Origin of the sequence: Dyadobacter sp. Leaf189 (assembly GCF_001424405.1) — a bacterium.
Lineage (GTDB): Bacteria > Bacteroidota > Bacteroidia > Cytophagales > Spirosomataceae > Dyadobacter.
The window spans coordinates 173015-230685 of the sequence record NZ_LMPS01000008.1 but is presented as its reverse complement, the minus strand read 5'-3'; the positions used below and the strand labels follow the sequence as shown (position 1 = coordinate 230685).

At 47.4% G+C, this 57671-nt stretch carries 45 protein-coding genes and 1 pseudogene (2 of these 46 running past the window's edge); 31 read left to right on the top strand and 15 right to left on the bottom strand.

The window, feature by feature from the left end; translation table 11 throughout:
• Together ASG33_RS24075 and ASG33_RS24070 are read left to right on the top strand one after the other, a co-directional pair.
• A protein-coding gene (locus tag ASG33_RS24075) for a DNA translocase FtsK (protein ID WP_056291545.1) crosses the window boundary here: on the top strand, nucleotides 1-1770 show its 3' portion. 762 nt of this gene lie to the left of the window's left edge; only the last 1770 of its 2532 coding nucleotides appear in the window; its start codon lies off the left edge, out of view; the stop codon is at nucleotides 1768-1770.
• 71 nt (nucleotides 1771-1841) lie between these two features.
• Nucleotides 1842-2486 carry an outer membrane lipoprotein carrier protein LolA gene (locus tag ASG33_RS24070; RefSeq protein ID WP_056291544.1) on the top strand — a complete coding sequence of 215 codons (645 nt, stop codon included), beginning with the start codon at nucleotides 1842-1844 and terminating at the stop codon, nucleotides 2484-2486.
• A gap of 92 nt (nucleotides 2487-2578) precedes the next feature.
• On the opposite strand, the gene ASG33_RS24065 is transcribed toward ASG33_RS24070, so the two are convergent.
• The 5 genes from ASG33_RS24065 to ASG33_RS24045 form a co-directional block, all read right to left on the bottom strand.
• Nucleotides 2579-3049 carry a PA2169 family four-helix-bundle protein gene (locus tag ASG33_RS24065; protein ID WP_056291542.1) on the bottom strand — a complete coding sequence of 157 codons (471 nt, stop codon included), beginning with the start codon at nucleotides 3047-3049 and terminating at the stop codon, nucleotides 2579-2581.
• A 145-nt stretch (nucleotides 3050-3194) separates the two neighbouring features.
• A complete protein-coding gene (locus ASG33_RS24060) occupies nucleotides 3195-4295 on the bottom strand; it encodes a DNA topoisomerase IB (RefSeq protein ID WP_229238838.1) in 1101 nt (366 codons plus the stop codon).
• A 191-nt stretch (nucleotides 4296-4486) separates the two neighbouring features.
• A complete protein-coding gene (locus ASG33_RS24055) occupies nucleotides 4487-6775 on the bottom strand; it encodes an ATP-binding protein (protein ID WP_056291538.1) in 2289 nt (762 codons plus the stop codon).
• 5 nt (nucleotides 6776-6780) lie between these two features.
• The gene (locus tag ASG33_RS24050) at nucleotides 6781-7392 is read right to left on the bottom strand and encodes a biliverdin-producing heme oxygenase (protein WP_056291536.1); all 612 of its coding nucleotides are present in this window, start codon (nucleotides 7390-7392) and stop codon (nucleotides 6781-6783) included.
• A 29-nt stretch (nucleotides 7393-7421) separates the two neighbouring features.
• A complete protein-coding gene (locus ASG33_RS24045; protein ID WP_056291735.1) occupies nucleotides 7422-7865 on the bottom strand; it encodes a response regulator in 444 nt (147 codons plus the stop codon).
• 259 nt (nucleotides 7866-8124) lie between these two features.
• On the opposite strand from ASG33_RS24045, the gene ASG33_RS24040 reads away from it, so the two are divergent.
• The 7 genes from ASG33_RS24040 (at nucleotide 8125) to ASG33_RS24010 (ending at nucleotide 15556) form a co-directional block, all read left to right on the top strand.
• Nucleotides 8125-8688: a DUF4142 domain-containing protein gene (locus ASG33_RS24040; RefSeq protein ID WP_056291733.1), complete on the top strand. Its 564-nt coding sequence runs from the start codon at nucleotides 8125-8127 to the stop codon at nucleotides 8686-8688.
• Between the two features lie 190 nt (nucleotides 8689-8878).
• A complete protein-coding gene (locus ASG33_RS24035) occupies nucleotides 8879-10441 on the top strand; it encodes a sulfatase (protein ID WP_056291534.1) in 1563 nt (520 codons plus the stop codon).
• A gap of 4 nt (nucleotides 10442-10445) precedes the next feature.
• The gene (locus ASG33_RS24030) at nucleotides 10446-11882 is read left to right on the top strand and encodes an NAD(P)/FAD-dependent oxidoreductase (protein ID WP_056291730.1); all 1437 of its coding nucleotides are present in this window, start codon (nucleotides 10446-10448) and stop codon (nucleotides 11880-11882) included.
• A 15-nt stretch (nucleotides 11883-11897) separates the two neighbouring features.
• The gene (locus ASG33_RS24025; protein WP_056291532.1) at nucleotides 11898-12989 is read left to right on the top strand and encodes a formylglycine-generating enzyme family protein; all 1092 of its coding nucleotides are present in this window, start codon (nucleotides 11898-11900) and stop codon (nucleotides 12987-12989) included.
• A gap of 57 nt (nucleotides 12990-13046) precedes the next feature.
• Nucleotides 13047-13640: an alpha/beta hydrolase gene (locus tag ASG33_RS24020; protein WP_056291529.1), complete on the top strand. Its 594-nt coding sequence runs from the start codon at nucleotides 13047-13049 to the stop codon at nucleotides 13638-13640.
• 95 nt (nucleotides 13641-13735) lie between these two features.
• A complete protein-coding gene (locus tag ASG33_RS24015) occupies nucleotides 13736-14338 on the top strand; it encodes a YceI family protein (protein ID WP_056291727.1) in 603 nt (200 codons plus the stop codon).
• Between the two features lie 72 nt (nucleotides 14339-14410).
• Nucleotides 14411-15556, top strand: coding sequence for a glycoside hydrolase family 130 protein (locus ASG33_RS24010; protein ID WP_056291527.1), 1146 nt, complete (start codon nucleotides 14411-14413; stop codon nucleotides 15554-15556).
• A gap of 53 nt (nucleotides 15557-15609) precedes the next feature.
• Here the strand turns inward: ASG33_RS24010 and ASG33_RS24005 are convergent, their stop codons facing one another.
• On the bottom strand, nucleotides 15610-15903 hold the full coding sequence (locus ASG33_RS24005; protein WP_056291526.1) for a type II toxin-antitoxin system RelE/ParE family toxin: 294 nt from the start codon (nucleotides 15901-15903) through the stop codon (nucleotides 15610-15612).
• A complete protein-coding gene (locus tag ASG33_RS24000) occupies nucleotides 15896-16147 on the bottom strand; it encodes a type II toxin-antitoxin system ParD family antitoxin (RefSeq protein ID WP_056291524.1) in 252 nt (83 codons plus the stop codon). Before ASG33_RS24000 ends, ASG33_RS24005 begins: the two co-directional genes overlap by 8 nt.
• A 205-nt stretch (nucleotides 16148-16352) precedes the next feature.
• Here ASG33_RS24000 and ASG33_RS23995 point away from each other — a divergent pair, with 205 nt between their 5' ends.
• From ASG33_RS23995 to ASG33_RS23935, 13 genes are all read left to right on the top strand, one after another.
• Entirely contained in the window at nucleotides 16353-16904 is a 552-nt protein-coding gene (locus tag ASG33_RS23995; protein ID WP_409012548.1) for a fasciclin domain-containing protein, read from the top strand.
• A 270-nt stretch (nucleotides 16905-17174) separates the two neighbouring features.
• Nucleotides 17175-17909, top strand: coding sequence for a DUF1080 domain-containing protein (locus ASG33_RS23990; RefSeq protein WP_229238847.1), 735 nt, complete (start codon nucleotides 17175-17177; stop codon nucleotides 17907-17909).
• Nucleotides 17910-18133: 224 nt separating this feature from the next.
• Nucleotides 18134-18985 (top strand): sugar phosphate isomerase/epimerase, encoded by an 852-nt coding sequence (locus ASG33_RS23985; RefSeq protein WP_056291519.1) that lies wholly within the window; start codon nucleotides 18134-18136, stop codon nucleotides 18983-18985.
• Between the two features lie 141 nt (nucleotides 18986-19126).
• Nucleotides 19127-20170 carry a ThuA domain-containing protein gene (locus tag ASG33_RS23980; protein ID WP_056291517.1) on the top strand — a complete coding sequence of 348 codons (1044 nt, stop codon included), beginning with the start codon at nucleotides 19127-19129 and terminating at the stop codon, nucleotides 20168-20170.
• 31 nt (nucleotides 20171-20201) lie between these two features.
• A complete protein-coding gene (locus ASG33_RS23975; protein WP_056291515.1) occupies nucleotides 20202-21029 on the top strand; it encodes a sugar phosphate isomerase/epimerase in 828 nt (275 codons plus the stop codon).
• 110 nt (nucleotides 21030-21139) lie between these two features.
• The gene (locus ASG33_RS23970; protein WP_056291512.1) at nucleotides 21140-21949 is read left to right on the top strand and encodes an alpha/beta fold hydrolase; all 810 of its coding nucleotides are present in this window, start codon (nucleotides 21140-21142) and stop codon (nucleotides 21947-21949) included.
• A gap of 124 nt (nucleotides 21950-22073) precedes the next feature.
• Nucleotides 22074-23156: an aldose 1-epimerase family protein gene (locus ASG33_RS23965; RefSeq protein WP_056291510.1), complete on the top strand. Its 1083-nt coding sequence runs from the start codon at nucleotides 22074-22076 to the stop codon at nucleotides 23154-23156.
• Nucleotides 23157-23401: 245 nt separating this feature from the next.
• The gene (locus tag ASG33_RS23960) at nucleotides 23402-24616 is read left to right on the top strand and encodes a class I mannose-6-phosphate isomerase (RefSeq protein WP_056291508.1); all 1215 of its coding nucleotides are present in this window, start codon (nucleotides 23402-23404) and stop codon (nucleotides 24614-24616) included.
• Between the two features lie 137 nt (nucleotides 24617-24753).
• Nucleotides 24754-25794: a sugar phosphate isomerase/epimerase gene (locus tag ASG33_RS23955; RefSeq protein WP_056291506.1), complete on the top strand. Its 1041-nt coding sequence runs from the start codon at nucleotides 24754-24756 to the stop codon at nucleotides 25792-25794.
• A gap of 94 nt (nucleotides 25795-25888) precedes the next feature.
• Nucleotides 25889-27046, top strand: coding sequence for a Gfo/Idh/MocA family protein (locus ASG33_RS23950; protein WP_056291504.1), 1158 nt, complete (start codon nucleotides 25889-25891; stop codon nucleotides 27044-27046).
• Nucleotides 27047-27130: 84 nt separating this feature from the next.
• Nucleotides 27131-28633, top strand: a complete 1503-nt coding sequence (locus ASG33_RS23945) for a sugar ABC transporter ATP-binding protein (protein ID WP_056291503.1) — start codon at nucleotides 27131-27133, stop codon at nucleotides 28631-28633.
• Nucleotides 28634-28763: 130 nt separating this feature from the next.
• Complete coding sequence (locus tag ASG33_RS23940) at nucleotides 28764-29711, top strand: ABC transporter permease (protein ID WP_056291501.1); 948 nt, start codon at nucleotides 28764-28766, stop codon at nucleotides 29709-29711.
• A gap of 87 nt (nucleotides 29712-29798) precedes the next feature.
• The gene (locus ASG33_RS23935) at nucleotides 29799-30740 is read left to right on the top strand and encodes a sugar ABC transporter substrate-binding protein (RefSeq protein ID WP_056291499.1); all 942 of its coding nucleotides are present in this window, start codon (nucleotides 29799-29801) and stop codon (nucleotides 30738-30740) included.
• A 1-nt stretch (nucleotide 30741) separates the two neighbouring features.
• Here the strand turns inward: ASG33_RS23935 and ASG33_RS25855 are convergent, their stop codons facing one another.
• On the bottom strand, nucleotides 30742-30891 hold the full coding sequence (locus ASG33_RS25855; RefSeq protein ID WP_157474937.1) for a hypothetical protein: 150 nt from the start codon (nucleotides 30889-30891) through the stop codon (nucleotides 30742-30744).
• Nucleotides 30888-31336: pseudogene (locus ASG33_RS26340) on the bottom strand (DUF6934 family protein). The gene ASG33_RS25855 and the pseudogene ASG33_RS26340 overlap by 4 nt, the downstream one beginning before the upstream one ends.
• A gap of 134 nt (nucleotides 31337-31470) precedes the next feature.
• On the opposite strand from ASG33_RS26340, the gene ASG33_RS23925 reads away from it, so the two are divergent.
• Together ASG33_RS23925 and ASG33_RS23920 are read left to right on the top strand one after the other, a co-directional pair.
• Nucleotides 31471-32838 (top strand): Gfo/Idh/MocA family protein, encoded by a 1368-nt coding sequence (locus ASG33_RS23925; protein WP_056291496.1) that lies wholly within the window; start codon nucleotides 31471-31473, stop codon nucleotides 32836-32838.
• Nucleotides 32839-33046: 208 nt separating this feature from the next.
• Entirely contained in the window at nucleotides 33047-33622 is a 576-nt protein-coding gene (locus ASG33_RS23920) for a DUF4136 domain-containing protein (RefSeq protein ID WP_056291494.1), read from the top strand.
• Between the two features lie 78 nt (nucleotides 33623-33700).
• On the opposite strand, the gene ASG33_RS23915 is transcribed toward ASG33_RS23920, so the two are convergent.
• Together ASG33_RS23915 and ASG33_RS23910 are read right to left on the bottom strand one after the other, a co-directional pair.
• On the bottom strand, nucleotides 33701-38059 hold the full coding sequence (locus ASG33_RS23915) for an efflux RND transporter permease subunit (protein WP_056291493.1): 4359 nt from the start codon (nucleotides 38057-38059) through the stop codon (nucleotides 33701-33703).
• A gap of 285 nt (nucleotides 38060-38344) precedes the next feature.
• Nucleotides 38345-39775, bottom strand: a complete 1431-nt coding sequence (locus tag ASG33_RS23910) for a TolC family protein (RefSeq protein ID WP_082489391.1) — start codon at nucleotides 39773-39775, stop codon at nucleotides 38345-38347.
• 162 nt (nucleotides 39776-39937) lie between these two features.
• On the opposite strand from ASG33_RS23910, the gene ASG33_RS23905 reads away from it, so the two are divergent.
• Both ASG33_RS23905 and ASG33_RS23900 read left to right on the top strand, forming a co-directional pair.
• On the top strand, nucleotides 39938-40615 hold the full coding sequence (locus ASG33_RS23905) for a response regulator transcription factor (RefSeq protein WP_056291491.1): 678 nt from the start codon (nucleotides 39938-39940) through the stop codon (nucleotides 40613-40615).
• A complete protein-coding gene (locus ASG33_RS23900) occupies nucleotides 40612-41868 on the top strand; it encodes a HAMP domain-containing sensor histidine kinase (protein ID WP_056291489.1) in 1257 nt (418 codons plus the stop codon). Before ASG33_RS23905 ends, ASG33_RS23900 begins: the two co-directional genes overlap by 4 nt.
• A 34-nt stretch (nucleotides 41869-41902) precedes the next feature.
• Here ASG33_RS23900 and ASG33_RS23895 read toward each other — a convergent pair whose 3' ends face one another.
• Nucleotides 41903-43360 carry a hypothetical protein gene (locus ASG33_RS23895; protein WP_056291488.1) on the bottom strand — a complete coding sequence of 486 codons (1458 nt, stop codon included), beginning with the start codon at nucleotides 43358-43360 and terminating at the stop codon, nucleotides 41903-41905.
• Nucleotides 43361-43537: 177 nt separating this feature from the next.
• Between ASG33_RS23895 and ASG33_RS23890 the strand changes: the two genes are divergently transcribed.
• Entirely contained in the window at nucleotides 43538-46495 is a 2958-nt protein-coding gene (locus tag ASG33_RS23890) for an FAD-binding and (Fe-S)-binding domain-containing protein (RefSeq protein WP_056291486.1), read from the top strand.
• Between the two features lies 1 nt (nucleotide 46496).
• Here ASG33_RS23890 and ASG33_RS23885 read toward each other — a convergent pair whose 3' ends face one another.
• Nucleotides 46497-46748, bottom strand: a complete 252-nt coding sequence (locus tag ASG33_RS23885) for a YrdB family protein (RefSeq protein WP_056291484.1) — start codon at nucleotides 46746-46748, stop codon at nucleotides 46497-46499.
• Nucleotides 46749-46959: 211 nt separating this feature from the next.
• Here ASG33_RS23885 and ASG33_RS23880 point away from each other — a divergent pair, with 211 nt between their 5' ends.
• Nucleotides 46960-47700, top strand: a complete 741-nt coding sequence (locus ASG33_RS23880; RefSeq protein ID WP_056291482.1) for a hypothetical protein — start codon at nucleotides 46960-46962, stop codon at nucleotides 47698-47700.
• A 2007-nt stretch (nucleotides 47701-49707) separates the two neighbouring features.
• Here ASG33_RS23880 and ASG33_RS23860 read toward each other — a convergent pair.
• Together ASG33_RS23860 and ASG33_RS23855 are read right to left on the bottom strand one after the other, a co-directional pair.
• Nucleotides 49708-51168, bottom strand: coding sequence for a SusD/RagB family nutrient-binding outer membrane lipoprotein (locus ASG33_RS23860; protein ID WP_056291477.1), 1461 nt, complete (start codon nucleotides 51166-51168; stop codon nucleotides 49708-49710).
• A gap of 22 nt (nucleotides 51169-51190) precedes the next feature.
• Nucleotides 51191-54328: a SusC/RagA family TonB-linked outer membrane protein gene (locus tag ASG33_RS23855; protein ID WP_056291475.1), complete on the bottom strand. Its 3138-nt coding sequence runs from the start codon at nucleotides 54326-54328 to the stop codon at nucleotides 51191-51193.
• Between the two features lie 331 nt (nucleotides 54329-54659).
• On the opposite strand from ASG33_RS23855, the gene thrA reads away from it, so the two are divergent.
• The 3 genes in view from thrA to ASG33_RS23840 are tightly spaced (at most 36 nt apart) and all read left to right on the top strand, a layout consistent with a single transcriptional unit that may run on beyond the window.
• Nucleotides 54660-57116: a bifunctional aspartate kinase/homoserine dehydrogenase I gene (thrA, locus tag ASG33_RS23850; RefSeq protein WP_056291473.1), complete on the top strand. Its 2457-nt coding sequence runs from the start codon at nucleotides 54660-54662 to the stop codon at nucleotides 57114-57116.
• A 36-nt stretch (nucleotides 57117-57152) separates the two neighbouring features.
• Nucleotides 57153-57491 carry a nucleotidyltransferase domain-containing protein gene (locus ASG33_RS23845; RefSeq protein ID WP_056291470.1) on the top strand — a complete coding sequence of 113 codons (339 nt, stop codon included), beginning with the start codon at nucleotides 57153-57155 and terminating at the stop codon, nucleotides 57489-57491.
• Nucleotides 57488-57671, top strand: the start of a protein-coding gene (locus ASG33_RS23840) for a HEPN domain-containing protein (protein ID WP_056291467.1). It continues 209 nt past the right edge of the window; 184 of the gene's 393 nt are visible here — the first part of the coding sequence; its start codon is at nucleotides 57488-57490; its stop codon lies beyond the right edge, outside the window. The genes ASG33_RS23845 and ASG33_RS23840 overlap by 4 nt, the downstream gene beginning before the upstream one ends.

Sequence of the window (57671 nt, the reverse complement as noted above, 5' to 3'; positions counted from 1 at the left end):
AACGATACCTATGACGATGAACTGCCTGCTGATGAAGATGACGATGAGGAAGAGTTACCGGAAGAAGAGCCGGAATTGATACTCGAACAGGAAAAGGTGATCGCAGCACCAGTGCCGGTAATACCTGTTGTGCCTGTCGCCCCGGTTGAAACAAGGCTGGAACTGGAAGTGGAAGATACTACTCAAGTCGCTGAGCCTGCGCCGGAGGAGTTTGAAGACGAGGATGTAAATGCGTCTATCCTGAGAGAATTCGGCCAGTATGATCCGATGCTCGATTTGCCTTCCTACCATTTTCCGAAAGTGGATCTGCTGAATGAAGTGGAAGATAACCACCACGAAAAAGTAAGTCAGGAAGAGCTGGAAAGCAATAAAACCAAAATTGTAGATACGCTCGGAAGCTACGGGATCAATATATCCAAGATCAAAGCTACGATCGGCCCGACTGTTACATTATACGAGATTATCCCGGAAGCAGGTGTCCGTATTTCGAAGATCAAAAACCTGGAAGGAGATATTGCATTAAGTCTTGCTGCATTGGGTATCAGGATTATTGCACCTATGCCGGGACGCGGGACAATCGGTATTGAGGTACCTAATAAAAACCGTGAGACTGTTTTTGCACGATCGGTGCTGGCCAATGAGCGTTTCCAGAAGTCTAATTACGATCTGCCCATTGTTTTGGGTAAAACGATTTCAAACGATATTCACATTGTTGACCTTGCCAAAATGCCCCACTTGCTTATGGCGGGTGCAACCGGACAGGGTAAGTCGGTCGGCTTGAATGTGATCCTGGCTTCGCTGATATATAAGAAACACCCGGCTGAGCTGAAATTCGTACTTGTCGATCCAAAAAAGGTAGAACTTACCTTGTTCAACAAACTGGAAAGGCACTTTTTAGCCAAGTTGCCGAATGCAGAGGAGGCAATTATAACAGATACCAAAAAGGTTATTTTCACCTTAAACTCTTTGTGTATCGAAATGGATTCGCGCTACGACCTGTTGAAGGAAGCGGCTGTAAGAAACCTGAAAGAGTACAACGCGAAATTCGCCCAAAGAAGACTGAACCCCGAAAAAGGCCACCGGTTCCTGCCTTACATCGTACTTGTGATCGATGAGCTTGCGGATTTGATGATGACGGCCGGAAAGGAAGTTGAAACGCCCATTGCCCGGCTTGCACAGCTGGCACGTGCAGTTGGTATTCACCTGGTAGTAGCTACCCAGCGGCCTTCCGTGAAAGTCATTACAGGTTTGATCAAAGCCAACTTCCCTGCACGTTTGTCATTCCGGGTAACATCCAGCATTGACTCGCGGACTATTCTGGATATGGGTGGTGCGGAGCAGCTGGTAGGACAGGGAGATATGCTGCTGGCGATCAACTCGGAAGTGATCCGTCTGCAATGTCCGTTTATCGACACCCGTGAAATTGAAGATGTCTGCGAATTTATAGGAAGCCAGCGCGGCTACGACGAAGCTTATGCATTGCCTGAATACGAAGGCGAAGATGCTTCGGAAGGAAAAGCTGAACTGAATCCTGACGATTTTGACGGCTTGCTGCCCGACGCGGCACGATTGATCGTCACGCACCAGCAGGGCAGTACCTCACTGATCCAGCGCAAAATGAAGCTCGGCTACAACCGCGCAGGCCGGATCATGGACCAGCTGGAAGTGCTCGGCGTAGTAGGTCCGTTTACCGGAAGCAAGGCGCGCGACGTCATGTTCCACGACCTGAGCGGCCTCGAAGAGCACCTGCGTGTGATGGGCGTAAATTAAACCTTCATTTTTCGTGATGGTCTAAGATTTGTACAACCTCATAATCAATTTAACTTACTGAAAACCTCAATATGAAAAATCTGAGAATAAATGCGTGCTTACTTATTGCTATGTTGATCGCCGTCAGCTCTGCTGCATTTGCGCAGGGTGATAAAAGGTCATCTGCAATTCTGGAAGCAATGAGCAACAAATATCAGAAGATCAAATCCTTCAAAGCCGCATTTACCTATTCGCCCGAAGGAGGCAAGCCACTGAAAGGCGAGGCAACTGTAAAAGGTACAAAGTTCAGGCTGAAAATGGCCGGACAGGAGATCTTCAACGACGGGAAGCTGATGGCGACATATATCAAGGAAACCAACGAAGTAAACCTGCAGGATTTTGATCCGACAGCAGGCGGCGACCTTGACCCGACGAGAATTTATTCAGCTTACAAGAAAGGCTTTAAATATGCTTTTTTGAAAGAGAAAAAAGAAGGCGCCAAGTCCCTGGAAGTGGTGGAGCTTACATCTACCAACAAAAGCAGCCAGGTTGATAAGGTGCAGATTGAAGTAAATAAGGCAGACAAGTCCATTAACAGCTGGAAAATATTCCAGAAAAACGGACAGCAGGTAACCTACAAAGTCGATCAGTTTCAACCTGATGTAGCGGTAGCTGATACTTACTTCACCTTCAATGCAAAACAATATCCCGGCGTGGAAGTGGTTGACCTTCGATAAGAACAAAGCAATTTGTTTTGAAAAAAGAAAAAGGCGAAATCAATCGATTTCGCCTTTTTCTTTGCTAGTGTGTGCTGGTGTGTTATTGGCTTTTAGCTGTTGATTGCCTGATGTACATCGCGGTACTTTTTGATCAGGTTATGTGATTCGAGCAGTTCGGCTTTCTGGTTAGCGATGATCTGTCTGATGTTTACCGGCAGATCAACATCGGTTGCCAGTGCGTCGTCGTAGGCTTCCTGTGCGGCATCTTCACCATATTCGCAGCTTTCAAGGGCAGACTGTCTGTCGTGGCCTGTGAATGTAGCTTTGATGTCCATCCAAACCCGGTAAATCTTACCTGAGTTGGTTGTGCCGGTAGCGATTTCTCCGCCCAGGGTTCTGATTTCAGCGCTCAGCTCATTGATATTCTCACGGCTCTCATTAGCCATTTTTTGAAAAATTCCTCTCAGGTCGATGTCGATATCCTCAACCTCATTAATCGCTCTTTCGTAGCCTTCAATGCGGTCGTTATTAATTCTGATCAGGTCGTTTAATACCTCAACTAAATTTTCATTGGTTTCCATGATCTATTCTTTTTAGTGTTGATGATTTCTTATTTGTAATGCTAAACAAAAATGCTGTGCCAAGAGGTTACATATTGTTCCATTGAACCTGAGCCCAACTTCTGCAAGCGTATATGTAGGAATTCTTGCCCGGCTGGCGAATTTTTCACGATTTTGGATGTGCAAGAAGCGATTTTACCCTCTGCTCGCTGGCAGAAAACCATTTCATTTCTTCTACGTCTTTGCCAGCGAAACGCTTGATCCGGTCGTTTTCATAAGCCAGGAAAACCGCGGGGTGCACATAGTACTTTTTGCAAACTGCCCGTGTATTCCCCAAATGCGCCGCTACTACATCAAGACAGGTATTCAGGGTTCTTGTCAGTTGGCGCTGAGAGGATGGTTTTTCCTGCGTACAGAGATATTCAAATGCAGTCACAGTCCCCATCCAGGTCCTGAAATCCTTGGCCGAAAAGTGAGAACCGGTATGTTCACGGATGTAGTCATTGACCTGCCTGGCATTGAGCGCACATTTGCCGCCTGCTTCCGAGGTATACTGAAACAGCCTTTTTCCGGGCATTTCTTTGTACTGCTTGACCAATCTGGCGAGCTGTGTATCTCGCAGGGTAATATCCTGTTTGATTCCCTTTTTTCCTGTAAATACAAACCGGATACGACTTCCCGTAACAGTAGCTGCGCGGGCGTCGAGCGTGGTAATGCCCGATGATCCGTGTTTCAGTTTATAGCGCTGATTGCCCACGCGAATGCAGGTTTTGTCCATTAACTTTACCACCAAAGCAATGGACTTGTTCAGATCGAAATCGCGCCTTCTGAGATCGTGCTCCACCTGTTCCCTGAGTGCAGGAAGTGCATCAGAAAAGGTAAGCAGCCGGAAGTATTTGGTTTGATTACGGATCAGGTTCCATTGTGGGTGGTACCGGTACTGTTTCCTGCCGGCATCGTCTATCCCTGTGGCTTGCAAATGCGCATTCAAATCATTGCTGATCCACACTTCCTTCCATGCGGGAGGCAGTACCAGCGACTTGATCCTTTTGATAACCTCTTTGTCCTTAACCCTGTTTCCCTGTGGATCTACATAAAAGAAGCGCGGTGACTTTCCTCTGCGCAGGTACCCGGGCGCGTAGCCCGATTTGATATAATTCAAACCCACAGCTGCGGCTGTCAGCGCGGGATCTTTTCTTAACTTTTTAATCTGTCGTGCGGATATTTCAGGTACTTCCGTGAGCGTCCCTACTGCGGTTGCTTGCATGTTCACAATCATTTACTTTCTAGGCCTTTGTTATAACAAAGTAGTACCAGCGGAAAGAGGTGAGACGCGCCGCAACAAATACTTCTAAATCAGCATCTCAGCGAGGTTGTTATAAACAAAAATTCCTCAGCCGGGCCCGTATCAGGCTTTGCTGAGGAAGTATATACTCAGTTTGAATTTCAGGTTTGAAGCTATTCTACCGGAAAGTACGCATTGAAGATAGAGCCTACTCCCAGTTCGGAAGAGGCAATCAGGAAGCCTTTATGGTTTTCCATGATCTTTTTACAGATCGCGAGCCCGATACCTGTTCCGGGATAACGGTGCGCAGGATGCAGCCGCTGGAATACGTCGAATATCCGCTCCTTGTATTCATCTTCGAAGCCGATCCCATTATCTATGAATGCAATGCGATAATACGGGGCGTCGGCAACAGCCTTGTCTTCACCAATTTCGCTTCCATTCACTTTCGACACGCGAATGTGGATCAATGGTGCAACTTCCGGAGTTGTAAACTTGATTCCATTGCTGATCAGGTTTACAAACAGCTGGCGGATCTGGAATGGGATTACTGACAAAACGGGCAGCTTGTCAAAGGTTACCACCGCCTTTTTCTCTTCGATCGTGTCCCGTAAATCCTTGATCACGGTCGCGGCAATTTCATTCAGGTCCACCTGCTCGTATACCTTTTCCATATTCCCGGTTTTGGAATAAGTCAGGATATCTTCAATCAGCGCCTGCATTTTTTCGGCAGCAAACCGCATTCTTTCTACCGAATCCTTCACTTGTGCCGAGAGGTACGGATCTTCGCGGTCGAGTACCTTGGAAGCAAATATCTGTATTTTCCGGAGCGGCTCTTTCAAGTCGTGCGTGCTGATCCAGTTCAGGTTAGCCAGCTCTTTATTAGCCGTTTTCAGTTCTTCATTCAGGATACGGTTTTTATCCTCTTGTACCTGGATGAGCTGGTAGTTAATGTGCTTCTGCAATGCATACGAGAAATTGGAAGCAGCGCTGAGCTCCAATTTTCTCCACGGCAGACTCTTATCTTTTACCTCAACCATCCACAGCTCAAAGGATTTCCTGGGTGAAAGGCGGAATCCGTCTTCGTTATTCAAGATTGCTTTATCGGGATTTCCGGCCCAGTTGATCGTTTCAACTTTCTCCGACCTGATCCACATAATACCGTCAGGGTTCATGGAGGCTACCGAATGATAAATGATACCAGCGGCAGAGTTCGAAAAAGATTTGGCTTCGGGAAAAATGTCCGAGATACTATCTGTGTGAAAACCCTGCGTCGGATACCTTTCGGCTAGCTTTGTCATCAAAGTGACCAGCTCTTCGTCGCTGGGAACAATGCCATTTTTATATAACTGTCCATTGTAATAGATCACAGCCCCTGTTGCATTGGCAAGTTTGAGCAGGGAAGGCGATTGGTGGCAAGCTTCTATAAAGTCCTCATTTTCGTGCAGCAGCGTAAGAGAATCCGAAAGCGCCTTATCTACTTCCTGACCTATTTCAAATTCCTCCGCAGTTTCCCTCACCGCGATCTGCGACGTAAGAAAATGCCCTTGAAGCAAGGCAGAAAGCCGCGTGTAATGGGGCAGCACTTTGGGAGAATAATGGTGACACGCTATCAAACCCCACAGTCTTCCGTTTTGCAGAAGAGAAATCGTCAATGTGGCGCCTACCCCCATATTTTTCAAATATTCAATGTGAATAGGGGATACACTCCTCAAAATGGAGAGGCTCAGGTCGAGGGATTGGTTGCTTTTAGTATTTCCCTCATCAATGGTCAGCAAACGTACAGGCTCGTAATTTATGTCCGCGATCATACGCAGCGGGTTACGGATATACAGCTCGCGCGCCTGAACAGGAATGTCCGTATGCGGGTACATCTGGCCGGCAAAAGAGTCGATCTCATCTACCTTGCTCTCGGCAATTACTTCGCCATTGTACTCGGTATCGAAACGGTAGATCATCACACGATCATAGCCTGTGATCTCCCGCGTTTCGTTCGCAATTTCCTGGCAAAGCTCCTGCAGGTAAGTCGTTTTTTCCAGTACGGACACAAAGTGCCTTGTCTGGTTATATAGGTTCGGTAAGTTGATCGTTCCGTCAGGAAACGGTTCAAATTCCAGTATAATGGTATCGCCACTCTGGTGTACAGTGGTGTTATAGGAAACCTCTTGCAGGGTAAATACAAATGGCTGTGCGGTATCAATAACCCGCGCAGTTGCGTAAGTGGCAAATTCGCTGGCCTGATCAGCCGGAACCACTTCTTTCAGTGACTTACCCAAAATCGCGTCTGGTGTCAGACCGATGTAGCTGCTGGTGTTCTCACTGCAGTATTCGATTCGGAGGGTGTCTTTTTTGATGCCAAACAGGAACCCGTGCGGTTGAATGCTCCCCGGAATGTGAATTGGTTCGCTTTCGCAATTCGTCAGATTAACGATGTCCCTGTTTACTATATCCTTAATGTTCATTTCGACTAAATATTTCTGTCGCTTAGCCAGCTGTTAATTACTGTAAAAGTTTTTTTGGCACTGTCGATAATGGTCGCACTGCTTTTACTCCCGGCGGCATATTGAGCAAGCAGCGACACAAACGATTTCCACATGCTGCCTGTCTGATCTCCATAACCCCAGAAGTAGGCCGCGCCACTTTCCGGATCCAGCCCGAGCTTGTTATGAACATGCTTGTAAATGATCTTCCCGCCCAGGGTCGAACCCTCCATGACATACATAATGCCCATTGCTTCCGGAGTGCCTGAACAATCAAACTGATGGATTGGCAAGTCGCGGATCTGATCGTCGCTCATTCCTGTACGGGACAAGTCTTTTACGATCAGCGCAGATTTGTACCTGCTATTCCAATCCGGTAAAATGTCTTTTAAGACTGGAAAAATCTGCAGTTCACAAGCCAGTGTAATTCCATAAATTTTTGACAAATACGCCTGATAATCGGATAGGGTAACAGCAGGGTCAAGTAACGTTTTGGAAAGCTGATTGTTTTCAAGAATTTGATGGCTTTCAGCAGTTTCAATTCTTAAATTCTTAATAAACGATTCTTGTTCATTCGCAATAACGGTCGTTTCATTCATATAAGAACGCTGATTCAAGCCTCAAAAAATTAGTTCGTAATCAAAAACTGTTCCACTTGTGTCGGAGTAGCCTGGTTAAGGCTGTGGAACAGGCACTTCTCCAGGACATTTACAAGTCCCGCGAAACTCGTAGGCTTTTGGATGTACAGGTTCGCTCCACCTTTATACGCCGATTCCCAAAGGTACTGGGCGACGGAGGTAGACAGGATAATGATGGGCGTGTCTTCAAAGCCGGGAGTAGCCCTGATTTCTTCAAGACATTCGAGCCCGTTTTTTACCGGCATATTCATGTCCAGAAAAATGAGGTCGGGTTTCGGCTCGGTGCTATGGATATTGTCTGTCAGCTCAACACCATTGGAGGCCACAGACAGTTGTGAATTTGGAGAGACTTGTTCTAATGCTTCACGAAATAAAAAAGTATCGTCGTCATCGTCGTCAGCGAGAAGAATCTGAAATTGTTTGTCCTGCGTCATTACTTTTCTCAGAAGCGGGGCTTCTTTTTCTTTCCTATTAACAGGTGAGGGTACGAATATAGTTGGCCAATAAGGGCAGCTAACAAAGCTAATATAACTTTTTTTTAAAAAATACATTCACTCCTTTCTTGAATAAGAAAATGTAGCGCCACACGGGTTGTAGGTGTAATTCTGGGTGATCGTCTGATAAAGGTAGACGGATCTTGGCACAATTTTTTCACCTGCTTGAATCAGAAATCACAAAAAAATTAAAATGTTTATGAAAAAGATCGCATTTACTTCGCTGGCACTGGCTACTATGATGGCATTTTCTGCTTGCAATTCCAATAAGACTGAGGATACTGCGGAAGTAGCAGAAGAGCAAAATGAGCAGAAGCTGGACGATACCAATCTGGAAGATGATTCAGAGTTTGCAGTAGCCGCTGCTGATGGAGGTATGATGGAAGTGCAGCTGGGCGAGCTGGCAAAAACAAATGCAGCCAGTGCGGATGTAAAGAAATTTGCAGAAACAATGGTAACCGAGCACGGGAAAGCCAACGATGAGCTGAAAGCGCTGGCCCAGCAGAAAAACATCACGCTGCCTGCGATGCTGAGCAACGACAAGCAAAAGAAATATGACGACCTGGCGGCGAAGAAAGGCGCCGACTTTGATAAAGCATACATCTCTTTTATGGTTGACGATCATAAAGAGGATATCAGCGAGTTTGAGGAAGCAGCGAAGGACGCCAAGGATCCGGACGTGAAATCGTGGGCAGCAGGCAAAGTGCCAGCCCTGAAACACCATTTGGAAATGGCAGAGGCGATTAACAGCGCGAAGAAATAAGCACGCAAATTCCTCCCTGATCAGCCGGAAACCGCCAAGGTTCCGGCTTTTTTGTGTTTTTAATGGTTGAGTTTTGAGAAGAAATAGACAATTTGAACTTTTAATCTGAGGTAGCTCAAAGTCAAAAATGCGTAAATATTTGATTAATCATCTGCAATAAGCTTATTTTGTCTATCAATTTAATAGAGTTATGCTTACAGATCTCTTGTTCTCTTTTCGAAAAGCCGTTTTTGTCGCTGGATCGGCTATTTTGTCTATTGGTTTCGCTGCTGCACAAACAGCCAGCCGCCCTAACATTATTTTCATTTTCTCCGATGATCACGCTTACCAGGCGATCAGCGCGTATGGAAATAAGTATGTTAAAACACCCAATATCGACCGCATCGCCAGAGAAGGCGCATTGCTGACGAATAACCTGGTTACCAATTCCATTTGCGGGCCGAGCCGGGCTACTTTGCTTACCGGTAAGTACAGCCACTTAAATGGCTATAAACGAAATGACAATACCCGCTTCAACACCAATCAGACGCTGCTCTCGGAAACCCTCCGACAGAATGGATACCAGACAGCCTGGATCGGGAAAATGCATTTAAATAGTCTGCCGGCCGGTTTCGACTACTGGAATGTACTGCCAGGGCAAGGCAGCTATTACAATCCCGATTTCATAGGTCAGCCCAATGATACTACGCGCCACACCGGCTATGTTTCTGATCTGATCACGAAATTTTCGACGGAATGGCTGGACAAGCGGGACAACTCAAAACCTTTTTTCCTCATAGTAGGGCACAAAGCTACCCACCGCGAGTGGCTGCCGGACTTGCAGGACCTCGGTGCTTATGACAATGTGAATTTCCCACTTCCCTCGAATTTTTACGATGATTATAAAGGAAGAGCCGCCGCGCTGGACCAGGATATGTCCATTGAAAAAACAATGCGGCTGAAACAGGACTTGAAAGTAAATGCCGATTTTGACAAAGACTGGACTTATAATCGTTTTAATGCAGACCAGAAAAAGGTATTTAAAGGATATTATGACAAGATATCAAAGGAATTTGCGGATAAAAAACTGACCGGAAAAGCACTCACCGAATGGAAGTACCAGCGTTACCTGCGTGATTACTACTCCGTGGCGAAATCGCTGGACAGGAACATTGGCAAGCTGCTTGATTATCTGGACAAGAGTGGACTGGCGAAGAATACGGTGGTGATCTATGCTTCGGACCAGGGATTTTACCTGGGCGAGCACGGCTGGTTTGACAAGCGTTTTATTTACGAGGAATCATTGAAAACGCCATTTGTGATCCGCTACCCTGGTGTAATCAAGCCGGGAACGCGTAACAATGACCTGGTTGTGAATATCGATTGGGCGCCTACCGTACTGAACATCGCAGGTGTGAAAGTGCCGGCTGACATGCAGGGTAAATCGTTTTTACCAAGACTTCAAAGCGGGCAGACTGCGCAGGTTCCGTGGCGGAAAGAGGCATATTACCATTACTATGAATTCCCGCAACCTCACCACGTGTATCCGCATTTCGGTTTGAGAACGAACCGCTACAAGCTGGCTTATTTTTACGGAGGACCTGATTCCTGGGAGCTTTTTGATTTGCAGAAAGATCCTACCGAGGTCAATAACATTTATGGCACAAAAGGAACAGAGTCCATTGCTGCCGACCTGAAAAGCAAGTTGAAGGTTCTGATGGAAGAGTACAAGGATGAAGAAGCATTAAAGGTGCTTGCATCTGCTAAAAAATAACAACGTGAGTGGTAATCGATATGATGCGGTGGTGGTCGGAGCTGGTCCAAACGGACTGGCGGCAGGGATTACGCTGCAACGTCGTGGATTATCGGTCTTGATTGTGGAGGCAAAAGAAACGATTGGCGGCGGAATGCGGAGTGCCGAGCTGACATTGCCGGGTTATGTTCACGACGTTTGTTCGGCGGTGCACCCGATGGCCTTGATGTCGCCATTCTTCAAAAGTATCCCTTTGCGCGAGTTGGGGGTGGAATTTATCCAGCCAACGTTTGCTGCAGCGCATCCTTTTGACGATGGGAATGCCGCAATCCTGGATCAGTCGGTTGCGAAAACGGCAGATAGCCTGAGTGTGGACAGGTCTGCATACATGGACTTCATGGGCGGGCTGGTAGACATTATCCCGGACATTTTACCCGATCTTTTAGGTCCGTTAACCTTTCCGAAACATCCGCTGAAACTGGCGAATTTCGGATTGAAAGCATTGCCGCCTGCAACGTGGTCGGCAGGGAGGTTTAAAGCGAAAGAAGCCAGAGGATTATGGGCGGGAATGGCGGCGCATTCCATTCAACCACTTGAAAACGCTGCCACTTCTGCTTTCGGGATTATGCTGATGGCGGCGGCACATTTGTACGGCTGGCCGATTCCAAAGAGAGGAAGTCAGTCACTGGCCGATGCGCTTGCCACTTATTTCAAATCACTCGGAGGAGAGATCAGAACAAATTTCCGTGTGGGTAACTTGAATGAATTACCGGCCTCAAAAGCTATATTAATGGATGTTACCCCCAGGCAGCTTGTACAAATTGCCGGGAATGAACTTTCATCCTCGTATCGCAGCAGGTTACAAAGCTATCGTTACGGAGCTGGTGTCTTTAAAGTAGACTGGGCCCTGGAAGAACCAATACCATTTACGGCGGAAGCGTGCCGGCAGGCGGGTACCGTTCACATTGGCAATACCATTGAAGAAATTGCAAAGTATGAAGCCGGAATAGCAAAAGGCATTCATTTGGATAAGCCTTTTGTACTCGTAGCGCAGCAAAGCACATTTGATAATACCCGCGCCCCTGAGGGCAAGCATACAGCATGGGCATATTGCCACGTTCCTAACGGATCGACACGTGATATGACAGCTGCCGTTGAACAGCAGGTGGAGCGGTTTGCGCCAGGCTTCAGGAATTTGATAAAAGGCAGGAGTACAATGAGTCCGGCGCAGATGGAAGGATATAATTCCAACTACATCGGCGGCGATATCAATGGAGGCATTCAGGACATTTTTCAACTGTATTCAAGGCCCGTGTTGAGTGCGTCGCCTTACCGTACATCGGCGAAGCACATTTATATATGTTCTTCGTCAACACCTCCCGGCGGCGGGGTGCATGGAATGTGCGGCTACCACGCTGCTACGCAGGCATTGAAGGATATTTTTAAAGTAACTAACAATTAGTATTTAGTGAGATCAATGAAAACCAGTAGAAACAACCTTCAAAGATTGGCCCTGCTCGCGCTTGTTGCGGGTGCTGCTTTGGGTTGCGGAAGCAAAAAGAGCGCCGAGGAAAGAAAAGCAGACAGCATTGCCCAGTGCATCTCGGAAGGGATACCTTCCCGGGCGGCGGCAATCGCGAATGCAGTAAATATCACTGCGGGTACAGGCGACACGACAGGAATGGTGTGGATCAAAGGCGGGAAGTTTTTAATGGGCGCCGACGAATTCCCCGACTCCCGGCCCATGCACGAAGTGACGCTTGACGGGTTTTATATGGATGCGCACGAGGTAACCAATGCAGAGTTTGCTGCGTTTGTCAAAGCGACAAATTACAAGACCGTGGCAGAAAGGCCGCTGAACCCGGCAGATTACCCGGGAGTGCCTGCTGATAAACTGGTGCCGGGCTCTGCGGTGTTTACACCCACGTCCACGCGCGTGAACCTTGATAACCCGTTGCAATGGTGGAATTATGTGCCCGGCGCAAACTGGGCTCATCCCGAAGGTCCGCAAAGCTCGATTAAAGGGCGGGAGAACTATCCCGTGATCCACATTTCCTACGAGGATGCAGCTGCTTACGCCAAATGGGCTGGTAAGCGGCTTCCTACTGAAGCAGAATGGGAGTACGCGGCCCAGGGCGGAAAAGGTAACAACACTTACTATTGGGGCGATCAGCTCAAACCGGGCAACAAATGGGTGGCCAATATTTACCAGGGCAGCTTCCCTGACAAAAACACAAAGGAGGATGGTTACCTGGCTGCCGCGCCAGTGAAAACATTCCCGGCGAATCCGTACGGACTCTATGATATGGACGGAAACGTGTGGGAATGGTGCGAGGACCTGTATCGCCCGGATTACTATCAGAAAAGTGCGAAAGTCAACCCGACCGGGCCTGCCGATAGCTATGATCCCGACGAGCCCGGCGCTGTGAAGCGTGTACAACGGGGCGGGTCGTTTCTTTGCAGCGATGAATATTGCATTCGCTACAAAGCGGGCAGCCGCGGGAAAGGTGAGGTTACAAGCGGGAGTAATAATCTCGGTTTCAGATGTGTGTTGGTTGCGAAGAAGTAATATATTCCCGGTGTTTTTACTTAGAAAACGATTCACCTGTTAAGTTGTAGTATTATTATGCAGAGGTTCGAAGACACACATTTCCTGACAGTTCCGGGTCTTGCCAGTTCAGGACCGCAGCATTGGCAAACGATCTGGGAAGAACAGTATCCAGCGCATTTCAGCCGGGTACAACAGGAAAACTGGGACTGGCCGGTTAAGAACGACTGGGTAGGCCAGCTGCAAAAAGAAATCAGCGAGCTCACAGGTCCGACGATACTGGTTGCTCACAGTCTGGGCTGCATTACCGTGGCACATTGGGCGCAGGCGTTTCAGTCGGAACATATCAAAGGCGCATTGCTCGTCGCGCCGGCTGACGCGGACCTCTCAAAACGCCTGAACTTCGTGGTAGGTTTTACACCGGTCCCGACAGGGAAAATCAGCTTTCCCACGATTGTAGTGGCGAGTACCAATGATATGTATGCGAGTATCTCACGTTCACAGACATTTGCCGAACACTGGGGAAGCGAGTTTATCAATGTTGGCAAGAAAGGGCACATCAATGCAGTTTCCGGACTTTCGGATTGGAGTGAGGGAAAGGAGATCCTGTATAAGCTGAGCGGATCTGCATTGTTGAAGCCGTACGCAACTTTTAGCCCGAAAGTACCGTAAGGCATTTGAAACAGGAGTTCTATATTTCACTATATCTTTTTATATTACAAAAAAATCTTTCTCACTTTAAAATGACGGAATCCACTATGAAAAAAATGTTTCTTCTAGCCGCAGCCGGTTTGTTATTCAATGTTGCTGCAATTGCTGACGGGCCTGGCAAGACGAAGGTCGCAGACAAGACATTGAAGGTTGACACTAAAAGCAGCAGCGTAACCTGGGGAGCAAAAAAGGTGACAGGAACCCACGCAGGTACTGTTCCATTGGAGAGCGGCTCTCTGGTCGTTGACGGAGATAAGCTGAAAGGCGGGAGCTTTGTGGCAGATATCAAGAACCTCGTGGTAACTGATGTAACTGACAAGGATATGAACGGCAAGCTTACCGGCCACCTTAAAAGTGATGATTTTTTCTCTGTTGAGAAACACCCGCAAGCCAAGCTGGTTATCTCTTCGGTAACTCCGAAAGGCGCGAATGCGTATGATGTGACTGGTAAACTGACCATCAAAGGCATTACACAGGAAGTGAAATTCCCCGCTACCGTGAAATCAGACGCGCAAAAAGTAACTGCAAATGCGAAAGTAACGATTGATCGTACCAAATACGACATCAAATTCCGTTCAAGTAACTTCTTTGAAAACCTGGGCGACAAGGCAATTGATAATGATTTTACATTGGATGTAAACCTGGTGGCCAATAAATAATTACAAGTTTTCTTTGAAATAGGAAATCCGGTTTGAATATTCAGACCGGATTTTTTAATTTTTTACCAACCTATGAACAAATCGACTACCGGATTACTCTTCTGCCTCGCGCTTGTTTTCGGCGAAGTGGCTGCTCAAAAGGAAAACAAATTGCCTGACTGGACTTTCGGTGGGTTCAAACGTCCGGCCAATGTAAATCCTGTGATTTCACCGGATAGCACCTCCACATTCTTCTGCCCGATGAACAAGAAGCAGATTGACTGGGAATCGAACGATACCTTTAATCCGGCCGCTGCTATCAAAGACGGCAAGATTGTAGTGCTTTACCGCGCGGAAGACAAAGCAGGTAAGGCGATCGGAAAGCGCACTTCGCGGCTTGGTTATGCGGAAAGTGAAGACGGGATCCATTTTAAAAGGAGAAAAGAACCCGTGCTGTTTCCCGCGGAAGACAGTCAGAAGGCAATGGAGTGGCCCGGCGGCTGTGAGGACCCGCGCGTGGCAGTTACCGAAGACGGCTTGTACGTTGTATTCTATACCCAATGGAACCAGGACAAAGCGCGCATTGGCGTTGCGACTTCAAGGGACCTGATCAAATGGGAAAAGCACGGGCCGGTATTCAAGAAAGCTTTTGGCGGTAAGTTCAACGAGATATGGACAAAATCGGGCTCGATTGTTACCAAACTGGTCGGCGACAAACAGGTAATTGCGAAAATCAATGGGAAGTACTGGCTGTATTTCGGCGAGGCGAATGTAAATGTGGCTACGTCAACAGATCTGATCAACTGGGAGCCTGTTGTGGATAATAACCAGAATCTGGTAAACCTGATCTCACCCCGCAAAGGCTATTTTGACAGCAATCTCACGGAATGCGGCCCGCCTGCGATTGTAACCGACAAAGGTATTGTCCTTTTATATAATGGTAAAAACGATAAAGGCGAGGATGGTGACAGGCAGTTTACGCCCAACAGCTACTGCGCCGGTCAGGTGCTTTTTGACAAAAATGATCCTTCCAAAGTACTGGCCCGTCTGGATAAACCATTCTTCCGGCCCATGGAAGCATTTGAAAAAAGCGGTCAGTACGTAGCCGGTACTGTATTCATTGAAGGAATGGTTTACCACAAGAAGAAATGGTATCTCTACTACGGCTGCGCCGATTCCCGGGTTGGTGTGGCAGTTTATGATCCTAAACAAAAACTGCCGGGCGATCCGCTTCCGTAAACTGAAACATACAAAGGAGCAAAGCCAAAGGCAATCGTATTTGCTTTGCTCCTTTAAAGATGCCTTTCTACATCCATGCTAACGTGAAGGATGCGAATAATCTCAGCTTTGTTCTCGGTTGAAAAACGGAAAAATATGTAATGCTTTCCGTACAAAGTTTTCTGGTAACCTTTTCGAACCTGATCAATAGCCTTGCCTTTTATTTTTCCGTCTCCTATCGCTTCGAAACTCGACAGCAGCCCGTCGAGATATTTTTCAGCTTGGTGCAAGGACCATTCATGAACTGTATATTCCCAAATTTTAATTAAATCATTCTCTGCAAGGCGGGTAAGTTTGTAATTACTCATTGCCTGAATGATCCTTTTTTAGTTTTGACTTAAAATCTGCCGGGTCAAAGTTTTCAGCCCAGCCGCTTTCTTCGCCTTCAATAAGTGCCTGTCTTAATAAGCTCAGCTTCTGCTCTTCTTGCTCTAATAATCGGAGACCTGCCCGAACCACTTCGCTGGTAGTAGCATACCGGCCCTCGGCTATCTGAGTCTGAATAAATGAATCAAAATGCTGGCCCATTGATATGGATGTATTTTTTCCCATTTTCCGTTTATTTAGATGTTAGACCAAAGTTACCAATTTTTGGTAACTATTTCCTTCGTCGTTCTACACTTGATTTTTCCTCAGATACCCGTGCTTTACCCTCTGTTGCAGCAACTGGCAGGCAATAATTTTCAGGCATTCAATCGATCGCAAGCCGATTGGCGTACATAAAGGAAATCACTAAACTAGATTTCTTATTATGAAAATGTCAACAAAAATCATGGGCTTGCTGCTCGCAGCGATGTTTACAACCGGATCCGCTTTTGCTCAAAAAGAAAAGACCGTGATGGTTGGTGGTGCTGCTATGTACCCTTCTAAAAACATCATTGAGAATGCAGTAAACTCCAAAGAGCACACTACGCTGGTAGCAGCTGTGAAAGCGGCCGGACTGGTAGAAACACTTTCGGGAACAGGTCCATTTACAGTTTTTGCGCCGGTTAACTCGGCATTTGAAGCACTTCCTGCGGGCACAGTTGATAATCTGTTGAAGCCGGAAAACAAAGGAACACTAACTTCGGTATTGACTTACCACGTGGTTCCTGGCAAAGTGGACTCGAAAGCAGTTGCGAAAATGATTAAAGACGGCGGCGGCAAGGCAATGGCGAAAACAGCACAAGGCGCGGAGCTTACATTTTCAATGAAGGGAAAAGATTTGATCGTAACCGATGCGAAAGGTAATTCAGCCAAAGTTACTACTGCCGATGTTTATCAATCGAATGGTGTAATCCATGTGATAGACAAAGTGTTAATGCCTTAATGAGCTTGTGAAGTTGGTTGTGTGAGTGAGTTGTTGTAAAAGCGGGAGGACCTTGGTCTTTCCGCTTTTTTATTTGCTGCGCACGCCTTCAAGCAGGTTAGTACAGGATAGTCGGCCAGATATTTTTAGGAATTTTTGGATATAATTTTCTGCTTTTTTAAGAGTATTAACTTTTATAAAAACCCTCTTGTAAGGGAAAGGCAGATTAAGGAAGTCACTAAACCTATAAAACCCATTCAAATGAATTTCAGATTTGTCAAAGCCGGTTTTATGCTGGCAGCTTTGCTGGTAATTGCAAGCCAGGCTACTTCGGTGGCCCAGAAGAAAGAGAAAGGGTTTGTTTCCATTTTTGACGGGAAGACCCTGAAAGGCTGGGAGTATGATGCAAAATACTGGCGCGTGGAGAATGGGAATCTGGTAGGCGAAATCACTCCGGAAACACTTCTTAAGACTAATTCCTTCATTGTTTGGCAAGGCGGCCAGCCGGCGGATTTTGAACTGAAAGGTTCGTTTAAAATCCAGCAGAGTGGTAATTCGGGCATTCAATACCGGAGCGAAAAAGTAGAGGATGTGCCGAATGCGTTGAGAGGATACCAGGCAGATATTGACGGAAAAAATACATATACCGGCCAGAATTACGAAGAACGCCGCCGCACAACACTGGCCTACCGCGGACAAAAAACGGTGATCAACGAGTACACAGGCGAAAAAACACCCGAAGGTGTACGCAGCAACATCAAAGCCAATGCCTGGAAAGGCTTCGAAGTAACCGGCTCACTTGGCGCTTCCGATTCCCTCAAAACACTAATCAAAAGCGAAGACTGGAACACCTTCCATCTGGTGATCAAAGGCAACCGTTTGCAACATTATATCAACGGCGTACTTATGAGCGAGGTGACAGACAATGACACCTACAATGGTCGCAAAAAAGGCTATCTGGGTATGCAGGTGCACGTAGGCCCACCCATGAAAGTGGAGTTCAAGGATTTGAGGATTAAACAATAGCTTTTGGCTATTAGCCATTAGCTTTTGGCTGTTAGGTTAGGAGGAAGGAGGAAAGGGAGGAAGGACGAAGGAGAAAAGGAAAGACAAACAATAAAACAGCCCCCTAGGGGCAAAAAGTCAATTGCCCCGGGTTTCAACCCGGGGATCCAGAGCAAAGGATTTTTAAAAAGCTAATAACTAAAAGCTAATAGCTAAACTGCTAAAAGCTATTAGCCAGAAATATCATGAACAAAATTGGATTCAATGTACTTGCCTGGACGGCGTCGGTGTCGGATGATTTATTTCCGATTATTGACAGGCTGAAAGGCATCGGTTACGACGGTGTGGAATTTTATCTTGGACCGCAGGAATCGTCTGCTTACCAGCGAATGGGTGGATATACCAAAGACCTCGGCCTGGAAACAACAGCTGTGATGACTTTGGGTGCGGATGAAAATCCGGTAAGCGAGTCGGTTGAGGTACGTCAAAGAGCTTTGGATAAAATCAAATGGGCGGTAGACCGGGCACACGACCTGAATGCGAAAATCATTTGCGGGCCATTCCACTCAGCGCACACGGTTTTTGTAAATCGCCCTGCGGAGGACCAGGAATATGCATTGGCAGGAGAAGTACTGAATGCAGCTGCCGAATATGCCGCGCAGGCTAATATCACATTTGCACTGGAGGCGCTCAACCGGTTTGAATGCTATTTATGCAATACCATGGAGCAGCTGCAAAAGCTGGTGACAGCCGCCAATCACCCGAATGTGCGCGCGATGTTTGATACGCACCATTCCAATATCGAGGAGAAAAACTATGGTAACGCATTGCAAACCATCGCGCCGGTACTTGCCCACGTGCACATCAGCGAAAACGACCGCGGAACACCTGGTACCGGACAGGTTTTGTGGGATGATGCATTTGCGGGTTTAGCTGCCATCAATTATCAAGGCTGGCTTACAATCGAAGCATTTTCAAGAAACGACCCGGGCTTCGCCAATGCGATTGGCGTATGGCGGGAGTTTAACGAGCCCTGGGATATTGCCGAAAATGGCTACCGGTTTATCAGGGAGATGTGTTTGAAGCATGGATTGTAAGTGACTTCGGCTGTCGGTTTTCGGCAGTCGGCTTTTTTGCGATGGACTTCGTCATCGTGACCAGAGTCACCTATTAAGTTGATGTCGTAAGGACCTCAAACAGTAAACAAAAAGGCCGAAAGCCGAAGTAAACAAGTCACTATGACCCACAACCTGAAATTTCTCTTCTTGTTCTTCCTGCTTAGTTCTGCCGCATTCGCGCAGGGCGACGCTTCCGGATATCAAGTTGTTTACAAAGGCGATAAAGGGCCGGGATTGGATAAAAACATCGTTTTCATTGCTACCGATCATGAATACCGCAGTGAGGAGTCACTTCCTGCGCTGGCGCGGATTATGGCAAAACGTTATGGATTTACCTGCACAGTGATATGGGGCCTGGATGATGAGGGCAATATCCTGCCGGGCAGCTCCAATCTGAAAGGGTTGGAAGTACTTGATAAGGCCGATCTGCTGGTGATGTTCATGCGGTTTGCGCATTTTGAAGATAAGGAAATGCAGCATATTGATAAGTATATCCGGCGGGGCGGTCCGATTGTGGCTTTCCGCACATCTACACACGCATTTGAAATTAAAAATGACCCTAAATGGGAGCATTATACATGGAATTATAAGGGTGACAAAACTGCCTGGAAAGATGGTTTTGGAGAAGTGGTGCTTGGCGAAACCTGGGTGTCGCACTACGGTACCAATCACAAACAGTCTTCAAAATTGATCATCGAGCAATCAGAAGCCGCGCACCCGATTATGACCGGCGTGAAAGATGTATGGGTAGAATCCGGCGGGTATACTGCCGAACCGAAAGGTACTGTACTGGCGAGGGGACAGGTTTTGAATGGAATGACGGCCACTTCCGCACCGTATCCTACAAAAGAGTTGTTGCCGGTCGCCTGGATCAAAGAATACCAGGTGGAGGGCGGGAGCAAAGGAAAATCTTTTACAACTACCCACGGCGCCTCCGAAGATCTGCTGAACGAAGGCTTCCGAAGAATGGCAGTGAATGCCATGTTTTGGGGATTGGGGATGGAAAAGTCCATTAAGCCAACTAATAATATTGCATTTGTTGGCCCTTACAAGCCCACTACCTTCAATTTCAGCGGATACAAAGCCAATGTAAAGCCGGCCGATCTGGCTGGATTTGACTCGCTGATCATGCCTGGTAAGGTTGTGAAGAAAAAGGCGCCGTGATTTTAGTTTTTGACCAAACAGATTTAAAATAATGTCAGTACAACTTCCATTTCGTTTTGGTTCTGAGGTATATACCTGGTTTATGAGCGGCAACGGTAAAACGTATGAAGGCCGGCTCGGACACATGATTGAGGTTATTTCAAAGGCAGGTTTCAGTGGCATTCAACCTATTTTCACCTGGATGGGCGAGCTGGTTGATCCGGATCTGCTGGAAGCAAAATTAAGGGAGCAGAACATCGAGTTGGCTGCACTGGCACTGGCACTCGACTGGAACGAAGCCGAAGAAACGGAGCGGGAAAGGGAGGTTGCCGACCACGCGATCAGGGTACTGCAACGTTTTCCTGGTGCGATCCTGAACACAGTACAAATCCCGAGCGGAAGGCATAACCTTGCTCAGCGCCAGGCCAATCTGGTCAATATTGTGAATACAGTATCAAGACGGGCCGCTGAAAAGGGCATTCCGTGCAGCTACCATCCCAATTCCCCCCACACATCCATTATCCGCACGGAAGAGGATTACAAAATCGTACTCGAATCACTGGATATATCGGCTACCGGCTGGACGCCGGATGTTGGCCACATTATCAACGGCGGAATGGACCCGCTTTCTAAAATGAAAGAGTACGAGGCATTGATCAACCACGTGCATTTCAAAGATTGGGACGGCGCACCTGAGTTTGCATTAATGGGTAATGGAAGCGTGGACTTACTCGGGGTAACTCAGTGGCTGAAAGATATCAATTACAAAGGCTGGATCATCTGCGAAGACGAAGGCGCAGAAGCACTCGACGATCCGGATTACGTGACTTTGCACGACGGAAAGTGGATTCAGGAAAAGTTGATTCCGGGGTTGAGATGACTTTGGCAGTCGGCAATCGGCTTTCGGCTGTCATACTTTAATCGTAATTGATAATTTTTTAAACTAAAAAAGCTGACGGCCGAACGCCGAAAGCCGAAGTACCTCCAAGTATGCCCACTATTAAAACCAACGCAATAAACATGTACTACGAAGAGCGGGGTTCTGGTGAACCGCTGCTTTTGATCATGGGAATAACAGCTCCCGGGTCGGTCTGGAATGTGCATGTGGCGGATTGGAAGCATCATTTTCGCTGCATTATCGGGGATAACAGGGGGGTAGGGTTGACTGATAAACCAGCCGGGCCTTATTCCTCGGAGCAAATGGCCGACGATTATGCAGGTCTGCTGGACTCGCTTGGGTTGGAGAATGTGAATGTAATCGGCTGTTCAATGGGCAGTACCATTGCACAGCAATTGGCGATCAGGCATCCTCAAAAGGTAAAATCGCTCGTGTTAATGTGTCCCTGGGCGCGTTGCGACAATTATGCGAAAGGGTTGTTCCAGCATATCATGAATGCCAAAGCCAGGTTCAGGCCGGAGGAATTCAGTCTGTACATTCAATTGCTGATTTTCTCAAAATCGTCGTGGGACAATGCTGAAAAGCACGCAGATCTCGCGCAGGGCCGGCAACAGGACGCTTACGGTGCATTCCCGCAGCCTTTACACGGTTTGGAAGGGCAAGCAGCTGCTTGCATGAACCACAACGCACTGCCCGATTTGCACAAAATAGATAAACCAACCCTCGTGATCGGTGGACGGGAAGACATTTTTACCCCGGTGTGGATGGCGGAGGAAGTAGCAAATAGTATCCCGGGGGCAGAGCTGTTTTTGTACGAAAAACTAGGACACGCGTTTCATTTCGAGGATACGGAAGAGTTTAATGCCAGGGTGAGGGGTTGGCTGAAAACTTCGTCGAGCTAGCGTCTCGCTCAGGGTGACAAAGGTTTATTAAGAACAGTAAATTGAAGTGACAAAAGCTTATGAGAAGGATTAAATAACAGGGTTTTTCGACTTTTAATCTTTACAAAACTCAATAATAAAAACAATGGAAAGTGCCGATTCAATAAACCAGGGCTGGGTAGATAAAGTATCCAATCACGTGCAGGTAGGGGGTATCGAAACTTCGGTGCTTGATAATGGCGCGGGGAGAGGTACCCGGATTGCGTGGGTGAATACCGGCACCGGGCTGCGTTTCAAAGTGGTACTTGACAGGGCAATGGATATTGCGGAAGCATTTTATAATGAGCACAGTCTGGCGTGGATCAGTCACGTGGGCGTTACTTATCCACAGCCTTTTTCGGATAAAGGGATTGACTGGCTGCGTACTTTTGGTGGCGGTTTGCTCACTACTTGCGGCCTTTCTCACGCAGGCGGACCGGAGTCGGACGAATATGGTGACCGCGGCTTGCACGGTTTGATCGGGAATGCGCCTGCCGAGGTTATCTCCATTGTACAGCCTGATTTGAGAAAAGGTCAGCTGGAAATGAGTATCACCGGCATGATCCGGGAAACAAAGCCGTTCGGTCCCAATTTCGAACTGAAAAGAACCATATCGGCCACCTTGGGAAAACCCGGGATCCGCATTAAAGACGAAGTGACAAACCGGGCCAATACACCTGCGCCGCATATGCTTTTGTACCATTTCAATTTCGGCTGGCCACTGGCTGACGAGGGTACGGACATTCTCTGGAATGGAAAATGGCACCCGCGCCACGGCGAGGAGAATGCAAAGATCTTTAAAGAAGGTAACGAATTTAAAAAATGCCCCGCACCGCTGGAAAGTCATCTGGGAACAGGAGAAGAAGTGGCTTTGATAGATGTGGAAGCCGATATTTTCGGAGACAGCATTTGCGGCCTGCATAATGAAAAGCTCGGACTGGCAGTGTCTTTAAAATGGAAAAAAGAGCAGCTACCCTGGCTGGCCAACTGGCAGCATTGGGGTAAAGGCGAATACGTAACCGGCCTGGAACCCAGCACGCACCCACTTTCCGGACAAGCAAAAGCAAGAGAAGACGGGACGCTGATCTTTGTAGAACCCGACGAAACAAAGCTTTACGAGCTGGAATTGGACGTATTGACTGAGAAGGAGGCGATTGCGGAGTTGCTTTTAAAGGTGACAACGGCGTAACAAGGCTTTGTTATGTTAGGCAACTGCCGCCTATGTCACCCTGAGCGCAGTCGAAGGGCCGCTACAAACAAAGGCGTGGTGCGGTGCTTCGACCGCGCTCAGCATGACAAAAGGTGGTTGGCGCACCTCAATCTAGTCGATGTGAGCGCCAAAAAAAGCAAAGTACAGCAGCAATATAGCACAGCATTAAGCCTTGCAATAAAACAATAACAAGTATCAACTAAACCAACTTTTAATATAATACAATGGGACTTTCAAGTATAGCTGAGAAGGCGTTGGAGCAGGGAAAAGGAATATTGCGTTTAGCACCTACGTGGGTGCCGCGCTCATTTTGCGTTCCCGGCCGCAGGATCAAATTACACCCGGACGATTATTATATATTGGGTGGTGAGCGTGGCGGTATTGATGAGCGCTGGCTCTCGTCAACCACTCCTGCGGAAAACGGGCCACTGACAGGCGAAAATGAAGGTTTGAGCCAAATCGTCTTTGAAGATGAATCCGGGGTTCAAAAAGTGACATTGCGGGATGCGGTCGAAGAATTGAAAGGCGAAATTATAGGCGACAGACTTTGGGATCAATACAAAAGCTGGCCTATGTACTCCAAATTTTTTGACAATATGGGGCCGCTGCCGCACCACATTCACCACCGCGATGAGCACGCTGCCATGGTGGGTCAGAATGGAAAGCCGGAAGCATATTATTTCCCACCTCAACTGAATAACCACGGTGGTGATTTTCCATACACATTCATTGGTATTGCTCCTGGTACGACGAAGGAGCAAATCAAAGAGTGCTTGATGAACTTCACCAAGGGTGATAACAAGATTACCAACTACTCCCAGGCGTTTCGTCTGGAACCGGGAACAGGCTGGGATGTGCCTCCTGGCATGTTGCACGCACCGGGCAGCTTGTGTACCTACGAGCCTCAGAAAGCCTCGGATATTTTTGCGATGTATCAGTCGCTTGTGAATGAGGCGGTTATTCCGGAAGAATTGCTCTGGAAAGGAACGCCGAAAGACAGAATCGGCGATTATGACCTGCTGATGGAAGTGATCGACTGGGATTTGAATGTAAATCCAAATCTGATGGAAAAGCATTTCATGCGTCCAAAACCGGTCAAAGATGTTGCTGAAATGGAGCAGGAAGGATATAGTGAAAATTGGATCTGCTATAAAAACGAGGCGTACAGCGCCAAGGAACTGACGGTACTCCCGGGACAAACTGTAACCATTAAAGATGCTGCCGCTTACGGCATGATCGTGATGCAGGGCCATGGAAAATTCGGCGAATGGGATATTGAAACGCCTGCATTGATCCGCTACGGACAGCTGACGAACGACGAATTCTTTGTAACCGAAAAGGCAGCAATTGAAGGAGTGGTGATCAGCAACCCATCCAAAACAGACCCCATTGTGATATTGAAGCATTTCGGTCCAGGAAACCCGGATTTGGTGCTCTAGAGTTTAAGGTTTATGAGTTTGGAGTTCATGAGTTTGGATTTGATTAGTTCAAATATCTCGCGTTCGTAAACTTTAAACTCATAAACTCTTCACTCATAAACTCTGATCAACAATTTAACTTTCAAACTTCTTAAACCATGCCTGAAAATAATTATCCCAAACTCCACAATGCCACCTGGCCTGGGATTGTTGGAAAGGGCTCTGACTCGGAGCCGATTATTTCTTTTGATACCATGCTCGAACATACTGCTGCTGCCGAGGTAGACGGTATCAAGTTCGATGGAATTGACATTGGTTTGTTTGATCCGCACGTGGGTATTTATATGAACACCGAAGACGGACCGAGACAACTTGCTGATAAGCTGAATGCATTGGGCCTGGAAGTGGGTAGCCTTGTTGCCAACGTTTGGGCGGGATCCGCAATGGGTACGCAGGAAGCGCGCGACGAGTTTGTCAATCAGGTACGCATAGCTTGTGAATTTGGCAAAAAACTGCGTGACCTCGGTGTTCGTAAAGGCGGTGTGATCCGCGTGGATTCTGCTTGCTCTCCTGAAGCCTGGGCCGCCGATCCTGCTGGAAATACCAAACAAATCGCTGAAACATGGCGCCGCGCGTGTGATGTTGCTGCTGATTTTGGTGAAAAGCTGGCCGCCGAAGGCGAGATCTGCTGGGGTGGAATGCATAGCTGGAAAACCATGATGGAAACATTGAAAGCTGTGGATCGTCCGAATATGGGATTCCAGGCGGATATGTCGCACACATTCCTGTACCTGCTCGGGTATAATGCACCTGAGGATCGTATCCTGCCCGAAGATTTCCAATGGGGAGATCGCGTTGCACAGGAGGAAGGTTTGAAGAAAATGACTGCTGCGCTTCGTCCGTATACATTCGATTTTCACGTTGCGCAAAACGACGGAACGGTACACGGAACAGGTTCTCACGATAAAACTGGTCGCCACTGTCTTGCTACCGACCCGAATGGTAAGCTCGACATCGTTCGCGATGCAGGTTTCTGGATGCGCGATGAAGATGGCAATGTGACTAAAGCATTCCGCCACATCTGCTGGGACGGCTGTATGTTCCCGAACGAAGTAATGACCAACCAGCAAACATGGAATGATATCCTGGCCGCATTGATCAACGTAAGAAAAGCCCACGGCTGGTACCAGGAGGCATAAACCCATTTTCCGTCGGCTCAAGCCAACGGAAATGGATGTTAAAATATCAATCACCAATCCCTAACCGTCGGCTTAAGCCGACGGATCAAAAAAGATGGAGAAAAAAGAGATAAGAATAGCATTAATAGGAAGCGGGCTGATGGGACGCACGCATTCCAATGGATATAAAAGGATCGGGGATTTCTTCCCTGAACTCGAATACCGCCCTGTATTGCAGGCTGTTTGTTCCCGCAACGAAGAAAAAGTGAAAGCCTTCGCCGAACAGTGGGGATACGCTTCTTACGAAACCGATTGGAGAAGGATCATCGAGCGCGACGATATTGACGCGGTGGATATCTGTACCCCCAACGATACCCACGCCGAAATCGCATTGGCTGCCGCAGCTGCGGGTAAAATGATCCTTTGCGAAAAACCACTTGCGCGCACATTGGAAGAAGCCAGGAGTATGGTGGAAGCCATTGAAAAAGCAGGTGTGAAAAATACCGTTTGGTACAACTACCGTCGCGTGCCGGCTGTTACTCTGGCCAAACAAATCGTCGATTCCGGCAAGCTGGGACGAATTTTCCATTACCGCGCTAACTTCCTGCAAGACTGGACGATCAGTCCTGACGTACCCCAAGGCGGCGCCGCTACGTGGCGACTGGACGTAGACGCAGCAGGTTCCGGCGTAACGGGCGATTTGCTGGCGCATTGCATCGACACAGCGATGTGGATCAATGGCGGTATCAAAGACGTATCTGCAGTTACCGAAACTTTCATCAAAGAGCGCGTGCATTCAGGAAGCGGGGAGGTGAAGAAAGTAGGTATCGACGATGCCTGTATTTTCCATTGCCATTTCGATAACGGCTCACTAGGTCTCTTTGAATCAACACGTTATGCGCGTGGCCACAAGGCGCTTTATACATTTGAGATCAATGGAGAGCACGCTTCTATCCGCTGGGATTTGCATGATCTGAATCGGTTGGAATACTTCGATCACAGCGACGAATCAATCGTTCGGGGATGGAGATCTATCCTGGTTACTGATAGCGACCAGCCTTATATGAAGCGGTGGTGGATTCCGGGAACCAGCATTGGTTATGAGCATTCGTTCATTCACCAGGCTGCTGATTTCTTCGAGAGTCTGCAAACCGGCGAACCTTGCTCTCCAACTTTCAAGGATGCTTACGAAACACAGAAAGTGTGCGAGGCTGTACTTGACTCGGCGGCTTCCAGATCATGGAAGGATACCGGCGTAGAATGGGAAGGTTAACCTGATTTTTGACCAAAAATAAAAAGGGCTTTAACCACTTGCTGAGTATTCAGGTTGGGGTTAAAGCCTTTCTTAAATTGACCTATGCCAGATTTCATTCTTACTGTCAATCAACTTTCAAAGTCATTTTCGGGGATTAAAGCGCTGGATAATATCAGCTTTAATCTGCGGAGAGGAGAAGTGCATGCATTGATGGGAGAAAATGGGGCGGGTAAGTCGACGTTCATGAAGATCCTGATCGGGCTGCTGACGCCGGATTCCGGTGAGATCGTTTTTGAGGGTAAAAACCTGCACGACAGCAATGTGGGAGATACGCTCAAAAAGGGCATTTCGATGATCCATCAGGAGATTCTGATCGTACCGGAGCTTACAGTCGCGCAGAATATTTTTTTAGGGAGAGAAAAAGCATTTGGCGTAAAAAGAGGGTGGATCCCGGGCTTGCTCGATGATTCAGCGATCAATGAAAAATCGGCGCAAATCCTTCAACAGCTCGGCGTCGACATTTCTCCCGACATCAAAATGAAACACCTGAGCGTTGCGCAGATGCAGATGGTGGAGATTGCAAAAGCGATTTCTAATGAGGCGAAGGTGATCATCATGGACGAGCCTACTTCTGCCATTTCAGATAAGGAGGTGGAAATGCTGTTCAAAATGATCCGCGACCTGAAATCCAAGGGTGTCAGTATCATTTACATATCTCACAAAATGGATGAGATTTTCCGGATATCGGACACGATTACCGTTTTGCGGGATGGGAAGTACATCGGGACAAAAAGCGCAGAAGAATTGGATCATAACTCACTGATTGCGATGATGGTAGGGCGGGAGATCGGGCAAATGTTTCCGGAGGGAAATGCGAGTATCGGAGAGGAAGTTCTGTCAGTTGAAAATCTGGGTAAAAAGGGAAAGTTTGCCAATATCAGTTTCAAGGTACATGCAGGAGAAATAGTTGGGTTGGCCGGATTAATGGGCGCGGGGAGAACTGAAATTGCGCGCGCCATTTTTGGTCTGGACAAAATGGATGAGGGAATGATCAGGATCTCGGGTGAAACCGTACAGATCGATTCTCCATTAAAAGCATTAAAAAATGGCATCGGTTATGTGAGCGAGGATAGGAAGGGTTTGGGGTTTATCCCAAGAATGTCTGTAAAGAATAATGTCACACTATCAAGCATGAAGCGCCACCAAAAAGGCATTTTCATTAACACAAAAAGCGAAGAAGCCGATACCGCGCAAATGATCGCCGACCTGCGGATTAAAACTTCGGGAATGGATCAGAAAGTGAGCACTCTGAGCGGAGGTAACCAGCAGAAAGTGGTGATTGGTAAAGTGTTACTAGCTGCGCCACAGTTGATTATATTAGACGAGCCAACCAGGGGAGTCGATGTTGGGGCCAAATTTGAAATATACAAACTCATCAGGAACCTGGCAGAAAACGGCATGGCGATCATTATGATTTCCTCTGAACTGCCGGAGATTTTAGGAATGAGCGACCGGATCGTCGTTTTATCAAAAGGCCGACAAACTGCAACGCTGTCAAGACAGGAAGCAACGCAGGAATTGATAATGAGGAATGCGGTTGTTTAGGGGCTGTCGGCAATCGGCTTTCGGCTTTTTTTGGCTGTTAGCCGTTAGCTTTTGATATTCATCCGTATAAAATTAACATATAAAAACACTAAAAAGCCGACGGCTGACTGCCGAAAGCCGAAGTTACCCTATGCTTTCGACTCAAAATTTTCGTTTCACCAAAGTCGGCCAGTACGGCATTTACCTGGCGTTTCTCATTCTCTGCGTTGTGCTGGCATTCAGTACCCCGCGGTTTTTTACGGTTTCCAATTTGCTGATTATCGGTACGCAGGTTTCGATCAATGCGCTGCTGGCATTCGGGGTGACGTTTGTGATTATTACTGGCGGAATCGATTTGTCTTTGGGATCGATGGTGGCGGTCACCGGCGTAGTCGCGGCCACTTTCGCACATCCGGATACTTATCCGCTTGCGGTTCCTTTGCTAGCCGGAATTGGCAGCGGATTGCTTTTCGGCGCATTCAATGGATTGGTAATTACGAAAAGCAAAGTGCCGCCATTTATCGTAACCTTGGGTACTATGACGATCGGCCGCGGACTGGCTTTGATCATCAGTAAAGGCAGACCGGTTTCGAATTTGTCAGATACATTCAACTTCATTGGCGGGGGAAATGTTTTTGGTATTCCATTTCCGATCATTATCCTGATCGTCGCATTCATAGTCTGCACGGTGATTTTAAACAAGACTGTTTTGGGCAGATATATGTACGCGGTGGGTGGAAACGAGTCAGCCGCGCGTGCTTCCGGAATTCGTGTCGGGAATGTGAAAATGTGGGTTTACACGATCTGCGGGATACTATCGGCAATGGGCGGGATTTTACTTACAGCCCGGATCACAACTGGTCAGCCAAATGCAGGTGCCGGGTTTGAACTCGATGCAATTGCAGCAGCGATTATCGGCGGTACAAGTACCTCGGGAGGAACCGGTACGATGACGGGCACACTGATCGGTGCATTGCTGATCGGTGTGATCAGTAACAGTCTGGATTTGCTGAATGTGACTTCCTATTACCAGCAGGTAGTAATGGGCGTGATCATCATTGGTGCGGTGGTGCTGGATGGTTTCGGGAAGAAGGATTGATTTTAAGGAGAAAGGAGGAAAGGGAGGATGGAGGAGGGAAAATGTATTTAGTAAATTTTATTTTGAAAGCCGATAGCCGAAGTACCTATGAAAACCAACTTAATTTTTGCCGCTCTCATCGCCACTGTTCTTTTTTCAGGGTGTAATCAATCTCAGGATGGAAGTTCGGGCGAATCTTCCGGTGAGAAGCTGGTCATCGGCGCTACTATGCTGAGTATGCAGAATGAGTTTATTGTCAATGTGAGTGACGAGATGGAGGCGAAGGCCAAGGAGCTCGGCGTGGAGTTGATCACCGTCGACGCGGAACGTTCGGCTTTGAAGCAGGTAGAGCAGGTGGAAAGCTTTATTGCACAGGGCGTTGATGCAATTATAATGAATCCTTGTGAGGTAGAAGCCAGCTCGCCGGCGGTCAAACTGGCAATGAATGCCAATATCCCGATCATTAATGTGAATTCGGAAACCTCTGCTAAACCAACCGCATTCGTAGGCTCCGATGATACTGAATCCGCCCGGATTGCGATGCGATATCTGGCGAAAAAGCTGGGTGGAAAAGGGAATATCCTGATGATGCATGGATTTATGGGTCAGGCTGCGCAGCTGAAAAGAGATAATGGAGCAAAAGAAATCCTGAAAGCAAATCCGGGCTTGAAGCTGCTCGCGGAGCAAACCGGCGAATGGGACCGCGCCAAGGGAATGTCTCTGACCGAAAACTGGATTCAATCTTACGGTTCACAGATCAACGCGATTTTTGCGCATAACGATGAAATGGGAATGGGGGCGGTAAAGGCACTGGAAGCAGCCGGCATCAAAAATAAAGTTATTGTAGTAAGTGTAGACGCAATCCCTGACGCATTGCAAGCCGTCAAAAAAGGCACATTAGACGCGACCGTCTTCCAAAACGCCAGAGAACAAGGCAGCAAAGCAATTGAAACCGCTGTAAAAGCAGCAAAAAAGGAAGCTTTTGAAAAGGAGGCTTTAATTCCTTTTCAGCTTGTGACGAAGGAGAATGTGGGGGAGTTTTTGAAGTAGGTTATTTTTTGTCTTTTTCAAGGAGTGAAAAATCTACATTTTTTAGCTGCTCGCGGACTATTTTCAGCTTTGCCTCAACAAAGGCTTCAAGCGTAGGGTAGGTAATTACTTCCCTGGGGATTCTTCGTTTAGATTTATCAATGGTGTTCATTTTAATGTGCGTTTAAGTGTTATAAGAAAACCTACATAGTTAGTATTCGGGCTAAAGGGTTCTTTATCCATTTGCCCGACCCCATAAATCTCATAATATTTTCTTGCTTCACGAAATTCTCGACTAATTATCGCTCTGTATAGCCTGGTCCTCACAGGAGTGCTGCCTGTAAATAGATGGATCGAGACGGATCCTTATTCAGGAAAACTGATATCGTTTTAATAACAGTCGAGATAATCTTCTCCATATCTCCGTTGTTGCTGACTGTTAAGTCACATAATTCGCCATTAGGAAGAACATGCCCCAGACATAAGTTATACTTATTGCAATTATCCATCAAGGAGTACAACACAACCTTTCGATCTTCCTTCTGTTTCCCTTCACTTAAAAATTCAAAATAGCAGCACGATTCATCGTGTGTTAGCAAGTAAGATTCTGACTTCATAGAAAATTTGGATACTATTCTATTAGACGTCAGATCCTGTAAATGGTAACAAGCCGGATGTGGATCAAGTAAAATCAAGTCCTGCCAGTACTTTTAGGAGCATAGTTTTGGATTTGAACAAATAAAAATTCTGCATGAACACTTTCAATATCAACCGGCGCAGCTTTTTGCATGGTGCGACGGCGGCGCTGGCGCTTTCTACTTTTGGAGCAAGAGGAATGGACCTGATCAATCCCGCCAAAACCTTACGCGTAGGACTGATCGGAACAGGCTGGTACGGGAAAAGCGATTTGTTCAGGTTGATCCAGGTTGCGCCCGTGGAAGTGCTCGCACTTTGTGATGTAGATAAAAACCAGTTGAATGAAGCGGGTAAGCTGGTAAGTCAGCGGCAGAAATCGGGTAAAGTGCCAAAACTGTATGGCGACTACCAGAAAATGCAGGCAGAAAACGAAATGGATATTGTCCTCATCGGCACGCCCGATCACTGGCATGCATTGCAAATGATCGACGCAGTGAAAGCCGGGGCGCACGTATATGTGCAGAAACCAATCAGTGTAGATGTGATGGAAGGGGAGGCAATGGTGGCCGCGGCACGCAAATACAAGAAAGTAGTGCAGGTAGGAACGCAGCGCAAGAGCACGCCGCATTTAATCGACGCCAAGAAGAATATTGTTGATGCCGGCCTTCTGGGCAAAATTTCTCATGTTGAAATGTGCTGCTATTACCACATGCGCAACAATGGTAATCCGCCAGTAGAAGCAGTTCCGGCGTTTCTTGATTATGAAAAATGGACTGGTCCCGCACCGCTCAGACCGTACGATGGAATACCGCACGTTCGCTGGTGGCGTACATTTATGGAGTATGGAAACGGCATTACCGGTGATATGTGCGTACACATGTTTGATACCGTGCGCTGGATGCTGAAACTCGGCTGGCCTAAAAAGATCAGCTCAACAGGCGGCATTTACGTACAAAAAGAAGGTAAGTCCAATATCTCGGATACACAGTCCGCCATTTTTGAATACGATGAATTGAACTGTGTATGGCAGCACCGCACCTGGGGTACTCCCAACAATCCCGATTATCCGTGGTCATTTACTTTGTATGGTGAAAAAGGCACGCTCTGGGCAAGTACCATGTCGTACGATTTTATCCCGCAAGGCAAAGGCGAGAAAATCCATAAGGATGTGGTCTATGAAAAAGAGAAATATCCAGAGGATATCAAGGAAGAAAAAATCGAGCTGAATGCAGCGCCTGCCACGCGGCTTCACATGCTCGACTTTCTGAGTGCGATTGATAATAACAGCAGACCGGTGGCCGACATTGAAGAAGGACATATTTCTACAGCCAGCTGTATTCTCGCAAATCTCTCCATGAAAACCGGCAGGCCTCTTGTTTATGATCCTGTAAAACGCGAAATTGTGGGAGACAGAGAAGCTACCGGCCTACTCGCCCGCGCCTACCGTTCACCCTACGTTCATCCTGACTATAAAACCGTTTAGTTTAAATTAAAAGTTTGTGGTCCCCAAATACTTCCCAGTGCAACGCGCCCGGCTAAATCCGGGCGTTTTTTTGTTACTGTAATGAAATTTATATGCACGCATACCATTTTGTAAAAAAATGAGTTTATACATTGTTTTCCGATCATTTTAAACCTTTTACCCTCGGGAACTGTCAGATATATTAGTTAAACCAAACGTTCAATTGAAGATGAAAACCATAGTGAAGTTGATGAAATCCGCAGGTGTTGCGGTTGTGGCGGGAGTTCTGATTATGGCGTGCAGCCAGGCCCTTCAGGTCAGTTACGACTACGATTCATCAGTTAATTTAAAGCAATTCAAAACCTTCAAAGTAGAGGCAGAACATAACATTGAGAATGACCCTCTGCTAGGGAGTGAGTTGAACAGAAGACGACTGGGTGATGCAGTGAAAGAGGTAATGGAGTCCAAGGGTTATAAGTACGACCAGCAGAGCCCTGAACTGATTGTCAGATTTATGACAGACGTAAAAGACCGTCAGCAGGTACGTTCCAACAACATGTACTCGCCATATATGTGGTGGTACGGCGGTGGAAATAACATCTCAACCTACAATTACCAGGAAAGCCGCTTTATCCTTAATATTTATCAGAAAAACAGCGACAGAATGATCTGGCAAGGCTGGGCTTCCGGTAAGGTAAAAGCACCAACCAAAAAAGAAGATCGCGAAAGCATGGTTAAAAACACCATGTCCGATATCCTGAGAACCTTCCCGCAAGCCACGCAGGATACGTATAGCAGGAAGTAAGGTTTCAAGTTTTAATATCAGAGAAAAAGCCGCGGAAGCGGCTTTTTCTCTGATGACCCTAACCTTTTGTTTGTCACCCTACAAACTCTCCCCATTCCGATACTCTTCCGAAGCTTTCTTCACAATCTGATCACCCGCATGCAGGTCGCCGAATACCTCTACCAGCGTATCGACTACAACTCCTCTTTTTACAGGCACCCACTCCGCTTTCTTGTTTTTATCGCGGATCACAAATACCTGTTCGCTGGAATTGACAACCGAAGTGACAGGGACAAAGAGCGTATTGGAAGTGCGTTCGGTATTAAGCAAAACCTGCGCGTACATTCCTGCTTTGAGTTCATTTGATTTATTGTTAAAGTCAAATTCCGTGATCATTGAGCGGTTTTCCTCAGATAAAGTCCGCGAGCTACGGGCATAAACTGCTGTATACTTTTTCTCCGGACTGGCCGAAACGGTAAATTTCACCTCGCCTTTTGAAGGAACTGCGCTCGACAGATTTTCCGGAATAGCCAGTGTAAGTCGCAGTTTGGTGTTGTCTTCGAGCATAAATAGCGGCTTTGCCGCACTTTCACCCGGCCCTACCAATGCGCCCGGACTAACATTCCGCTCGGTCACAATCCCGTCGAATGGGGCTGTCACAGTCAGGTACCTGGCCAATTCTGCTTTCGTTTCCATAAACGATTTCGCCGCCTGTACATTCCCTTTTGCTACAGCAGTCGCCGAGCTGTCGGTCAATACCCTAGCTTTTGCCAGATCGAGTTCATTGAGTGAAACTGCGCCTTCTGTTTTGTTGGTTCTTAATAACCGGCTGTAAGTCAATGCGCTGGTTTGGAATTTGGTAGTTACCTCGTGCAAATTCGCTTCGGCTGCGATCACCTGTGCTTTGGCCTGGCTGAGCTCTGCCAATATCTCAGGCGCTTCGAGTACCGCCAGTACCTGTCCTTTCCGCACCATTGTTCCGCGGTCTGCATTCACTGTTTTTACAAAGCCTTTCACTTTCGGGTAAATGCTCACTTTGTTCCAGGCTTTCAGCTCGCCGGGCAATGCAATTTGCTTGGCCGGTTTCAAACTTTGTACCTCTGCAAGTTCCACAGCAGCAGGTTGTTCCGCTTTTTGTTCGTGTTTTTTACTCGTTTCAGCCTCGGAACTGCACGCACTCATTCCAATCGTAACCGTCAGAATGATAAGAAGGGATTTCAGGGTATTCATGGAAATGGATGTTTGAAGTTTTTTACGGAAAAAATTACTCTCAGGATCTTCCGGATCAAGGGACACGGAAAGAACGGAAGCCTTGCGCTGCACCATCGTGAAAACGGCCGGCAGGATTAACAGGGAAGCCAGCGTGGAGGCGATCAAACCTCCGATCACCGCCTGTCCTAGCGGCGCGATCTGGTCGCCGCCTTCACCCATACCCGACGCCATCGGCACCATACCCGCGATCATCGCGATACTCGTCATGAGAATCGGGCGGATCCGGGAGCCGGCTGCGAGTACAACTGCCTGGCGGGCATCCTGCAATTTCAGTCGCAGGTTCTCCGCATTGGTCACCATCAGAATCGCATTCGCAACGGACACCCCAACCGACATGATCAGTCCCATATAAGATTGCAGGTTCAGCGTCGCGCCGGTAAGCAATAGCAGCCCGATCGATCCTACTACCACCGCAGGAATGGTGGATAAAACCACCAGCGAAAGTTTGAAAGACTGGTAAGTCGCCGCAAGCAGCAGGAACATGATTACCACCGCGATCAGCAGACCGGTTTGCAGGCTGGTAAGCGTTTCTGTAAGTAGGTCAGACTGGCCTTTCAATTCAACCAGAACACCACGCGGCGGCTCGCCTGCATTCTTGATCGCCTGCTGCACAGCCGCAGAAGCTGCACCGAGGTCTTTTTGGTGAATGTTTGCAGTCACGGTTACTAACCTGTTCGGGCCTGCGCGGTCGTATTCGCCGGGCGCCGTCTTTTCAGAAAATGTAGCTACGTCGGCCAGCAGCGGGTTACTTACACCGGTTTTCAAAGGTATTGTTCCAATATCTTCAACTGAGGTCATCTGATATTCCGGGATCTGCACCTGTACCTGGTACGCCAATCCTTTTGAATCATCAAGCCAAAGGTTTTTATCCGTGAAACGGCTGGAAGATGTAGCAGCGACCATAGATCTCGCTACCTGCGTGGAGGTAATACCCAGCTGACCCGCGCGTTCCCTGTCAATTTTTACATCCAGAACCGGATATTGAAGCGGCTGGGCGATCTGAACATCGCGGAGGAATGCGATCTGCTGCATTTCTTTCCGGATCTTTTTGGCAAATCTTCCTGCTTCTTCCACGTCTTTGGCAGCCACACTTACCTCGATCGGCGTGGAGGCACCCTGACTCATGATCTTGTCAACCAGCTCAATAGGTTCGAAGGAAATAGCCAGGTTTGGGATTTCTTTCCCAATTCTTTCACGCAGCTTTTCCTTCAATGCATCCATTCGCACCGGAAAATCTTCATGGAGCGAAACCTGTAATACTGCCTCGTGCGGCCCGCTGTTGAACACGAAAATATTGGAAGTACCGTAACTGGAAGGCACCGTACCGACGTAAGCCGAGGAGATTTCCACGTGTTCTTTACCCACTTCCGATTTGATCAGGTTGAGTACCTTCAATGTAGCCTGTTCCGTACGTTCCACCCGCGTTCCGTCGGGCACGCGCAGGCGCATTTGAAACTGGTGACTGTTGGCTTTTGGTAAAATATCAGTACCGATCAGCAAAAATCCGCCGACGATGAGCAACACAGTTCCTACCAGATAGACCGGCACAACGAGCTTGCCGCGGTTCATGATACCCGACAAAAGGCCCAGGTATTTCAGTTTAAATTTCTCAAAACCCGTAGGCGGCAGGGAAGGATGCGCACCTTCTTCAATCACATCTGAAACTTCCTGGCTATCCAGCGCCAGCGTAGGCGCCTCGTGGTGCGGGTGATCTTTCAAAAGCCAGTTGGCCAGTACCGGTACCAATGTTTGGGATAGCAAAAACGAAGCGATCATCGCAAATCCTACCGCCAGCGAAAGGGGTAAAAACATCGATCTCGGAATGCCGCTCATGACAAATGAAGGCGCAAAAACAGCCAATATAGCCAGCAGGATCAGGAATTCTGGAAATGCAATTTCCTTACAGGCATCCCAGATCGCCTGTTCCTTGGGTTTGCCCATTTCCTGGTGCTGGTGGATATTTTCAATGGTAACCGTAGCCTGGTCGACTAATACACCAATCGCCAATGCAAGCCCGCTCAAAGTCATGATGTTGATTGTTTGTCCAAACAGGTTCATCAAGATCACTGCGGACAAAATAGAGATCGGGATGGTCACAATTACGATGATCACACTGCGCCAGTCGCGGAGGAAGAGCAGTACCATTAACCCGGTGAGCAATGCACCGAGGATACCTTCCGTGATCAGACTTTTCAGCGAGTTGGTCACATATACAGACTGGTCGAATTCATAGGATATCTTCACATCTTCCGGCACCGCATTGCGCAGCTGGGGCAATGCAGCGCGGATATTGTTCACTACATCCAATGTGGAAGCGTCTGACTTCTTGACAACCGGAATATAAACCGCACGGCGGCCATTGATCAATGCATAACTCACCGTCACGTCAGCGCCATCTTCCACGGTACCTACATCGCGGATAAACACCGTCGGCCCCGCGCCAACGCGGATCGGGATATTGAGGAAATCTTCGGGTTTTTTGATCAGGGAATTGACGGGCGTCATCAAGGTCCGGTCGCCCATTCGGATGTTACCCGCCGGCGAAGGCTGGTTGTTGGTAATAATGGATTTGATGATTTCTTCCGGCGTCATGTGGTAGCTCCGGATCCGCTCGGGATCCACGCGGATCACAATCGTGCGCTGGTTACCTCCAAATGGCGGCGGACTCGAAACACCTTCAATCCGGCTGAACATCGGCCGCACGCGGGACGAAGCGAAATCCTGGATTTCATTCAATGAACGCGAGGCACTTTCAAATACCATTTGCCCGATCGGCACAGAGCTCGCATCAAAACGCACAACCTGAGGCGGTACCGTACCCTCGGGCATATACGCTTTGGCCCGCGACACATTATTCGCGACCTCAGCCGCCGCCTGCGCCATATCTGTTCCGGGATAAAAAGAAAGTTTGATCAGCGAAAGTCCCTGAATCGTTTTCACATCCACATCCCGGATACCCGAAACGTACAGAAAGTGATCCTGGTAACGCGTGGCAATAAATCCGTCCATCTGATCCGGCGCCATCCCGCCATAAGGCTGCACCACATAAATGGTCGGTAAATCCAGATTTGGGAAAATGTCGACAGGAATGCTGCGGATCGACAGCACAGAAAAGAACAGAATGCCGATGACAATCACCACAATGGATATGGGCTGTCGCAGGGCGGTTCGAATGAGTTGATACATAGTGGTAGCTCGTGAAATATGTTAATGTTTTTAGTTATATGTTTTGTCACCCTGAGCGCACCGGGCCGCCGGGCGGTCAAAGCACTTGGTACAATGTGTTTTCATGATAACTTACCCTTGTCACCCTGAGCGCAGTCGAAGGGCTCTGCACAATGCGTCTCACATATTCCCTTCGACTGCGCTCAGGGTGACAAAGGCATTATTGCCGGATAGTAGCGTTGTGCCAGCCCTTCTACCGCCCGGCGGTCCGCTCAGGGCGACAAAGCGGGTGACAAAACCCCATTGCTACTTGTCTATTTGCTTCAAAAACAATCCCAAATCCCCCGCTGCGGCTGCTTTCATTAGCAGCGAGCGCCATACATTTCCATTTGTTACAAACTTGTCGACCTCGGCGCGGTTTAGTGCGTTGACGCTTTGGGCTAATGTGAAAAGGTCCGTCAGGCCGCTTTGGTACCTGGCTTCGGCCTGGTTGAATGCGCGTTGGGCGGCATTCAGCTGGACTGGTGTGAGGCGGGCTTGCTCCATGGAAAGTTGCAGTTGGATTTCAGCTTCGCGTGACTGGCGGTCGAGCTGCAATTTTTGGGTCTGGTAAATTTCCTTGAACCGCTCCACCTGAAATTGCTCGGTTTTATAATCGTTTCTGACTTTCAGAATATTGGTCAGGTTCCAGCGTGTGGAAATGCCGAATAAATAATTGTAAACCTGGTAATTGGTCCCGCTTGCAAAGCTGGTGTGATAGGAATCGTCCTGATTGGAAATACCTGATCCCCGGGCCCAGCCCGCGCCTGTGAGTGAAACAGAAGGTAAAAACGATCTTTTAACCGCCAGACTTCTTGCTACTGAGGCTCCAAGCTGCGCTTGCGAAAACCGCAGTGCAGGGTTGTTGAGAAATGCAGTTTCCGCTCCCTCGGTGACGGGCAACTTCGAATAAAATCCCATACTATCCACCTGGATACTGTCGCGCAGTTCGCCTGTCAGTTCCGAGAGACGGAGTCGCTGTGATTTTTCAGAACGCTGACTTTCCAGCAAAAGCAACCGCGCTTTCGCAAACTCGGCCGCGGCCAGCGAGCTATCCACGCCCGGCCGCATTCCGGCAATTACAGCTGCGTCGGTCACATTCTTGAAAACAGTGGCCCGTTGCAGATTCTGCCGCTGGGCTTCTACTAATTTTTGATTAATTAAAAGAACCAGATAGGAGTCGATCACCCGCACCTGATGCTGGAAAAGCTCATTTTCATAGTCAGCCTGCGTCCGGCTGAGGTCGGCTTTGGCTGCATTAACTTCCGCTTTTATTTTACCAAAATTAAAAACCCGCCAGTCGACCAGCGCAGTCGTGAAACTGCCGAATGTGCCGGTGTAAATATTCTCGGGCCTGATACCTCCAGAAGGTGAAATAGCGCTTCCTTCGTTTGGTAAAAATGCACCGGCGACGCTGTTATCAGTCGCAAAAGTGTATTGATGCTGAACGATCAATGCGGGTAAATAGCCCGTTTTGACAGACTTAATGCGGTTTTCGGCACTGCGTATCTCGGCCTGTTTGGATCGCAGAAAAGGGAAGTTTTGTTTACTTTCTTCCAAAAGGTCCTGCAACCGTACTTGCTGCGCGTGGGTATCAATGCAAAAAAGAGCCAGCAGTAACGTGAGGCAGAATGCGATCCCGGGAGTCTGCCGGCCTTTCTCTTTGCCAGGAATTGTTTTAAATCGGTGTCGGTACATAGGAGTGCTTGCTTTCCGGTTAATGATTTTTGGTCAAAACTATTGGCCAATTCTGGAAACATTTGGGAAAAACCCTGTTACAAGCATCTGTGGGATAAATTATTATCTTCCTAAATGTTTCCAGAATCGGAAGCTATTTTTGGGGCGGATCAATTCTTAGAGATGAAAGTATTAGTGGTCGAAGACGAAAAAGGACTTGCCGAGAGCATTGTGGAGTATCTGTCCAGGGAGGGTTTCGTGTGCGAGGTAGCAAATACCTTTTGGCAAGCCGATGAAAAGATCAGCCTGTACCAATACGATTGCACCATTGTGGATCTTACATTGCCGGACGGCGACGGTTTTAACATTGTACAAACATTAAAGAAAATAGCGGCTGCGACCGGTATCATCATTATTTCGGCGCGGAATACATTGGAGGACAAGATCAAGGGCCTGGAAATCGGCTCCGACGATTATATGACCAAACCGTTTCACCTGTCGGAACTGAATGCGCGTGTCAAATCCCTGATCCGCAGGCGCAACTTTGGCGGGAATAATGATATGGTTTGGAAAGAAATCCGCGTGCAGCTGCCTTCGCGTAAGGTTTTTGTAAATGAAAAAGATACCGTGCTATCCAAAAAAGAATACGATTTACTGCTGTATTTCCTGTCGAATATTGATGTTGCATTGACAAAAGAAGCAATCGCGGAGCATTTGTGGGGAGATCACATGGATTCTTCTGATTCCCTCGATATGGTATACTCCCATATTAAAAACCTCCGCCGGAAAATCATTGAGAAAGGTGGAAAAGATTACATTCAGTCCATTTACGGCATTGGCTACAAATTCACAGCTCCTTGAAACTACTTGAAAAGACAAGCCGGATCTATCTGCTCGCCTCGCTGTTTATTTACCTGGCGGTCGGAATTGCGTTTTACTGGATCATCACTTTCATGATTTATGATGAAGTGGAAAGTCGGCTGATGGTAGAGAAAAGGGATTTTGAAACCTATATCCATTCCAATAATACCTGGGTCAACAACTCGTATTTCGTTGAAAACAAGATTGAGGTCGTGCCTGTTGTTAAGATTCAAGATAAAACCGCATTCACTGACACGCTGATCTATAACAGGTATGAAGAAAGCATGGACCCGTTCCGGCAGCTCACTTTCTATACAATGATCGGCGGGTCGCCTTACCGCGTTACGATCAGAAAGTCGATCGTGGAATCGTACAAGCTGATTGAGGCGATTTCTGCTGCGATGATTACATTCCTGGCGCTGCTGATGATCGGTATGTTCGTTTTTCAGCGTAGTCTTTCCGGGAAGTTATGGCGACCATTTTACGATTCACTCGCCAAAATCAAGGATTTTGACTGGACCAGGAACAAGAAGCTGGAACTCTCCGCGAGTGAAATTTCGGAGTTCAACGAGCTGAATGAGGTTATGCTGAAAATGTCTTCTAAAATGCAGCACGATTATAAAAGCCTCCGGGAGTTTACAGAGAATGCCTCACACGAAATCCAGACGCCGCTGGCGCTGATCAATGCACGCGTTGAGCAGTTTATACAATCCAAAGACCTGAGTGAGGGACAAACACACTGGATCGAGGAGATTTACCACGCAGCCCGGCGGATGTCACGTTTGAATCAGGGGCTGTTGTTATTGGCCAAAATTGAAAACCAGCAGTTTACCGAACAGGAAGAAATGGACCTGGCTGCATTAATCCTGCTGCGGCTGAAAGATTTCGAAGATATCATTCTTCACAAAAACCTTACTGTCAAAACGGAGCAAACCGGGAAGTTCATCAAAATAATCTCGCCAGCACTGGCAGATATCCTGGTTACGAATCTGCTCAGCAATGCAATCAAACACAACTATCCCGACGGTCAGCTGACGGTAACTGCCGGTAAGGACTTCTTCATTATCAGCAATACGGGAAATGCATTGAAGGCCGCGCCCGACCGGCTTTTTGAAAGGTTTAAGAAAGAATCAAATGGAGCAGAGTCTCTTGGGTTAGGGCTCGCTATTGTAAAGCAGATCTGCGATAACTACGATTTGCAGATCGATTACCAGCACGTAGACTCCCTGCATAGTATCAGGGTTTTTGCGTAAAAAAAGCGCGGAGAACTGCTCCGCGCTTTTAAGTCTATTTCGCCACTTTCTGCAATTCCGCTTCAAGTGTATTGTTGGCCGGGAATTCCTGCGGTATCCAGCGGTTGATGATCTTGCCGGAAGCATCGGCGACTAAAAAGGGATAGCGGATATCGATCGCGTATTTGTCTTTCAATACTTCAATGTTTTCGTCAGAAGCCCACAAATGCTTCACATTCGGCCGCTCTTTGGCGTACTGCTTCCAGGTTGAAAGTGGAATACCCGGCGCTACTGAAACATAGACGAAATTCACCTTTGCGCCGTATTTATTTTCCAAAGCTTTCAGGCCGGGCTCGTGCTGACCAATGCTGAAAGAGAATACCATGCAAACCGGTTTTCCCTGCAAAGAAGCAATGGTAACTGCGCTGCTATCGGGTGCGAGCAGGGTAACATCCGCCAACTGCGCGCCTGGTTGCAATAAAGATTTGGTTTCAATCAGTTTAGCAATGTAGGTCCCGTTCTCCGATTGCGGGTAAGTTGTCTTGTAATCTTCCAGCAGTGTTTTAGCAGTTTCTACATTCGGAATCGCGGTTGCGGCGTAGTTGAGCCAGTAAGTAAGCAGGTACTCCTTCTGTTTGGGATACTGCGCCAGTTGTTCCTTACTGAATGCATACACATCTTTCAAGGCTTCCGGGCTGATCTCATAACGCGTCTGTGCATTGAGCGGATATTTTCGGGTAGACGGGATCAACGCCCAGTTGCGGAGCTCGTCGCGGTATGCCTGGCTCAGCAATGCGTCGTCGGGCATGATCTTGAAATCCGCAAGCGTCGCATCTTCCAGCTCTTTCCGCTGCGTGGCATCCAGTTGTGCGACACGGTTGCGGCGCATAATTCTTTCCTGTATCAGTCTCCGCGTAATGGCAGGCTCGGTGGCGGTTGTTGCGAGTACGTAGGCTTCAAATGCAGGTACTGCCGGATTGGCGGTCTTGAATTTCTCGTAAGCTTCCAGTCGTACTTTTTTCAGACTGTCGCTTTGCGCGATCACACTTTTATTGTCAACCTGCGAGGGTTTGTAGCCGAAAACAGGAAGGTATTGATATTGGTTTTCGAGAAAGTAGTTTTTCAGGAAAGTCTGATAATTGGCATTCTTGCCTGTGAATGTAATGTCATTGTTTTCTGCAAAGTTGATGGTCAGGTCGTCGCCGGGCTGCATGAACAGCATCCACGTCTTGTTGAGCCTGTTGCCGCTGTATTGCAAGCGCATCATCTGGGGTTTGTTAAGTTGTATTACTGCCTTCTCACTGGCTTTTTCAGCAAAGTTGACCGCCATTACAGGTTCCAGTTCAGCATCAGCCAGGCCGATGCCCAGATTGGGGTGGAAGTGAACATCTTCGCTGATCAGCGTGACATTTACGGGTCCTTGCTTGGAAACGGTAAGGGTAATGGTAGCAGTGTTTTGAGCGAAGGCGGAGAAGCTGAATAGTGTGAGTATCAGTAATGTAATTTTTTTCATGTTCTCGATCAGTGACGGTTTTTTGTAAGATTCGTGTGTAAAAATTGTGCCAATATACGTAATGGATTTTCGCCTTTGTGCAAGGCTTCTGTCAAATGGAGCCGCGCAATTTTCGATTACTGGTCAATAAGTAACATTTGTACCTTAATTTAGCCAGGCATTTTTCGCCTGTTCATTATGAGTCCTGTTTCCCAATTCCAGTTCAACGCGCTGCGCTCCCGGTTTCAAGGCGAGCTGTATTTCGATGATTCTACCTTACATAAAGCTCAAAAGTCAATTTACGCGACAGATGCGTCGGTTTACCAGGAGTTGCCGGTTGCGGTAGCATTGCCGCGGAATGTTCAGGATATCAAAGCATTGATCGAGTTTGCAAAAACAAATAAGGTAACCCTCATTCCCAGGGCGGCAGGTACTTCGCTGGCAGGGCAGGTGGTAGGGAAGGGAATTGTGGTAGATATCTCCAAGCATTTCAACAAAATACTGGAAGTGAACCAGGAGGAAAAATGGGTGCGCGTGCAGCCGGGCGTGATCCGCGATGACCTGAACAAATACCTCGCATCTTACGGGTTGTTGTTCGGTCCCGAAACTTCCACGGCAAGTCGCGCAATGGTGGGAGGGATGATCGGGAATAATTCCTGCGGGCTGCATTCCGTTACCTGGGGAGACACAAGGGGTAATCTGCTCGAAGTTAATGCATTGCTTTCCGACGGCGAGGAAGCCGTTTTTACAAATAACACAATACCTGATTTTACCAAAAAGATTGCCGAAAAGCAGTCGAAGAACGGACGCGAGCAGGCTATTATGGCAGGTATGTTCGGGTTGATATCCAATCCTGTTGATCAGGAATTAATTAAAAAGCAGTTTCCGAAACCAACAGTAACCAGACGAAATTCGGGCTATGCGCTCGACGCGCTTGTGCGGAGTTTTGAGCACGGGAACGTCAATCTCTGCAACCTGATCGCAGGTTCGGAAGGTACCCTGTGCTTTGTAACCGAGGCGAAGCTTGCATTGGTCGATGTTCCGCCGGCGGCAGTCGGCGTGGTTTGCATTCATACCAATTCCGTCGCCGAAGCCCTTCATGCCAACCAGCTGGCGATGAAATTCAATCCGAAAGCCTCCGAGCTGGTGGATAAGTACATTATGGATTTTACCAAAGACCATAATGTGTATTCGCAAAACCGGTTTTTCATGCAAGGCGACCCTGCGGCTATGCTGATGGTGGAGTTTTGGGGGAGCGACGAGGGGGCCGTAGAAGCCCAGGCCAGCGCATTGGTAAGCCAGCTTCGCGAGCAGCAGCTGGGTTATGCGTATCCGCTTCTGTTCGGAGATGATGCAAATAAAGCCTGGGATATCCGCAAAGCAGGTTTGGGGCTAATCCGAAACCTGCCCGGCGACACACAGCCCGTCAATCTGATCGAAGATTGTGCCGTGGCGGTTGAAGACTTACCTGCCTACATTGAAGAAGTAGAGTCGCTGCTGCGCTCACACAACCTGCACGCTTCATATTATGCACACGCAGGCGCCGGCGAGCTGCACGTGGAGCCGATGATCAATCTGAAAACCTCTGAAGGAAAGGCACTGTTCAGACAGGTACTGGCAGATACTGCCAGGCTTGTGAAGAAATACAATGGCGCACTTTCGGGAGAGCACGGCGACGGGCGGTTGCGCGGCGAGTTCATTCCTTTTATGATGGGGGAAGAAGTATACGAAATGTTCAGGCAGGTGAAGCGGATCTGGGATCCGGAAGGGATTTTCAATGCGAACAAGATCGTCGATACCCCGCCTATGAATGAGTTTCTGAGATATCAGCAGGACAAACCCCAGCCGGAGATCAAAACCGTTTTCGATTTCAGTAAACAGGAGGGTATCCTCCGGCTTGCTGAGAAATGCAGCGGTTCGGGCGATTGCCGCAAGACCGAGTTGACGGGCGGTACCATGTGCCCCAGCTACATGGCGACACGCCGCGAGCGCGATACTACCAGGGCGCGTGCCAACATCCTTCGCCAGTATTTTACACCAGCCGACAAAAAGGAGAAAATAGAAGCCAGCCAGGAAATGGTAAAGGAAATTCTCGATCTCTGCCTTTCGTGCAAAGGCTGTAAGTCGGAATGTCCGTCGAGTGTGGATATTGGTAAAATGAAGGCCGAATTCACGCAGCAATATTACGAAAGTCACAGTATCCCGGCCCGGAGTAAGCTGATTGCGAATTTCTCCAAACAAATGAAATTAGCATCAATCGCCCCTTGGGCATTCAATGGCGTATTTGGTCAGCCTGCATTGCGGAAAGTGGCCAATAAAATGGTAGGCTTTCATCCTGACCGCAGTATGCCGTCGCTGGCCTCGCAAACGCTGTCACAATGGTGGAAGAAAAGGAAGAAGCCGGCAGTTAATGCGCAACAGATCGGTACCGTGTACCTGTTTTGCGATGAGTTTACCAACTATAATGATGTAGAGATCGGCAAGAAGGCGGTTGAGCTTCTGGAAGCGCTAGGCTATGAAGTCATTTTCCCGAAACATACGGAATCGGGACGCTCTTATCTTTCTAAAGGTTTTGTGAAAGAGGCGCAGAAGCTGGCGATTGAGAATGTCAATTTGTTAAAAGACAAAATCACCTACGATACGCCGCTGATCGGCATTGAACCTTCGGCAATTCTTTCGTTCAGGGATGAATACATTGATCTTGTTCCCGAAGAGGAGCGCAGCAATGCACAGCGGATCGCTGAAAACGCATTGCTCTTCGAAGAATTCATTGCCCGGGAAGTGGACGCAAAACGCATTAACAAGGCCGTTTTTACACAAAAAAAGCAGCTTATCAAGCTGCACGGGCACTGTCATCAAAAGGCATTATCAACCTTAACTGCTTCCAAAAAGATGCTATCGCTTCCCGAAAACTTCCAGACACAGCTTATTCCTTCAGGTTGCTGCGGAATGGCGGGATCATTTGGGTATGAGGAAGAGCATTACGATGTTTCTATGCAGATCGGCGAACTGGTGCTTTTCCCAACTGTCCGGCAGCAACCCGATGACGTCATCATAGCTGCTTCCGGGACAAGTTGTCGCCACCAGATCAAGGATGGCACGGGGCGCAAAGCAAAGCACCCCATTGAAATATTGTGGGAAGCATTGATCCGATAACCTATTCGGTACCTCTTACGTGTTCCATTACGGTGTCAGCAGACATTTGGCTAGCGGTGTCTGTCGCTACCGTGTCCGATGTTGCTGCACTTTGGGAAGGGTTGTCAGACTCCCGAAAGTTTTCATCATGGTTGAAAAAACCTCCCCAAAAAGCGATTGCCATCAACACGATACCTACTCCGAGAATCCATTTCCAAACGTTCTTGGTGTTTTTGGTAGCTCTTGCTTCTTTATCTGTTTCTCGACTGTCCATGGTTCAATGATTTAGTTTGAACAGACTCTTACCATTTTTATACCAAGGCTAAAAGCAGGCTCCTGCGGCCATTTATATAACATTGTGTTGATAAAATTTCCCCAAACTAAGTAGGTGAAATAAAAATGTAATAAAAGACCTATGTTTGATGTTAGCATAAGTGAAAAATCATTACAAACGGCCATTCTGTTACTTTTTAAGCCCACATTTCATGAAGATTTCCCTCAGGTACTTCGCATTGTCAATCCTGTTTTTTGCATTGGTTTGCACCCGGAGTTACGGACAAAATACAAGGAGCTTTCTTTCTGTAACAGCCGGTTACAGCTTGCCGGTAGGTGAGCTGGCGCGTGAAAAACTGGACGATCCGTTTGCAGGGCTCACGGGCTCGGGTTACTTCGGACAAGCCAATTACGACTTCCGCCTTTCACGTGGTTTTGGATTACGTGCCTCGGGGAGCATGAACCTGAATACCACCATTTCTCAGCCGATTGTGGACAAAGCGAACGATTACGCAGAAGTGTTGGGTGAAACTTTCCTTTGGGATGCCAAAGTTTCTAAATGGAAACTGAACGCATTGATGATCGGCCCGGCATTCTATATCAATATGGGCCGCGCACAAATTGAGGTACATGGTCAGGTTGGTAAAGTCTGGGCAGATTCTCCTTCCGTAAATCTGGTAGGACTTTCTCAAACGGGCGGCGAACCGATCACTGTTGATTTAAGACCGGCTTCTACTTCGGCTTTCGGGCTGGCAGGAGGCGCAAGTTTACGATTACCGATTGTAGGCAATTTATTTTTCCAGTTGAGCGGGGATGTAATCGGTGCAGAAGCTGAGATCAATGATGTGACGATCCGGGTGGTAAGAGGTACTCTGGAATTTGCTGAACCTGTCAGTGAAAAGCGGTTCATCGGTGTTGTAAACGTGGGCGCAGGCTTAGGTATCGCATTTTGATTTACATAAATACCAAAAAAGAAAACCGGTTGGCGCCGCAAGGCTGACCGGTTTCTTTTTGTACAATGGTCTGCTGAGTCGAAACCGCACTGGATTCAGTTTATTGAAGTAGAATTTTGACGTTGTTTGACTCTGATTTTGTTGAGATATGCAAATAATAGATGCCACGTGGCAGGTCCCGAACATCAACTTCGATCTTTTTGCTGCCTTTGAAGTCAGAATTTGAATACTCCTGCATTGTGTTAATAGATTTTACCTGTTTCCCACTGCTCTCGCTGAGTAACGTTATTGTTGAAGCTGCGCAAACAGACGAATATGATCTTACCTTCAACGTGCCATCCGAGGTGCCTGTAATGTATGCCGTGCTTGTCCCACCAGGAGAGCTTGCCGTTATACCGCCTGTTGTACTCCATTCATAGTTGGTCGCATTCGTGGCGGAGGCAGTGATGTTTTGGGGAGTACATAATAGGATGTCACCAGAGTTGATGGTCGGCTTTGTTGGCATCGGAGGTGTGATGTTCACAGTGATGCTTTTTTTCGTTGTTCCATCACTTCTTCTAGCTTCGACTTTTATCGTTGCAGGGGCATTACCAGGAGAGGCAGTCGCCGCAACACTTGGAGAGTTGGTTTGTAAAGGTCCACTCCAGCCCGGTGGGTACGTGCATCAGTATACGCAAGTGGCGGCTGGATCTGTTGCTGGCGCAGGGACAGAGATAGCGACTGTTAAAAAGTGTAACTTATAAAAATGGCTGAGATGGGATGTATATCGAAATTCACTCCATTTGTATTGGCGGCGTCTAGTTTGGGAGATACCGGTTGGTTATCTATATTGACTTGCTGAGTACTACTTCGGACTCTCAAATATGACAACATACATCTCGTTTCTAAGGAAATGGCAATTCGATCGGTAATAAAGTACTTGCCCCCAATGAAAGGCGCTATTCCGATTCCAGAAGTGTGTCCTTTCTCCTGTGTAAATGTCGAAGTGGAATCGTTTAATCCAATTCCAACCGTGCTATTCACTTTGATGAATTTTAGGCGAAAATCAACACCATAGTAATGGACAAACCGCCTGGATTTCCGCTGTCTCTCGTAGCCAAGGTCAAAAGACAAGTCATATGATCTTGGCTGATTTGTACCCTTCACTGAGGGATTGGGCATGTATTCCAGTGCGAAATTTGGCCGAAAGCGAAGAGCGTTTTCCTGAAATTGCCTCTTGATAATCAGACTGTATCCGGAAGACATTATTGCCCGCTCACGGCGGTCGAACAGGAGGGAGTGCAGATCTACGCCAACTTCCCACTTGGGAGGTTTTTGTGCCAGATCCTGAGCCGCTGAATAGCTCGAAAACTGTGAATAAACAAGAATGGCGAAACATGTCTTAATGAGTTTTTTCACTTTAAGTTGATCGATTACGTTGCTTTGTTTTAGGCAATTCTATTTAGAATACTTAATTCCTTAATTCTGACATTGTATTTTGCTAGGTATTCTTTTAACAATGTCGATTTGTGCTTATATGAAATTGCTTATGTGTTCAGATTGCAGGCTGAACAAATCATGTCACAATCTGTTTGAAAAATGCTTTGGTCATTTTGACTAAGTATTTACGAAATAAGAAGCTGATATATACGAAGGACATTTCTATTTGTGTAAATAGAAATGTAGCATGTACAAAAAATGCATTTGATGTATTGAAGATCGATGATCCTATCCTTTTAAAAAATATTCTTCGACCAATACATTTATTTCTTCGATGAATTATATTAATGCATCGACAAATGAAGTTTTCAAGCGTACCAAAAGAACATGTGTTAGGAATAAGGAATTCTTTCGTGCCGAATAATCGGGCCAATAAAATGAATAATAGAGCAATACGATGATTGAAATCATAGTTCCAGGTGCAAAAAAGACCCGGCCTGTGCAGACCGGGTCTTTATCAAACAAAACTGTTTAGGTATAAGAACTTAAAGCCTCTACGGGCATACTAAATGCCGTAGGTATAAATGCTTATTTGGCAAACCAGAGTTTCATTTTCATATCATTCTTTCCACCCTGAGCAGTAAGAGCTGCGTTGAAGTTCTCAAAATTCAACGATTCCTCTGATCCGGGATAAGGCATTCTGGTAGGAATGACGTTTTGGTTCGTGTTCAAAACAGGAGGTTGCAAGGCAGGCAGGCCGGTTCTGCGGTATTCTGTCCAGGCTTCCAATCCCTGTCCGTACAATGCGATCCATTTTTGCTCCATGATCTGGGTGAAACCGTCTGCTCCTGCTTTCAGCGCATTGGCTGTCAAGTATTCAGGAGCAACTGTGAGTTTATACTGCGCATGAGAAGCGGTAATTGCATCTGTATAATTCTTGGCGGCATCTCCGGCGGCTGCAATACCTTTGTAAGCAAATTCGGCTTTGAGAAAAAGCAGTTCTGCATAGCTTAATATCACAGCTGGTGCGTTAGGCGCGATGAAATAGGAGCCCACACGTGAAGTGAATTCCAGCCCCAATGCGCCTGCTTCTGAGGAGGATAGTCCATTTGGCACACCCACATAAGCCGGGTTTTTCGTAGACAGGTTGGCATAAACAGGCAGCCTGGAATCATTCAAGGCTTTGAGTTTATTAACCAATGTAGCACTTACGCGGTGATCGTCGCGTGTTTTGCGGTTTACATTCACAGGGTTCTGGTTGTTGGTCACGTCCAGATAATTAAGCTGAATGTTTTCAGAAACCGAGGTGATGACCGGATACTTCACGGGATCGCTCAAAATCCGGGTAACTTCGGCCTTTACGTCAACCGGTGCATCTGCTTTGTCAATCATCCTGCTGAGAATTCGCAGGCTAAGCGTGTTTGCAAACTTTTTCCATCTGTTAAGATCATTGCCAAAAAGAATGTCGCCAGTGATTGCCATGTTATTGTCAGTCGTATTGATCGTCTCGCCAGCAGTTTTTAGTTCAACCAAAAGTGCTGCGTACACATCTTTTTGTCTGTCATATTTAGGTAGCAAATTGCCTTCCAGACCTTGCAATGCGTCTTTATAGGGAATATCCCCGTAAATGTCGGTCAGCAAAGAGAAGGCCCACGACCTTAATATAATAGCGACAGACTGATAATTCACATTGCCGCTTTCCTGACCAATCTTGTAAATGCGCTGGTAATCGGCCAGCGATTCAGTATATAGTCCCTGCCAGCCGGCTGTGTAAACGTCGCTTGAAACCGTATACTGATCAATGTCGGTATACTGAACTCTGGCCCAATGCTGAGAGAAACCATCACCCACATCCATTCCGAGAGCACCTCCCCAATAAATATCCACTGCACTCTGAATCCCGTGAGGAAGGAACAAGTCGGCTGTGGCGTTGAATGCACCGTTATTGTTGGTGTTGATTTCGTCGAATTCTCCGGTGCAGCTCGAAAAGCCCAGTAAGCTGACGGAAAGAAGAACTCTGAAAATGAATGAATTTATAATCGTTTTCATATCAATTCGGTTAATAATTGGCTTATAAATTAAAGCTGATGTTGAAACCCATTGTTCTTGTTGTAGGGATCTGGCCGTTTTCTATGCCTTGCAGGTTCCCGTCATTGTAATAGCTGGTCTCAGGATCAATGTGCGGAAGGTTGCTTTTTAGTAAAGCCAGGTTACGTCCGACAATTGAAACAGCGATATCGCGGAAAGGCAGTTTGTTAAAGGCTTTGCCGGAGATCATATATGTCAGCTTCACTTCGCGCAGCTTTACATAGCTGGCATCGAAAATGGTGTTCTCGTTGTTGGTCAGCAGGTAGTACTTGTGGTGGTATTCTTCCGAAGAGATCCGCGTTTCGTTTGGTACATATTCAGGACTGGCGGCAGTACCCTTATTAACCACGCCTGCTCCGATCACACCTTCTTCACGACCCAATGTAGTTTCCTTCAAAACCCCGGTGTAGCGCCCGATGTTGATAGATTGGGAGAAAATATCGCCACCTGATTTAATGTCTATCAAAGTGCTTAATGAGAAGCGTTTGTAAGTGAATGTGTTGGAAATTCCACCGATCCAGTCAGGAGTGAAGCTTCCCAGCACGCGGCTTACCGGATCGATCATCGGATATCCCTTTTCATCATACACGATCTGCCCATCGGGAGCACGCAGGAACCCTTTTCCGAAGAAAGTACCGAAAGGTTGACCTACCCGCGCTTCAACCGCCAGTCCACGGAATGCATTGTTGGTGGTCGTCTGGGTAAGTGGATTATAGCTTGAATTCAGCGCATAAGTGGTCAGGTTGCCTTCAAGCGAAAGTATCTTGTTGTTGTTTTTAGCCCAGTTCAGACCAATATCCCATTGAAAATTATTCAGCTTCACAGGAGTGGCAGTCAGTTGAACCTCAACACCAGCATTTTTAATTTTTCCCGCATTCAATAATTTGGAAGCAAACCCGGTCGCATTGGAAATGTTCACGTCCAGGATCTGGTTTTTGGAGATCTTGCTGTAATAAGTAACATCGATCCCAACCCGGTTTTGCCACAATCTGATATCAGTACCAATCTCATAGGACGAAGTAATCTCCGGTTTCAGATTTGCATTAAGCATCAAATTATTCTCCGACAAGCTTGGCGTACTTCCCCATGCATTTTCATATTTATATGCACTCACCAGACGGTATGGATCAGTATCGTTACCTACCTGTGCTAATCCTGCTCTGATTTTGGCAAAAGAAAGTACAGAGGATTTCACATTGAACATATCTGTAATAATTGCACTTACAGCAGCAGAAGGATAAAAATAAGAACGATTGTCAGAAGGCAGTGAGCTCGACCAGTCGTTTCTGGCAGTCAGGTCTACAAACAGGTAATTTCTAAAACCCAGGTTAGCAGATGCGTAAAGGCTGTTGACTGTCTTTTTGATGTAGCTGTTTTCACCAACCAACTTCTGGCGGGAGTTACCGAAGTTGTACACTCTTGGAATGGCCAGCTCGGTTGCTCCCATATAGTTGCGTTGCGCATAGTTGGTCCGGTGGTTGCCGCCAATATTAGCAGTTACGTCGAACTCGCCAAATTTGCGGGTAGCATTAAGCAGAAAGTCGGAGTTCGATTCGCGTACAAAAATCTGCTCTTCATTGTAGCTGTCAAATAAGTTGGAAGTTCCAATTACCGGCTGGCGGGCAGCGCCCTTGGTTTTGCGGCGATCTTCATAAAAGTCAGTTCCGCTTCTACCTGTAAGTGTCAGCCAGTCTGTGAACTTGTATGTAGCCGAAAAATTACCATACAGGCGGTCTTTCTCATTTGCTCTCGTACTTTCATTCAGCAGATAGTAAGGATTGGTCCAGTAGTTATCATTCCAATTATATTGGTAAATGCTGCCAGGTTTTTTATAGGAAGTAAGCTTGTCCATATCCACCTGGCGGCCAAACCAGATGAAGTAGAGACCGAAATTGTTCCGGTTGTCGCTTCCGTCTTTAACGTAGTTTCCGGTCGCTCTCACGCTAAGTTTTTTGGTCAGGTTCCAGCCTGCATTTAAGGATACAGTGCGGCGTTTGTAGTCCGTGTTAGGCAGGATACCGGTTTGGCTCAGATTGGTAAAAGACAGTCGGAAATCAGCAGTTTCATTCCCGCCGGTAACTGCAACGCTATTCGTATACGTTCTGCCGGTTTCAAAGAATTTGTCAACATTGTCCGGGTGTGCGATCCAAGGAGTTGGGGTCCGTGTACCATCTGCGGCAATGGGAGAATCAAATTGTGGGAGCAATCTGCCGTCAAGCTTAGGTCCCCAGCTTTCATCGACCCCGTCGCCCTTGCCGCCGCCTCTTCCATCCACATAAGAGAACTGACCTCCTGCGCCTTGTCCGTATTCATTCTGCCACTCAGGTAGTCTGAATGGACTTTCGAATGCTGTATTGGTATTAAAGGAAACACCAATTCCCTTGGTGCCTTTTCCGCTTTTGGTGGTAATCAGTACTACTCCGTTTGCTCCGCGAGAACCATAAAGCGCAGCTGCACTCGGGCCTTTCAGTACGCTGATTGACTCTACATCATCGGGGTTAATGGAGGCAGCCGCATTACCGTAATCCACACCGGTACCCGATCCGAAATTGCTATTGTCAACCGGCACACCGTCGACCACAAAAAGTGGCTGGTTGTTGCTTCCGATTGAACTCGCACCGCGAATGATCATTCTGGAAGAAGATCCCGGGGCGCCGTTGGAGTTAGTCACCTGTACCCCGGCCAGCCGGCCTGAAAGTGAATTCACAAGGTTAGTCTCGCGCGCCTGGGTCAGCGCTTTTCCGCTTACTTCCTGCACCGCGTAGCCGAGCGCCTTTTTCTCGCGGGCAATACCCAATGCAGTCACCACGATTTCATTGAACTGAGTCGCGTCCTGTTCAAGCATAATGTCAAAAGTAGTCCTGGACCCCACAGGCACTTCAAGCGTTTTGTAGCCTATGAATGAAACCACCAGGGTTGCATTGGAGGGAGCGCTGATCATGAATTGTCCGTCGGCATCGGTTGTGCTTCCGCGGCTGGTCCCTTTGATGAGGATACTGGCGCCGGGCAAATTTCCGTCCGAAGACTGCACTTTCCCTTTTAGGTTGAGTTCTTGTCCAAAGCTGGCTGCGGAGAGCAGCATCAGAAAGGACAAACAGCTTAAAGTAAAGCTCTTTCTCATAATTGAATTTTTAAGGAGTGAAAATGATAGTTAGGCAAACAAAATTTTACGTCTATTAAGTTTTGTAAAATTTTTACTCTTTCAAAAACATTAATGCAAAATATTTATCTACAATACCGACAATATTTGAAATTTAATATTTTGAAAAAACATCTTCATATTATACTCATTCCGGCCGGCTTTTCACTTGCAGGTTCCTTATCGGGAAAGAGGTGCAGCCGTCATTTCGGTGTATCTATGAAGTATGGGGCGTTTGAATTGCTATATTTGCGTCAAGTACAGAAGCGGCCATTTCGGCTGTAAATCAAAGTGTATTCGAATATTGCGTTCAATGAAGGTTCTTAAATTTGGCGGCACCTCTGTCGGTTCGGTTGACAGCATTAAAACAGTTATCAGTATCCTCGAAGAAAACCTTGCGAAAGGCGAGCGTTTCGCGGTTGTATTTTCTGCAATGGGAGGGGTCACGAACCGGTTGATAGAGATCGGCAAAATGGCCGCAGCCGGAAATACGGATTACATTGAATTCCTGAAAGGCGTTGAAGAAAGGCATTTCGCGGTGGTCAGAGGATTGATACCGGTGAAAAGCCAGAGCAGTACGTTTGCGGCTATACGTGGACTTTTCAATGAGCTGGAAGATATACTCCGCGGCGTTTCGTGGATTAAAGAACTATCAGAACGCACGCTCGATCTGATCATGAGTTTCGGCGAAAGATTATCCACCATGGTGATCACCGAAATCCTGAAAAGCAAAGGTATCGACGCCGAGTTCTGTGACGCACGCCAGATCATCCATACCAATGCAACTTATGGAATGGGTGACGTGAATTTTGAAATTACCAATAAACAGATACTTGAATATTTTGCCAAAAACGCGGCATTACAATGCGTAACAGGCTTTATTGCTTCCACTGCCGAGGGAGTTACTACCACGCTCGGCCGCGGCGGCTCGGATTATACCGCTTCCATTCTGGGGGCAGCGCTGGATGCGAACTCCATTGAAATATGGACGGATGTGGACGGGATGATGACGGCTGATCCGCGCAAGGTGACCAATGCATTTACAATTCCTTCTATCTCTTATGCTGAGGCGATGGAACTTTCACACTTCGGTGCGAAAGTCATTTACCCGCCCAGCTTGCAGCCTGCTTTTGCCAAAAACATTACCTTGAAAGTACTGAACACTTTCAATACAGCCTTTGAAGGTACTTATGTTCAGAAAGCAGCAAACGGGAAAGAATATGCGATCACAGGCATTTCGTCCATAGACGAGATTGCGCTGGTGAATATCCAGGGTAGCGGGATGATCGGGGTTGCGGGGATATCCGGCCGTCTTTTCACGGCGCTTTCCCTGAATGCAATCAGTGTGATCCTGATCTCGCAGGCTTCTTCCGAGCATTCGATCTGTTTTTCCATTGACCCAAAAAATGCGCAAAAGGCAACCGAGGTATTGGAAAAAGAATTTGCGATAGAGATCAGCCTTGGGCATATCGACAGTATTTCAATTGAAAAAAACCTCTCGATTATTGCGATAGTTGGTGAGGGGATGAAGAAAAGCACGGGGGTTTCAGGCAAGTTGTTTTCTGTTTTGGGTAAAAACGGTATCAATGTCGTAGCGACCGCACAGGGTTCTTCAGAGCTGAATATCTCTGTTGTAATTGCAAAAAGCGACCTTTCAAAAGCATTGAATGCGATTCACGGCGTTTTCTTCCAATCGGAAACACGATCGCTGAACCTGTTTATAGTGGGAGTGGGGCTGATCGGCGGAACATTGATCGAACAGATCCGCAACCAGACCAAATACCTGAGAGAAGAGAAACTGTTGAACCTCAATATCGCGGGCTTGTCCAATACCAAAAAAATGCTCCTCGATCCCGACGGGATCAAACCTGAAAACTGGCGTGACCGGGTGATGGACGAGGGCGTGAAAACAAGCTTGCCAGCATTTGTGCAGCGAATGATCGAGCTCAATTTACCAAACAGTGTTTTCGTGGATTGTACTTCGGACAAGGATATTGTTCAGTACTACCAGATTCTGCTGGATGCGAGCATCTCGGTGGTAACACCCAATAAAGTAGCCAACTCCGGTTCTTATTCCGAATATGTGTCGCTGCAAAGAACTGCTTTACAGCGCGGGGTTAAATTTTTATATGAAACCAATGTAGGCGCCGGCTTGCCGATCATCAATACCATTCAGGGGCTGATGGCAAGTGGGGACAAATTCCTGAAAATAGAGGCGATATTGTCGGGTACCTTATCTTACATTTTCAACAATTTCAATTCGGAAAACCGCTTTGTTGATGTAGTGAAAGAAGCAAAAGCGAAAGGTTTTACGGAGCCCGATCCGCGCGATGACCTGAGCGGGGCCGATGTAGGAAGGAAAATCCTGATCCTGGCGCGGGAAGTAGGCGTGCCGCTCGAACCGGAAGAAATCGTGATTTCACAGATTTTGCCCGGTAACTGTCTGAATGCACCTACTGTGGATGCTTTTTTCAGGGAGCTTGAAATATCAAATAACTACTTCGCAGAGAAGCAGGCTGAGGCAGAAGTAAATAATGAAAAGCTGCGCTACATCGCCACGCTGGAAAATGGCAAGGCGACGATCGAGCTGAAAACAGTTGGCCCGTCGCATCCATTTTATACTTTATCGGGCAGTGATAACATTATCTCATTCACGACAGAACGCTACAAAGACCGCCCACTCGTGATCAAAGGCCCAGGCGCCGGAGCCGAAGTAACTGCCTCCGGTGTTTTCGCCGACATCATGAGTATCAGCAGCTATTTGGGGTAATGTATTAAATTGCATTGTACTTCAACCATTTGAACTATGAGCAACAGGAAGGTGCCGGAGCCGGTAAAAGCTTTAACAGAAGAGTTCGTTGCCGAGGTGCGTGCGCTTTATGGCACGAGGCTGCATCAGGTAATCCTTTTCGGGTCCTATGCGAGAGGTGAGCAGCACGAAGAATCCGACGTGGACTACCTAGTTGTTCTTAATGATAGGGAGTTGAAAACTTTCGCAGAAATAAGTAAAATGTCTCCTATTACCAGCTCGCTTGGTTTGAAGTACAACTTATGGATTTCAGCAATTCCGTTTACGGTGGATAAACTGCTGCCTGGAAATGCACTTTTGAGCGCTGCCATTCATGAAGAAGGTATCGTATTATGAGTGAGGTCACATTAGAAAAAATACTAAGAAAAGCCGAGGATTGCCTGGAAGTGAGTCAAAGCTTCCTTGAAGAAGCCAGAAATGAAGCTAGCGTAAACCGGGCATATTACGCAATCTTCCATTGTATTCAAGCCCTGCTTTTTGTTTCGAACGTGCAAGTCAAAACGCACGTAGGCTCAC

Coding starts and splice junctions, on each gene's coding strand:
- ASG33_RS23960 (WP_056291508.1), top strand. CDS start 23,402: ATGGGACTTTCAAGTATAGCTGAGAAGGCGTTGGAGCAGGGAAAAGGA.
- ASG33_RS24020 (WP_056291529.1), top strand. CDS start 13,047: ATGCAGAGGTTCGAAGACACACATTTCCTGACAGTTCCGGGTCTTGCC.
- ASG33_RS23995 (WP_409012548.1), top strand. CDS start 16,353: ATGTCAACAAAAATCATGGGCTTGCTGCTCGCAGCGATGTTTACAACC.
- ASG33_RS23990 (WP_229238847.1), top strand. CDS start 17,175: ATGCTGGCAGCTTTGCTGGTAATTGCAAGCCAGGCTACTTCGGTGGCC.
- ASG33_RS23935 (WP_056291499.1), top strand. CDS start 29,799: ATGAAAACCAACTTAATTTTTGCCGCTCTCATCGCCACTGTTCTTTTT.
- ASG33_RS24070 (WP_056291544.1), top strand. CDS start 1,842: ATGAAAAATCTGAGAATAAATGCGTGCTTACTTATTGCTATGTTGATC.
- ASG33_RS23945 (WP_056291503.1), top strand. CDS start 27,131: ATGCCAGATTTCATTCTTACTGTCAATCAACTTTCAAAGTCATTTTCG.
- ASG33_RS23955 (WP_056291506.1), top strand. CDS start 24,754: ATGCCTGAAAATAATTATCCCAAACTCCACAATGCCACCTGGCCTGGG.
- ASG33_RS24015 (WP_056291727.1), top strand. CDS start 13,736: ATGTTTCTTCTAGCCGCAGCCGGTTTGTTATTCAATGTTGCTGCAATT.
- ASG33_RS23925 (WP_056291496.1), top strand. CDS start 31,471: ATGAACACTTTCAATATCAACCGGCGCAGCTTTTTGCATGGTGCGACG.
- ASG33_RS23980 (WP_056291517.1), top strand. CDS start 19,127: ATGACCCACAACCTGAAATTTCTCTTCTTGTTCTTCCTGCTTAGTTCT.
- ASG33_RS24000 (WP_056291524.1), bottom strand. CDS start 16,147: ATGGGAAAAAATACATCCATATCAATGGGCCAGCATTTTGATTCATTT.
- ASG33_RS24050 (WP_056291536.1), bottom strand. CDS start 7,392: ATGAATGAAACGACCGTTATTGCGAATGAACAAGAATCGTTTATTAAG.
- ASG33_RS23860 (WP_056291477.1), bottom strand. CDS start 51,168: ATGAAAACGATTATAAATTCATTCATTTTCAGAGTTCTTCTTTCCGTC.
- ASG33_RS24010 (WP_056291527.1), top strand. CDS start 14,411: ATGAACAAATCGACTACCGGATTACTCTTCTGCCTCGCGCTTGTTTTC.
- ASG33_RS23975 (WP_056291515.1), top strand. CDS start 20,202: ATGTCAGTACAACTTCCATTTCGTTTTGGTTCTGAGGTATATACCTGG.
- ASG33_RS23880 (WP_056291482.1), top strand. CDS start 46,960: ATGAAGATTTCCCTCAGGTACTTCGCATTGTCAATCCTGTTTTTTGCA.
- ASG33_RS24005 (WP_056291526.1), bottom strand. CDS start 15,903: ATGAGTAATTACAAACTTACCCGCCTTGCAGAGAATGATTTAATTAAA.
- ASG33_RS23845 (WP_056291470.1), top strand. CDS start 57,153: ATGAGCAACAGGAAGGTGCCGGAGCCGGTAAAAGCTTTAACAGAAGAG.
- ASG33_RS23915 (WP_056291493.1), bottom strand. CDS start 38,059: ATGTATCAACTCATTCGAACCGCCCTGCGACAGCCCATATCCATTGTG.
- ASG33_RS24040 (WP_056291733.1), top strand. CDS start 8,125: ATGAAAAAGATCGCATTTACTTCGCTGGCACTGGCTACTATGATGGCA.
- ASG33_RS23965 (WP_056291510.1), top strand. CDS start 22,074: ATGGAAAGTGCCGATTCAATAAACCAGGGCTGGGTAGATAAAGTATCC.
- ASG33_RS24055 (WP_056291538.1), bottom strand. CDS start 6,775: ATGAACATTAAGGATATAGTAAACAGGGACATCGTTAATCTGACGAAT.
- ASG33_RS23910 (WP_082489391.1), bottom strand. CDS start 39,775: ATGTACCGACACCGATTTAAAACAATTCCTGGCAAAGAGAAAGGCCGG.
- ASG33_RS23885 (WP_056291484.1), bottom strand. CDS start 46,748: ATGGACAGTCGAGAAACAGATAAAGAAGCAAGAGCTACCAAAAACACC.
- thrA (WP_056291473.1), top strand. CDS start 54,660: ATGAAGGTTCTTAAATTTGGCGGCACCTCTGTCGGTTCGGTTGACAGC.
- ASG33_RS24065 (WP_056291542.1), bottom strand. CDS start 3,049: ATGGAAACCAATGAAAATTTAGTTGAGGTATTAAACGACCTGATCAGA.
- ASG33_RS24045 (WP_056291735.1), bottom strand. CDS start 7,865: ATGACGCAGGACAAACAATTTCAGATTCTTCTCGCTGACGACGATGAC.
- ASG33_RS23905 (WP_056291491.1), top strand. CDS start 39,938: ATGAAAGTATTAGTGGTCGAAGACGAAAAAGGACTTGCCGAGAGCATT.
- ASG33_RS24035 (WP_056291534.1), top strand. CDS start 8,879: ATGCTTACAGATCTCTTGTTCTCTTTTCGAAAAGCCGTTTTTGTCGCT.
- ASG33_RS24025 (WP_056291532.1), top strand. CDS start 11,898: ATGAAAACCAGTAGAAACAACCTTCAAAGATTGGCCCTGCTCGCGCTT.
- ASG33_RS25855 (WP_157474937.1), bottom strand. CDS start 30,891: ATGAACACCATTGATAAATCTAAACGAAGAATCCCCAGGGAAGTAATT.
- ASG33_RS23855 (WP_056291475.1), bottom strand. CDS start 54,328: ATGAGAAAGAGCTTTACTTTAAGCTGTTTGTCCTTTCTGATGCTGCTC.
- ASG33_RS23890 (WP_056291486.1), top strand. CDS start 43,538: ATGAGTCCTGTTTCCCAATTCCAGTTCAACGCGCTGCGCTCCCGGTTT.
- ASG33_RS23970 (WP_056291512.1), top strand. CDS start 21,140: ATGCCCACTATTAAAACCAACGCAATAAACATGTACTACGAAGAGCGG.
- ASG33_RS23940 (WP_056291501.1), top strand. CDS start 28,764: ATGCTTTCGACTCAAAATTTTCGTTTCACCAAAGTCGGCCAGTACGGC.
- ASG33_RS23985 (WP_056291519.1), top strand. CDS start 18,134: ATGAACAAAATTGGATTCAATGTACTTGCCTGGACGGCGTCGGTGTCG.
- ASG33_RS24060 (WP_229238838.1), bottom strand. CDS start 4,295: ATGCAAGCAACCGCAGTAGGGACGCTCACGGAAGTACCTGAAATATCC.
- ASG33_RS23950 (WP_056291504.1), top strand. CDS start 25,889: ATGGAGAAAAAAGAGATAAGAATAGCATTAATAGGAAGCGGGCTGATG.
- ASG33_RS23920 (WP_056291494.1), top strand. CDS start 33,047: ATGAAAACCATAGTGAAGTTGATGAAATCCGCAGGTGTTGCGGTTGTG.
- ASG33_RS23895 (WP_056291488.1), bottom strand. CDS start 43,360: ATGAAAAAAATTACATTACTGATACTCACACTATTCAGCTTCTCCGCC.